Consider the following 57671-nt stretch of genomic DNA (forward strand, 5'->3'; position numbering starts at 1 on the left):
CTAAGGCGGCCACTACCGTATCACCATGTTCGGCATTAAGCGAGCTATCTACCACCAGCATGTCACCCGCACTGATTCCCGCTTCAATCATTGAATCACCACTGACTTTAATAAAGTAAGTGGCGCTGGGATGGCTCACCAGCAGATCATTCAGATCAATACGCTGCTCAATATAATCCTGAGCCGGTGAGGGAAAACCACAGGGTACGCGGCTGATAAACAGCGGCAGTGCAAAAAAAGTCGCGCTGTCAGCTGGACGATAAATCTCCATACGCATGGCCTTGAAAATAACTGTATATAAACACAGTAATCGCAATCAGGGGAGATGATCAAGGCCACGAACGCCGGGATTTTGTAAAGCGGTTGGTAATTAAGGAAATTTATTTCTCTGCGATCCCGCTGAGTCAGGGGATCGCAGAGGGATTACACGCGGCTGAGTTCCGGCTGCGCTTCCCACTCAGGCTGATTCACAATCTGCATGACGCTTTTGCACATCTGCTCTGGCGTGGCTGCACGATAGCAGTAATCACCATCCTGTAGGTTGTCATTGTTGTAATATTCAGCGATAACGAACCAGCGCACCGCACCGTTATGCCATACGCTGCGATCGGCCGAACCATCCCCCACGATCATCGCGGGTGTGGTGATCTTGTTTTGCCGCCGGAGTGTCCCGACGATCGCGGTTTTACTCTTCTTCGATGACCAGAGTGGCGAAGGACGCAGCCCAATCACGCGGTTGCCCCACCAGAGAAAACGGTTACCTACCACGTTTTCTGGCGGAATGCCCCATATTGCCGCAATCGGTTTGATCCACTCTTCATAACCGCCGGAAATAATCAGAATATTGGCCCCGGCACGTCTCAGGTCTTCAAATAAAGTACGGAAAGCGGGCAGTAAGCGATCTTTGTTGCGTTCTACATAGGTATCAATATGCGAACGCGTAACGCGACGTGCCATCTTCAACATAAAGAGATATTCCCCTGCACTGGCTTTGCCAATCAGGGTTCTGGGTGCAATATCCGCCAGCTGTTGCATGATCTGCTCGCGCTGTGGGTCCTCCTCCAGCGCGATTTTTAATACCTCAACCGTGCTCTCTTCGGGAATCAGGGTAAAGTCAAAATCAAAAATGACATCCATTAAGCTTTACTCCCATCGCGGTAGGCATATTTGTCTTCACGGGTGAAATGCGTCGCTGGGATAGCCAGCTGTGTTGCAATCGCCTGCTGGACACGATCCGCGTACTCTTGCTGATTACCGGATTTCGCGGCAGATTCATAGCCCGGGATAGCCGGAAGATAGTGCATATCAAAACGGATAGTTGGGCTTATTAATAAGCGAATAAAGCGCATCACGCCATTGCCATAAAAAGGATGGGCAGAGAGGCCAAACGGCAAATGAATCGAGATGGCCACTGGCACTACCGGACGTCCACGGACCAGGAAGTCGGGGCGGAAACGGTACAAACCACGTCCATTGTTGATCGTCGCTTCTGGGGTGACATACAGCGCCGTACCCGAAGGGGACTTTTTCCATTCGCGGAACTTCGCCATCATCTGTTTCAGATCGGCCACCAGCCAATAGCTCGCGCCCGATCCCTTAAACAGCAGAAATCCGCTGATTTTTCCCGCCACACCACCAACGCTGTCTACCATCAGCGTGGCATAAGGCATGCCTAAAGCCGTGAAGTGATCGAACACGCTGATGTGATTCGACGCCACCACACAGCCATCGGTATGTTTCCCTACTTGTTCTGGCGTCATATTGACGCGCACGTTGATCCCGATCATCCGCAGAAAAATACGATAACCTTTTTTCTTCACACGGGTCGGAAATGCCTGCATAACAAATGAGTAAATAACCAGCGCTAAAATTCTCAGCAAACCAACAATAATGCCAAATGGCAACCACAGTGCCCACAAAATGGGTTTGCGACTTTCCCCTGAGAACAAGGGTTGGTCGCAAATCCAGGTAATATCATCTTGCTTCATTCAAACCAACCCTTAATCTTTACTGCTAACGGCAAATCGTTTGTAATCCAGGAGCTTTTCAATTTTCGCTTCGTTCGATTCGCGAACAGATTCAAAAAGAGCTTTGGTATAAATAATGCGCTGATGCGGACCAAATTCAGTATTCAGCACGTCATCTTTCAGGGTTTTCAACTGGAGGTACTTCATGTTCATGTTGATGGCTTTAGCATTTTTCACGTTGGTCAGGGTGTAGACCTCATCCAGACCCAGCTCATCGAAGGCGTGCGTTAAAGCCAGATGGCCAGAGATGAACGGGAACGGCGTACCCCACCACTGGGTGTCATAACGCATACCGAAGTTGATGCCGTACTCTTTTTTCTCAAAACCGGCAAAGCCCATAAAGTGCTTTTCTTCGCCGTTGGTCGCGGCCCAGCGAGAGAAGCCAAACATCTGTTGTGAAGCACGAAAACGTTCAATTTCCCGCTCGATCACATCCTCAGTTCGTGCCTCACCATTGGAGATATACTTCATTACCTCCTGATTCGCCGCCATCGCCATATAACCAGCAACGTCTTCAGGTTTCCACATTCTAAGGGTGACATTAAAGCCTGAGATAATATTCATCCTTAACTCCTTCATTGGGTTGACGTTCAGCAACAGTAACTACCTGACAGATAACTGCGTGTTGGCAGAGCGCGTGAACCTGGCGGCACCGCTCCATAATCCTTTATTAATCGGGGAAGATAATTCGCTGTGAAAAATATCAAAAGCATCCATAAAAATTGAGGTCACCTTGATTTTTTCGCAAACGCATCCCTCACCCATCAATGGTGAAAAAGTTCATTTCCGAAGATGTATCTCTTCAGTCAGTGTTACCGCTCAGGTTAAAAATACGGCAGTACCTAGGCAAAAATGGCGATGAGTTGCCCTTCACGCCTGTGAAGGCGTAACCCATAAAGCTTACTGATTCTCTTAACGTAACCGGAATGATTTAGTTAAATCATGCTTAACTCACACAGCAAGGAAAGTAGGTTTTTTTTAACATGTATGAACATACTGAAAAAAGCGTAATATGTAAGTAGTTGTTACAAGAAATAACAAAATCCATTTCAATCAATAAGATAGTTCTTATATAGCGTTTTTATATATTTTCTGCAAAATTGACGCAGCTACTTTACAGAATTTTCTTACCACTTTCAGTTTATGGGGTTTTAAGATTAATCTAATAACTGCGTGAAATTACTTTAAAAACCATAATGTAATCTGCTTGTCATCGATCAGAGATAAAGTGGTGAAAAAGCAGGCAAGATTAGCCGCGGGCGAGGGTTACGGCAGAAGTGAACACATTGTCTACAAAGCAGACAGCGTCAGAAAATCCTGTCGGGATATGACGTGATTTAACGTGATTAAACGCCATTGAGCAAAGTGCGCATCGCAATTATCTGGCAGAACCCTGGCTTATATTTATCTGCGCGGTCTCTGGAAATGGCCGTTTTACCCCGTGTCTCCCGATAATTAAGTGAAAGTTTTTCACATGATTATTTACTGAAAATTCATTTTCACCGGCTTCGCTTAGGATAATACTGGGATATCTTGGCAAAGTGCCGTATGAAGAAATAAGAATAACCTTGGTTTTTCCCGGCTGAAATATCGATTCAGCAAGCTTATTTTCCAGGCAACATCGAGAATCCCCCGCGTTTAAATACTTCACGCTACTACGGATACCCCAGCCTCTGCATTTTACTCCTTACGGTGTACATGCTCTTTTTTCTGCTCGTGTAAATAGAGTGCACCCAGATCGCCGCCCAGACGCCGGTTCTGCTGTAAGGCCGCAGCATCCAGCCAGTAACGCTGTTGGTCCGTACACGAGAGCAAAGTGCAATAAGGTAATAGCCAGACCACGTCCTGCGGCAGCCTGAGGGGCAATTGCACATATCCGCTGGCAGCCCGGAAGGGGGCGGCATTTTGTATCCCGTTTATCACATTCTGACTTAACTGCCGTAGCGGTCGCAAAGGTAAATTCACCTGATTCGCGGCGGCAAAACGAGCAATCATTACGAGGGGTTCTAGCGCATAGTTGTGGTAAGAGAGCGCACGCTGCCTGCGTCGTAGTTCGTTAGGGAGCATCCCCTGTGCATCTGCCTGGCTGGCGGCGATTTGCCAGCGGCCTGTCGCCCAGTTAAACAGATCTCGTCGATTCGTCACCACAGCACTGCTCATTACCGCCCAGGCAGCCCAGTAGCTGTGATTATTGATACGCTCCAGGGGCAGCGACCCCCAGTCTTGCACCACTAAATCTGCCAGCCTGCCAATCCACGCATCAATTTGCTGCTGCTGAGTAAGATGGCCAGCCAGCGGATGTGATGAAGAGAATCGCAGCCGCAGCCAGTTTGACGATAGGGTAGCAAGTGCCCATTTACGTTCAGAGCGTCCCATATAATTGGTTTGCAAGCTGCTGAGAGCATCCGCCTGAGCCCACGGGTTTAATCCCGCCAGCAGGCAATTTAACGTCTGCTCGTTGCCCGAACGCATAAAGTGCGTGATTAACTGGCTGGTGAGTTGTTCCAGTCGGGTAATGCTCTGGGTCTGCTGGCGAAAAGCTTGCTCCGCTGTCAGGTTAAACGTGGCTCGGGCCGCGTCGGAGCCCTGATATTTGCTGGTAAAACGCAGAGCACCGGTATACGGCATGGGAAACGCTGGACAGGTGAAGGGAGACAGGTGTTGCTGATGAACCGGCGCAAAGTAGCCCGGTGGCGGCACCAACGGTTCAGCCGCCAGCAACATCGAACTCCACATCACTAACGTGATTAGCCATTTACACCGCATTGCCCTGCCCCGCGTCTTCAACCTGTATCCTGTAAACAATAAATAACCTGAAGCTTCTACACTTACTACTGCGCTTCAAAACCCGATCCAGCATCTTGTCTCCGCACCGTAGTAAAGGTAGCAAAAACTTTTGACCGGAAATGTTGATCTTATGGGTTGAAAGAGGCGTCTGATACCCCCATTCTCCAGCCCTTAGTCCGCAATGAGGTGGTTATTATGGCAAAAGAATACGCAGTCATCGCCGGTGGTTGTTTCTGGTGTGTAGAAGCCGTGTTTAAAGATATTAAAGGCGTTGAGAGCGTTGAAAGTGGCTACACCGGTGGTGCGCGCCCCAACCCAACTTATGAGCAGGTGTGCAGCGGTGCCACCGGCCATGCGGAAGCGATTCGCGTGGGCTTCGATCCTGAGCAGGTAAGCTATGGCGATCTGCTGGATATTAGCTTTGCCACGCACGAGCCCACCCAGTTGAACCGTCAGGGCAACGATATTGGTACTCAGTATCGCTCTGCCATCTTCCCGGCGAATGAAGAGCAGAATGCAGAAGCGATTGCCGCGATTGAACGCGCGCAGGCCGATCACAGCGATCCGATCGTCACCACCATTGAACCACTGAAAGAGTGGTACCCGGCGGAAGATTATCATCAGGATTACTGGGATGGCGCAGGTCAGCGCAACGGCTACTGCCTCGCAGTGATCCCACCGAAGCTGCAAAAGCTGCGCAAGAAGTTTGCCGAAAAGGTGAAAGAGAGTTAAGTATCAGGGCGGCCAATGGCCGCCCTTGTTGTTAGCGCAGTTCCATCGCATCACGCAAGGTGAAGAACAGGTCGGTCTGGTCGGTTAATCCGGTCACGTTGGCCGCATGTGGGCCATAGGCGGCAATGCGCAATTGGCTACCGGAGTGCTCCTGTGAATCTTCCTCGGAGTTACCATAGCTAATGGTCATGATCGCCCCCTCTTTGGTGTTGAGTGCCTGCGTCAGCCCTGGTGCTTTGGTGCCATTCTCAACAATCTGGCTGCTGTGCGCGTGATCTGCGGTCACAACCACCAACGTGTCCCCCGCTTTGCGGGCAAAGGCCAGGGCCTGTTGGACCGCTTCATCCAGATCAACCGTTTCCCCAATCTGCCCACAGGGGTTAGCCGCGTGATCTTGTTTATCAATCGAAGCCCCTTCCACCTGCAAGAAGAAGCCGTTGGGATTGGCACTCAGTAACGTAATCGCTTTTTCCGTCATTTGTGCCAATGTAGGCATACTGGCGGGGCGATCTTTATTGGCACTACAGGTCACCGCCGGCTGGTCGAGATTGCCATGATAGCTCGCCTTGGGCCCTTGCCAACGCACAGGCATGTTCCCCGGTGAGAACAGGCCAAGCAGTGGCTTGTTCTGATCTGCCTGCGTGATCTTTTCCAGGCTATCCAGATCGGTTACCCACTGATATCCCATTGATTGCGCCTGTTCGCGCAGGGTTTTTCCTTGATACTCGCCGGATTTCGCCAGCTCGTTAAAGGTTTTCTCCCCCCCGCCCAGGGTCACATCCGCGCGGGTACGCAGCAACTGTTCGGTAATCGATCCGCGCCCGCCATTCTCCAGCGCATTGCTGGCGCAAAGCTCAGTGGTTTTTTCTGGGCCGTAGCACTTACGGGAAGTGACATGGGCGACCATGGCTGCGGGCGTTGCATCCTGCAACTCAGCGGTTGAGACGTTGCCAGTGGCCTTACCCGCCGCTTTTGCCAGTTCCAGTAAGGTGGTTTGGTCCTTACCGTTCACATCCACACTCAGTGCACCGTTGTACGTTTTGGTGCCGGTTGACCAGGCAGAAGCGGAAGCCGCAGAGTCCGTGACGTAGTTCGGTTTATGGGTTTTTTTATCCAGCGAATAATGGGTGTACTGACCGGAGATGGGCAGTGCATCAATGCCTTTGAAATAACCACCAGCCCCTTCTGCAAGGTTACGTGCCGCCGTGATTTCTGAGTCGCCCATGCCATCGCCAATCAGCAAAATGACATTTTTTGCTTTGCTGTTGCTCAACGCCGCTTTGATCGCTTCCGTCTGATCGCCACTTAAGCGGCGCGCGCCAGCGTGCTGGGTGATATCGCCCTGTGCAGCCCGATTCCAGATGGCGCTGTCATCAGCCTGTGCCGTCAGTGTCATCAGGCCAGCCAGCAGCGTCAGGGTAAATCCAGAGGTATGTTTCAACTTATCTCTCCATGTGTTCAAAGATGAAAAAGTGTGTCCGCAGCAAAGTGTGCGACTCTTTTATGACAGCTCTGTGACAACAGCCTGAGATTTAGAAGGGGAAATAACCGAATTGCTGTAATCTATAGCGACTCGCTCACGACTTAAGCGAATAGAACAAAAGAGAAAAATAGTGCTTGCGTGAAACAGGCGGACTCCCTATAGTAGCGCCCCGTTGGCCCAGCGAGGCCAGCAAAGAAAAATATGGTGAGATGTCCGAGTGGCTGAAGGAGCACGCCTGGAAAGTGTGTATACGGCAACGTATCGGGGGTTCGAATCCCCCTCTCACCGCCATATTGAGTAGGACGTTAGCTGATACCTTGAACGTTGAGGTTTCCAGACAGCAGAAATAACGGCACTACATACAAGAAGCCCCAGACTCAGGTCTGGGGCTTTTTTGTTTCTGATGTCTTCTGACTTTGCCCCGTTGGCCGCAACAAAGTAAAGTATCCTGCCTGAACGGATTTTCTGAAGGATCAGACCATGCAAGCCGTTATTCCGCTACTGTCATTGCTGCTACTGCTGCTGTTTTTCCTGCTGGTGAGAAAATTAATCCATCGCATTCGTGACAACACGACAGCAGATTATCGTAGCGGTGAGCCACTGCAAATTTCACAAAATGCCTGGCTGTTAGAAAAGCTGGGTATACGGCGGGAACGTTATTTTTTTGATGCGGACTATCTTTACCAGAGGCGCAGGCAGGAAACTAAAAAGATCCGCCTCAGTGCCATTGTCCGTATCAAAGCCACCTCAGTACAAATCGGCGAACGCCATGTCTGGGCAGTTCGCTATCGCGAAGATCACCACGAACAAGAGGTGCGTTTTGTGCACAACGCATCGCTGTTTAATGCCAACTTTGCCTCTTTCCTCGCCGCAGTGCGGGAAGTGAATCCCACTGCGGATATTGAAGAGATCGGCATGTTGACATTGTAAAGTTTTAACGCCTTCGACCTCATTAAAGCGTCATGATCATCTCATGCCATGCCGCCGTGGTCTGACGATGACGGTTTGATGCTCGCGCCCTGATAGCAAAGGGAATGACTGGGTGGTAATACAATAAAACTGACCTCAACGGATGCCAGTTTTCTCTAATGGCTCCGATTATTTGAACTCAGTGCGCGTCAAAATGACATTACGCTGCACTGGCTCCCTGGTGAGGGTAAAATAAGGGGTTAATTCGCCTTCACGACCCCATTTATCAATCGCCCCTTCACTTTCTAACCTGATGTAACCCAGGCTTTGAAGATAGTCAGCCAAATCAGCCGTGTTAGCATCAGCGCTGTAAACGATGCTGCTATCCTGCGGTTTAGCACCATCTTGCGCCGAGAAAGTGAAATGATACTGATGCGCAACTCGCGGCGCATCACGTATTTCCTTATCGGTGTAAAAATAATATAACCAAAGATTAGCCTGCGAATACCCTCTGGGTTGCTCTGCTCTTTTTTGCATACTGAAATCTGCCAGAATAATGCTCACGATAACGATAAATCCTGCCACGATGAACTTTTTCCATTGATTCATACCGTTGTGAAACTCCGTTTTTTACACAAAAACCGCGTCGTATTATAAAGTTTTAACCAATAAAAAAACCCGGCCGGGGCCGGGTTGGTGGTTGCTACACTGCGAAATCAGGCATAGGCCATCAGGGTTCGCTGGCAAAGTTGTGAACGGACACAGTCGTCTCTGCCGAAACGCACCACGCCAATCATCTCATCCTCAGTGAAGCGCGCCAGCGCATCAGCAAGGCCAGACGGGACATGAGCAGGCAAGTCACACTGAGTAATATCGCCGTTCACAATGACTGTGACGTTCTCACCCAAGCGGGTAAGGAACATTTTCATCTGTGCAGCAGTGACGTTTTGCGCCTCATCAAGAATCACTACCGCGTTCTCAAAGGTACGTCCACGCATATAGGCAAACGGTGCAATTTCCACCTTACCAATTTCGGGACGCAGGCAATACTGCATAAAGGAAGCACCCAGACGTTTAACCAGAACGTCATAGACCGGCCGGAAATAAGGCGCAAACTTCTCGGAGATATCCCCTGGCAAGAAGCCAAGATCTTCGTCGGCCTGCAAGACCGGTCGTGTAACAATAATCCTGTCGATATCCTTATGTATCAGGGCCTCGGCCGCTTTCGCAGCACTGATCCAGGTTTTCCCGCAGCCCGCTTCACCGGTTGCGAAAATGAGCTGTTTCGTTTCTATGGCGTTGAGATAATGCGCCTGGGCTTCATTACGAGCTTCAATTGGGCTACCGTCGCGCACATCACGCGCCATGCCAATTGAATCCAGTCCTCCCAGTTGCACCAGCGAAGTGACCGATTCTTCCTCACGCTGACGATGACTACGTGAGTCATTACGAAGCACTCTTCTGGCTTCACGACGCGCTTTGATCACTGCTTTCTGTCTTCCCATAGTGGCACCTTACAGTTGGTTTCATTTCCCGCGCAGGCCATCCGCCCGAGCGATTACGTGAACGCTTTAGAGGTTTACTTGGCTTCCTTTTAAGCCGTACAGGAACGTGGAGATAAGTGTGCTGACACAGCAATGTACCGTGTAAGCGCACCGGGTAAAAAGAGAATAGAGTGTAAAATACAACCAAAACAGTGTTGAAATGAGGTCAGAGAAAAAGTCTCTCACCGTTAAAAGCGATGTCTGAAGGGTTACTGCCTGTCCATTTGCGGACCATCTCATGCGCGAACTCCAGTGTGATACATCAACACATTTGCTCAGCCTATGAGTAATAAACTGCACCATATTGCAGGTGCTTTGCAATCACTATTTTTACATTCCAACAACAAAAATGAATTTTAAGCAAAAAGCGGGGTGATAAAGGAATGCGCAGTTCTGCGAATGAAATATAAACGCAACGGTAATCTGTCAGTTTATTACGCCGCCTGTTTTGGCCGCCTTAACCAAAGGCAGGTCAATACTGCGAGCAGATAGAACAAATAAGCAGCAGCTTCGCTCAGGCTGGCGCAAGCCTGCAATCCAAGGCTACCCGCTAATACCGCGGCTAATACAGAATCTTTCGGTATTAGCCGCGTTAAATCGAACACGATATCCTGCCAATATGGCCACCAACCCGCATGGGCGAATGCGCGTACCATGCCAGAGGCAGATCCCGCCGCAATCAGCATTTGCAGGACGTCAGCAACGCGCGTAAAACGCCGTTCAGATAACCAGCCACCGAGCAGATAGAGCACCACGCCGCCCAGTAACGCCAGGGCCAGACCAAAAACCGCTCCCGCTGCCGCCGCGTTACTGCTATTCACAGTAAAGATATAGGTTAAGTAGTGCACCGCCGATAATCCCTCACGCATCACCGCAAGGAAAACAGTAAATAGCAGCGCCAGGCTGAAACCTGTCTGACCGTATTGCGTGGATCTGAGGGTCAAAATCGACAACATCAACATAGCCAACAGTGCAACCGCGCCCTCAAACAGCGCCACATTGTGAGGTGCAAGCGGCTTCTGTGCCGTGTTGGAAAGAATGCCGATACTCAGGCTGCAAACCAGCGCCAGCAGCACCACCGTCCACAGCAGCGGAAACCATTGGGCGTTATCGCTGCGACGAAAATAACTGGCGAACAGACTCACCAGCAATGTGGCTTCCAGCCCTTCGCGCAACAAGGTGAGAAACGGGAGAAACATTCCTTAAATCTCGCAATTAAGAATAAATTAAGCAGAAAGGTAAATAAACGTTAGTTCATCAATGATATCGATTATCATTATCAAAAAAAAGCTGCCGCCCTGTAAGCATCGCGTAATTATTTGCTGTAAGGACAAAAAAACCGCTCCGAAGAGCGGTTTTTCATGCATCAAACCAATATTGGCGTTAACCGATGGTCATCAGGCTGGCATTCCCGCCAGCAGCCGCGGTATTGACGCTCAAAGAACGCTCAATCAACCACCGCTCCAGCAACAGCTCCGTCTCTCCTCGGGCAAAGCCCTGCACAGAGACGATCGCACCCTCACGAGAAGCCACTTGCTCACACAGCGTGCGCAGTTGGTCTGCATCGCCATGATAAACAACCGCATCAAACTCACCCTGTAACGGATGGGTCTGTAGCGTAATCTGCTGCTGTACCGCCGCAGGCAACTGACTGAACAGCGTACGATGCAGGCTGTCATCTTCCCACAGCGCCTTCGTGCCGACACTGGTGATCCCCGCTAGCTGGATCAGCGCATCCTGCTCGTTGTCCGCCAGCGCCAGCACCCGTTCACGCGGCAGCAAGCTGAAGGTGTTACGTTCACCGGTTGGACCTGGCAGCAAACGCACCGTGCCCGACTGCGCCAGTTCAGCGTAGTGCTGGCATAGCGCGGCCAGTGCGCTATGGCCTTTCGCGCTGGCCCAGTCGCTTAACGCCTGATGGGCGGCTAACAACGTTGGGCGCAGTGTGCTGTCAACCGGGCGCTCAGCATCCTGACGATCAAAGGTTTTACGCAATCCCTGCTCCGGGCGGCTTGCCAACAGACGGTACAGATACAGCGGACCACCCGCTTTCGGTCCGGTGCCGGAAAGCCCTTCGCCACCAAAGGGTTGTACGCCAACCACCGCACCCACCATGTTACGGTTAACGTAGAGATTACCGACTTTAGCGCCCGCCACCACTTGCGCAATGGTCTCATCAATACGGGTATGCACGCCCAGCGTCAGGCCATATCCGGAATGATTGATGTGTTCGAGGATCTGCGGCAGTGCGTTACGACCAAAGCGCACCACATGCAGCACCGGACCAAACACTTCACGATCCAGATCGCCTACCTGATCCAGCTCAATCAGGGTTGGCTTGATAAAGGTGCCGGTTTGCCATTCACGGCTGTCTTCCGGCACATCCTGCACGGCCTGATAGACCTTGAAGCCTTTGTTACGCATCCCCTGGATGTGGCGTTCGATATTCTCCTTCGCCTCACTGTCGATCACCGGACCAATATCGGTTGAGAGACGCTCCGGGTTCCCCATACGGCACTCGGCCATGGCACCGCGCAGCATTTTCAGCGTGTGATCGGCCACATCTTCCTGAATACACAGCAGACGCAGCGCAGAACAACGCTGACCGGCACTGTCAAATGCGGAAGCGACAATATCCACCACCACTTGTTCTGTCAGCGCTGAGGAGTCAACGATCATGGCATTCATTCCCCCGGTTTCGGCAATCAGTGGGGTTGGTCGCCCCTGGGGATCGAGACGTCCCGCCAGATTGCGTTGCAGCAACGTAGCTACGGCCGTAGACCCCGTAAACATCACGCCGCGCACGCGCTCATCACCCGTCAGCTGCGCCCCCACTGTCTCACCCAAACCTGGTAACAGTTGCAGTACACCTGCCGGCACACCCGCTTCCAGCAGGATCTGTACCGCCTGCGCAGCAATCAGTGGCGTTTGTTCTGCCGGTTTTGCCAGCACGCTGTTGCCTGCCGCCAGCGCAGCGGCTATCTGACCGGTAAAGATGGCCAATGGGAAGTTCCACGGGCTGATGCACACGACCGGGCCTAACGGACGATGGGTATCGTTATCAAAATCATCACGCACCATGCCCGCATAGTAGTAAAGGAAGTCGACCGCTTCACGCACCTCAGCGATGGCGTTGTTGTAGGTCTTACCGGCTTCGCGCACCAGAATACCGATTAACTGCTGAATTTGACCTTCCATTAACTGGGCGGCGCGTTCGAGGATCGCGGCACGTTCCTGCGGCGGCGTTGCAAACCAGATTGGACCGGCATTCACTGCCGCATCCAGCGCCAGAGACACTTCCTCTGCGCTAGCCTCACGCACATACCCGACGATATCCCCCGGTGCCGCTGGGTTGGTCAGCGCCCGGCTGTCACCCGCTTGCAGTTCAGCATCGATCATCGGCTGTGCTTGCCACGGTTGTGCCGCGCTGTTCAGTACTGCACTGGAGAGCGAAGCCAGACGATGCTCGTTCGCCATATCGATACCGCTGGAGTTAACACGTTTCTCACCGTAAAGGTCGCGCGGTAACGGGATCTTCGGATGGGGTAAGCCAACGGCGCCTTCATTCTGCGCCAGTTTTTCCACTTCAGAGACCGGATCGGCCACCAGATCTTCCAGCGGCAGTGAGGTATCGGCAATGCGGTTAACAAACGAGGTGTTCGCGCCATTCTCCAGCAGGCGTCGCACCAGGTAAGCCAGCAGGGTTTCGTGCGTTCCCACAGGTGCATAGATGCGGCAAGGACGGTTGAGCTTGCCATCGGCCACTTTGCCTACCACCTGCTCATACAGCGGTTCACCCATGCCGTGCAGGCACTGGAACTCATACTGACCAGGATAGTAGTTATTCCCCGCCAGTTGGTAGATCGTCGCCAGGGTGTGGGCGTTATGGGTCGCGAATTGTGGGTAGATCAGGTTTGGCACGGCCAGCAACTTACGCGCGCAGGCCAGATAAGAGATGTCGGTGTAGACCTTACGGGTATAAACCGGGTAGCCCTCAAGGCCTTCCACCTGAGCACGTTTGATTTCGCTATCCCAATAGGCCCCCTTCACCAGGCGGATCATCAGGCGACGGCGGCTACGCTGTGCCAGATCGATCAGGTAATCAATCACCATTGGGCAGCGTTTCATGTAGGCCTGGATAACAAAGCCGATGCCGTTCCAGCCTTCCAGCTCAGGCTCGAAGCAAAGTTTCTCCAGCAGGTCGAGGGACAGCTCAAGGCGATCTGCCTCTTCAGCATCAATATTGATACCAATGTCATAACTGCGGGCCAGCAGGGTCAGGGATTTGAGGATCGGATACAGCTCTTCCATGACGCGTTCATACTGCGCACGGCTGTAACGCGGATGCAGTGCCGAAAGCTTGATTGAGATCCCCGGCCCTTCATAAATGCCACGCCCGTTAGACGCCTTACCAATGGCATGGATCGCCTGCTGGTAAGAGAGCAGATAGGCTTTCGCATCGCTGGCGGTGAGCGCCGCTTCCCCCAGCATGTCATAAGAGTAACGGAAGCCTTTATCTTCCAGCTTGCGCGCATTTGCCAGCGCCTGAGCGATGGTTTCTCCGGTTACAAACTGCTCGCCCATCAGGCGCATCGCCATATCCACACCTTTGCGGATCAGCGGTTCACCGCTTTTGCCGATGATACGATTCAGAGAGCGTGAGAGGTTGGCTTCATTGTGGGTCGATACCAGGCGCCCGGTGAACAGCAAGCCCCAGGTCGCCGCATTGACGAACAGGGATGGGCTACGCCCAAGGTGTGATTGCCAGTTACCGTTGCTGATTTTGTCGCGAATCAGCGCATCACGCGTCGGCTTATCGGGAATACGCAACAGCGCTTCCGCCAGGCACATCAACGCCACACCTTCCTGCGAGGAAAGCGAGAACTCTTGCAGCAAACTTTGCACCATGCCGGCGCGTCCCGTTGCACCCTTTTGGTGCCGCAGCTTGTCTGCCAGTTGATAGGCTAACTGGTAGGTTTTCTCCGCCTGAGCCTTTGGCAACCGCGCCTGTTCCAGCAGCATTGGCACCGCTTCTGTCTCGGGGCGACGCCAGGCGGCAGTGATGGCCGCACGTGCCACGGTCTGTGGCAGAATTTGTTCAGCAAACGACAAGAAGGGCTGATGCACTTCTTCAGGAACGCCCTCTTCAGCGTCACCTGCCAGCGCCTGTAACGGAATCTCCGGCAGGCTATCACTGGCTTCCAGCTGGCCAAGATAGTTAAAAATCGCCTGTTTGATCAGCCAGTGTGGTGTGCGATCAATGCGCTGTGCTGCCTGTTTAATACGCTCGCGGGTGGCTTCATCCAGCTTTACCCCCATGGTGGTCGTGCCCATGACTTTTCAGCTCCTTAATGTCGTTATAACGGCCTGGGCAGCAATATCACTTATGTTGCAACTTTGTGCAACCCAGATAATTACAGGTGTGAACCAGACCGCTAAACGGTGAAATATTTACCAGATTCAGAGACGGCACGGTTATTGCTGCAAAATCCCCGCCAACTTTCACACCCAGTTACAGAGCGGTCTTAGGGTTATAAAACCAAGCGCAACCCCGGAAGTGTGACCTGGTGCAACCTATGAGCATTAATTTATTTTGAAAGAGTGAAATCACAGTAACTGCTGTGTTAAATCCATTGTGCTGAATTCGCCTTTACGGCAGGATACCGCGCCTCAGTGGAAGGCCCGGCCTACGCCTGTGTGAAGAAAATTATTCACTGTCGCCTCGTTCCGGCGCAGCAGCACAACGCGATTTCACTGTGGAAATGACAACAAAAAGTGGAGAGACTGATGAATGTAAGTACCCCCTTGCTGGTGACCTTTGTGGTCTACATCCTTGGCATGGTGCTGATTGGCTTAATTGCTTACCGCTCAACCAAAAACTTTGACGACTACATCCTGGGTGGCCGCAGTTTGGGCAGCGTAGTCACCGCACTTTCAGCAGGTGCTTCCGATATGAGCGGCTGGCTGCTGATGGGCTTGCCTGGGGCCATTTTCCTCTCTGGTATCTCGGAAAGCTGGATTGCCATCGGCCTGACCATCGGTGCATGGCTGAACTGGAAAATTGTTGCCGGACGCCTGCGCGTGCAAACCGAGCACCACAATAATGCCCTTACCTTGCCAGACTTTTTCACCAGCCGTTTTGAAGACCATAACAAAATTCTGCGCGTCATCTCCGCAGTCATTATCCTGATCTTCTTCACCATCTACTGTGCCTCAGGCGTGGTAGCGGGCGCACGTCTGTTTGAAAGCACCTTCGGCATGAGCTACGAAACCGCCATCTGGGCCGGTGCCGCAGCCACGATCCTATACACCCTGATCGGCGGTTTCCTGGCGATCAGCTGGACCGATACCGTGCAGGCCAGCCTGATGATTTTCGCCTTGATTCTGACGCCAGTGATGGTGATTGTGGCCGTTGGCGGCCTGTCAGATTCAATGGCCGTCATTGAAGCCAAGAGCCTGGAAAACCTCGATATGCTGAAAGGCCTGAACTTTGTCGCGGTGGTCTCGCTGCTGGGCTGGGGTCTGGGTTACTTTGGTCAGCCACACATTCTGGCGCGCTTTATGGCTGCGGATTCGCACCACTCCATCCGCACTGCCAGCCGTATCGGCATGACGTGGATGATCCTGTGCCTCGCGGGTGCCGTGGCAGTAGGCTTCTTCGGTATCGCCTACTTTGAGAATCACCCGGATCAGGCGGCGGGCGTGAGCCAGAACGGCGAGCGTATCTTCATTGAACTGGCGCGTATTCTGTTCAACCCGTGGATTGCCGGCATCCTGCTTTCCGCGATTCTGGCCGCCGTCATGTCAACCCTGAGCTGCCAGCTGTTGGTGTGCTCAAGTGCCCTGACCGAAGACCTGTATAAAGGCTTCCTGCGTAAAAATGCCAGCCAGAAAGAGCTGGTGTGGGTAGGTCGTCTGATGGTGTTGCTGGTCGCACTGATTGCGATTGCGCTGGCATCTAACCCGGATAACCGCGTGCTGGGTCTGGTGAGCTACGCCTGGGCAGGCTTCGGTGCCGCATTTGGTCCGGTAATCCTGTTTGGCGTGTGCTGGAAACGCATGACGCGCAACGGTGCGCTGGCAGGTATGGTGATTGGTGCAGCCACCGTGCTGGTCTGGAAACAGTACGCATGGCTGGGCCTGTACGAAATCATCCCTGGCTTCCTGTTTGCCAGCATCGCGATTGTAGCGATCAGCCTGATGGGTCGCGAACCTTCAGATGAAGCACAAGCCCGCTTTGCCGCTGCAGAAGCAGAGTACAACACCCGTTAATGCAAAAAGCCCCGCCCGTTTGCTGTAACGGGCGGGGCTTCTCTCTCTGTTATTTCACTTAGCTTTTTGCCAGCTTATCCGCCACATCCTGCCAGACAAACGGCACTAAATCGCTGTAACGCAATTGACGCTGTGCTAACTGCGCCGGTAGCTCGCCTTGTAATTCACTGGTTGCCTGACTCATCACTCCGCTCAACCCGACATCCTGCAACGTTTTCACCACTTCCTGCATCTCTTCTGAACGGCGCACGCCATGTTCCGCGACGCGGCTAATCAAATAGTGTGGCAGTTGGTCGTCCCAGCCTAAAGAGGGAAAGCTGGCGTGCAGGGAGTTCAGTACCGGGGCTTCAACGCCATACAGACGCGCGGCGCGCAGGCACTCGGTGGTCAGGGCTTCAAGGCCTTTGATCATCACACTGCGACACATCTTGATGGCAGAGACTTCCCCCACCTGAGCGCTGGCCGCACGGGCGTTGCAACCCAACTCAGTCAGGCGAAGTGCAACCCGCTCAGCCTGAGTCCCCCCGATCAACAGCGGTGTCGCCAGCCGCTTCGGCGGCACCGGAGCCATCACCGCCACGTCGAGATAATCCCCGGCCCCGCCTGCCACAACCTGGGCCGAACGGCGCTTGGTTTCCGGGGCCACGGAGTTGAAATCCAACAGGATTTGCCCAGGTTGTAACAACGGAGCCAGCTCCTGAGCCACCTCTGCGGCACTGCCTGCGGTGACTAATGACAGCACCCACTTAACCCCCTGTACGGCTTCAGCCGCACTGCGAGCCGGTGTTACGTTCAGTTCTTCAGCACGCTGGCGCATCGCCTCGCCTTCAGCACTGAGCAGCTTTTTATCCCAGATTCGCACGCCAGCGGCGGCGAGATCGGCAGCATAAACACTGCCCGCCTCACCAAATCCAATAATGGCAATTTCAGCCATAACGCCTCCTTAATGGCCCTGCCAGAGCGATCCCGGCACGGCAACGCGACCGTCAAACAGCAAGCGCGCGGTACGAATGAGCCCGCTGTTAATCACTTGTCCTGCGGCATCCCGCTGCAACATCACACTGAACTCCCCGCTGGGATGTTCCACCGCCAACTGCTGATTCAGCGCGCTACTCACCTGCGCAACGCCAGCGGTAATACTGCCGTCGATCAAACAGGCAGTGGCGACACTCACCGCGCCCAGTACGCCAATCGATGCATGGCAGCGGTGAGGAATAAAGGTGCGCGTGGTCAGCGCGCCTCCCTGCTGAGGTGCGGCCACCAGGGTCATTTTTGGCACCGTGCGCTGAGCAACATCACCCAGCTGCATTTTTGGCCCCGCCTGCAAGCGAATGGATTCCAGCCGCGCCTTCAGTTCCGCGTCATTATCTAACTGTTCGCGACTTTCTAATCCACTGCGGCCCAGATCGGCGGCACGAATCAGCACCACCGGCATACCGTTATCGATACAGGTCACTTCTATGCCATCAAAGGTGTCACGCGGCTGCCCGGTGGGCAGTAACGCGCCACAGCTTGAACCCGCAATATCCTGGAAGTTGAGGATCTGCTGAGCGGCATAGCCCGGCACGCCGTCAATGCGCGTATCACCTTCATACTCGACGCTACCTTCAGGTGTTGCAATTTCCGCTTCGGCAACCTGCCCGGTATTCACCATGAAAATACGTACGCGCGTGCGATCGCCCTGCGCGGCAACCAGCCCTTTTTCGATTGCAAACGGGCCCACCGCCGCCAGCACATTACCGCAGTTCTGGCCATAATCGACCACGGCTTTATCTACGTTGACCTGGGCAAACAGGTAATCAACATCAGCATCACTGCGCGTGGAAGGGCTAACGATCGCCACTTTACTGGTCAGCGGATCTGCGCCGCCCAGGCCGTCAATTTGGCGTTTGTCGGGCGAACCCATCACCGCCAACAGCACCCGATCGCGCAGTGCGGCGTCTGCGGGCAGATCGCTCGCCAGGAAGCAGGCGGCTTTCGAGGTACCGCCGCGCATCATTACACAGGGGATCAGCGTCTGTTTCATGCGTCGTTCTGCAATTGTTCAACGGTATCGAAGTAGCGCAGGCCCTTTTCTGCCAGCGTGCCACGCATCTGGTAGATATCCAGCCCCAGCTCACCGGCTGCCAGGCGCTGACGTTTACCCTCTTCCGCATCCACACGTTTCTGCGCGGCCAGGCTAACCTGCTGTGCCTGCTCACGCGGCACAATCACCACGCCATCATCATCGGCAATCACCACATCGCCTGGCGTCACCAGTTGGCCGGCGCACACCACGGGCACATTGACTGACCCCAGCGTGGCTTTCACCGTCCCCTGCGCATACACCGCACGCGACCAGACCGGGAAGTTCATTTCACGCAATGTCTGGCTGTCGCGGATACCGATATCACCCACCAGGCCTACCACACCACGCGCCTGGAGTGACGTCGCTAACAGGTCGCCAAAGAAACCATCGTGACATTCAGAGGTCGGTGCAACCACCAGCACATCACCGGGCTGGCACTGCTCCACGGCGACGTGGAACATCCAGTTATCCCCTGGCGAGACCAGCACGGTGACCGCGCTGCCCGCAATGGCGCGGTTTTGCTGTACCGGGCGTACCCGCACGTCCAGTAATCCCTGACGCTGCTGCGCTTCATGCACTGTCGCTACACCGTAGCGGGCAAAATCGGCCATCAGGCTTTGGTCGGCGCGCGCAATATTACGCACCACAACCCCTTTTTTTCCTGGCAGGCTCATGACAGATTCTCCGTTACGCGTGGGAACAGACTCTGGTAGCCTTCACCGTGGGTGATGTCGCGCCCGCTGGTGATACCGATGTTGCGCTTCGCCTGAACACCGCGCTGTAACGCGACGCGGGTGTAGTACTCCCACAGGTGTTCTTGTCCCGCCATACACTGGATCGCGGCGTACTTCTTATCCCACACCGAAGTGATATCCAGCAGCACATCGGGCTTCCAGTTGCACTGCTCTGGCTGATGCGGCTCAAAGCTGTAAACCGGCGGCGCGCCAACAATGGTTTCACCTGGGCGATAGCCTTCTGCCTGTGCGATGATGCGCGCTTCCTGCGCCAGATTTGCCGCCAGCGGATGATCGTAGTTGTACGGGTCAGCAACGGAGTGCGTCAGTACAAAGTGCGGTTGCACCTTACGGTAGACATCCGCCAGACGGAACAGTGTCTCTTTGTCTGCACGCAGCGGATAATCGCCTAAGTCGAAGAACTCAATACTGGCTCCGAGGATCTCCGCTGCCGCTTCCGCTTCTGCACGACGATGCTGTTTTACCAGCGCCTCAGTCATATTCCCTTTACGCCACAGTTTGGCCGACTCACCGCGCTCACCAAACGAGAGACACACCACATGGACGTCATAACCCTGTGCCGCATGCAGCGCGATAGAACCGCCCGCACGCCAGACGAAATCTGCTGAGTGAGCGCTAACCACAAGGGCACTTTTCTTGGTGTTGTTTTCCATTTTTCATTCCCGCATTGACTGTTTTTTTCATCCTGACACGCGGCATCAGGGGCGGGATAATGCCTTTCATTGCGCAGGCTATGATTTTTATTTATGTTGTGATCACGCTCTCTTGTACATCCTGCACAGACATGAAAAAGAAATCAGAAGATAAAATAATTAAAATCATGCAAATACGTGCTTTTTGCATGATAGCCGACCGGGGAACCGTGTCTGAAGCTGCGGAGAATTTATTTCGCACCCAGTCAGCCATCACCCGTTCGATACGTGATCTGGAACACAATCTGGCGGTGCCGCTGTTCGAACGCCAGGCCAGCGGGATGTTATTAACCGAGCTGGGGAAGGCGATTTTACCCCGCGCCCAGCGTGCCATTGCCGAACTGCATCAGGTGCCAGCGCTGCTCAGTCGGCTAAAACAGGACCGCCGCGATGAGGCCGAACCGGTGTGGCTGTTTAACCTGCGACGCTTGCAGATTTTTCTCGCCTTATGCCGTCTGCACCACACGCAAAGCGTCGCCAGCTCGCTGGGTATCAGCCAACCGGCAGTCAGCGCCGCGCTGAAAGTGCTGGAGAAAGGGGCCGGGATGGTGCTGTTTCGCCGTACGCCAAAGGGCATGATGCCCACCGCTGCCGGACGCGAGATGGCCCCGGTGATCAGCCGCGCACTGAATGAGATCCGCCATATTCCCGACGAGCTGGCTGCGCGCCAGGGGATTCTTACCGGAACGGTGAATATTGGCGCGCTACCGCTCAGCCGCAGCCGCCTGCTGCCGCTAGCCATCGCCCGGCTGATTGCACGTCATCCCGGTATTCATATCGTCACCAATGAGAGTGCTTTCAGCACGCTGATCACCGAACTGCGGGCCGGAGAGGTTGATTTTATTCTTGGCGCACTCCGCCATGATGAGGCCATTCTCGATATTCATAATCAGACGCTGTTCGACGAGGAGTTGATCCTGCTGGTGCGCCAGAATCACCCGCTCTGTAGCAAACCGCCAGGCGCCAGCGCATTAAGCCAGGTACAGTGGATCTTGCCGCGCAGCAACTCGCCCGCCCGCCATCTGTTGGACGGCGCATTTCAGCAGGCCGGAATGGATGCCCCAACGCCCGTGGTTGAAAGCGGCGATCTCGCCATCGTACGTGGACTGCTACTGAATTCGGATATGGTGGCGGCGGTTTCCTCACAGCAGCTGGATTTTGAAGTGAAAGCGGGTGTCCTGCGCCAGCTCTCTTTGAAGCTGCCTGACACCCGCCGGGAGATCGGGCTAACCTTCCGTCAGGGAGCGCTGCACTCCCCGGCAACCACCGCCCTGCTGACCTGCATCCATGAAGTCGTTGCCGATGGTTTTAAATGAAACGCATAGATCTCTAAAAAAAAGTTTAACCACAAGCCCGTAATTCGGGCTTTCCAGATAGCTGCACACTGTTAAATCCATCACAGTATAAACCCAACTCATACCTCTAAAAGCCTTTTGCGACTGACACCACGCGGCGCTCGCGCTTAACGTGGGGACTGAAATTTTCTCTCATCACAACAATAACTGCCCTCAGCGGCACCACAGAGAGCGTCCCTATGAAGCGTAATAACCTGATCAATGTGAAGTCGTGGATCGACGATCACCCTATCTCCCCCTTCCAGTGGCGCGTGCTGATTCTGTGCCTGGTGATCATTATGTTCGACGGCTACGATGCCGCCGTCATGGGCTTTATCGCCCCGGCCCTGATTGAGGGCTGGGGCATCAGCAAAGCGGCGATGGGCCCGATCCTCGGTGCCGCCATGTTTGGTGTCGCACTGGGTGCACTGATTGCCGGGCCACTCTCAGACCGCTTTGGCCGTAAACGCACCATTCTTTACTCCGTGCTGGTGTTCGCCGCCTTTAGCCTGGTGTGCGCGCTGGCACGTTCTCCGGTGGAGATGGCGCTGTTGCGCTTTATTGCCGGATTGGGATTGGGTGCGGTGATGCCGAACTGCGTAACCTTGATCTCCGAATACATGCCAGAACGGCGCAAAGGATTCATGATCACCCTGATGTTTAGCGGTTTTAATATTGGCTCTGGCCTCGGCGGATTTATTGCTGCCGCCCTGCTCAACCACTATAACTGGCAAGCAGTGCTGATTTTTGGTGGCACAATCCCGCTTATTTTGCTGCCGGTATTGTTCTGGCTACTGCCTGAATCGGTACTGAATCTGGTGGTGCGTAAAGCCCCGCGTGAACGCATTGCCGCGTTGCTGAACCGTATGGGGGGACACTTCCAACCCGATGATGCCTTTATCCTGAATTCCCCGGAAGTAAAACGCCGTGGCACCATTGGCGAGCTGTTCCGTCACGGCTTTGCCCGTGGCACTGTGATCCTGTGGCTGACCTATTTTATGGGCCTGTTCGTGATTTACCTGCTGAATGGCTGGTTGCCGACCATTATGCGTTCTGGCGGTATCTCCCTTGAACAAGCGGCGATCATTGCCGGTTTATTCCAGTTAGGTGGTCCGGTGGGCGGCATTATTGTCGGTGCCTTGATGGATAAAATGCGTCCGCGCTATGTCATGGCGGTGGTCTATTTTATCGGCTGTCTGTGCCTGATAATGCAAGGGGTGTTTGGCTTCAGCGGGACAACGTTAGGCGTGCTGATTTTCTTCACCGGCATGTGCATTAACGGCGCGCAAAATGGTTTGCAGGTGTATGCACCGGCCTTCTATCCCACGGAAATTCGTGCCACCGGGGTAAGTTGGATGCACGGTATTGGCCGCATTGGCGCCATCCTCAGCTCTTCTATGGGGGGTATTTTGATGGGCGCGTTTCCGGCGGAAGGGGCCATCTTCTTCGTACTGGCGCTGCCTGCGTTACTTGCTGCGGTCAGCATTACCCTGCACCGCAACGTAGCATTAGCGCTGAAGGTGAAAGGCGCGGGCCTGGCCGAAGTGCCGGCACTCTCTCAGAGTATGAATCCACGCCCTTAACCCTGGGGACTCTGGCCTCTGTGTCAGGCCAGAGTCCGGGCCGTTATGCGGCGTTAAACTCGCCGCTGGCCACGAGGAAATCAATCAACTGCGTCAGCTTTTGCAGATCCTCCAGCGCGATATTGTGGAAGATGGCAATACGCAGCTGGTTACGCCCCAATCCACGGTATCCCTCAATGCCATACACCAGACGCTGCGCATTCAGGTAATCCGTCAGCTTCTCCACGTTAATGGCATCGCTAACATCAACCGTACACACCGTGGTGGAACGCGCGGCTTCATTTTCCACATACGGCGTCAGATAGTCGCTGTTTTGCGCCCATTGATAGATCAACTGGGCCTTTTCGCCTGCCAGGTGCTCAACGGCGGCAAAACCTACCTGATTCATACGTTTGAGCTGCTCCGCGAACAGGAACAGCGTCACGGTCGCGGGGGTGTTGTAAGTCTGCTGCTGTTTGCCATTGCTCAGCGCCAGACGCCAGTCAGCAAACACCGGAATGTAACGCCCTGCGGTGGCCGCCACTTCGGCAATGCGCGCCTGCGCTGCCGGAGACAGGATAGCCACAAACAGACCACCTTCACTGGCAAACACTTTCTGTGGCGAGAAGAAGAACAGGTCGACGCGGGAGAGATCGCACGCAATTTGCCCCGCTCCGCTGGTGGCATCCACCGCCAGTAAACACCCTTCTGCCACCGCAGGCAGCTGGCTGTTCATCACGCCGGTGGAGGTTTCATTCAAGGTCCAGGTGACAACATCCGCACGCGCATCCGCCTGTGGCACGTTGGGCTGACCATTTTCCGCCACCACTGCCTGCGCCGTGATCCAGGGAACCCGCGCGGAGGCCTGGTGCCACTTCTGGGAAAATTCACCGCATACATAGTGGGTGATGTGGGATTTCACCAGCCCTAATCCCACCATATCAAACACCAGCGTAGCGCCACCGTTACCCAGCACGATGGCGTAATCTTCAGGGACATTCAGCAAAGTACGCAGATTTTCCTGAATTTCGCCACACAGCTGGCGCACAGGCAGCTTACGATGGCTGGTGCCCAGCAGGTGTGGCCCACGGGCCGCCAACTGGGTTAAATCATCTAGATTGATCAGCGATGGGCCGCAGCCAAAACGGGGATCGGCCGGGATTAATGCATCGGGAATCGTTATTGCCACTTCTCTGTCCTTGGTTGTGAGATAAATCAATCGGGGTCACTCCAGTGGCATTGTCACTGGATCACTGTAGGTATATTCAAAGCCCAGCTCCTGACAAATGCGCGATCCATCCACGATCTTACCTTTGTCTTGCGCCACTGAAGGCAGGAACTGTGGCGGCGTCAAACCCAGTTGACGGGTGACGCTGGGGTAGAACGTATCCCGTGAAGGGTGCTGGGGCGCGCAGAGGTTGTAAACGCGCCCTCCTTTTGGCGTTTGCAGCAGCAGCATAATCGCATCCACCACATCGTCCAGATGCACCAGGTTCACCACATGCGAACCGGCATCTAAATCCGTTTTTCCCGCGAGGAAACGGCCCGGATGGCGTTTCGGCCCCACCAGACCCGCAAGACGCACAATGTCTACCTGCGTACCCGGCAGATCGTGCAGCCAGTTTTCCAGCTCAATCAAATTTTTTCCCGCGGTGGTGTCACCCTGGAGCGGACTGTTCTCTTTCACTACCCCGGCCACTGAGCCATAGACCGAAGTCGAACTGGTAAACACAATACGCGGGACTTTGTGCGCCAGCGCGGTATCCACCACATTTTGTACGGCTTGCATGTAGTGCTCGCCACCGGCCACCGTGCGGCTGGCGGGCAGTGTCACCACCAACGCATCCACGGAAAACAGCGTATCCAGATCCTCAGCTTCGCACACCATTTCCGGCGTCAGTTCCAGCTGAAATGCACTGATGCCACACCGTCTGGCCGCGTCCACGCCATCTGGCGTGGTTTTACTGCCGTTCACCTGCCAGCCACGCGCCGTCAGCGCCATTGCCAGCGGCATTCCCAGCCATCCTAGCCCGATGATTGCGACTTTTTTCATAGTGACTCCCGGCTTACTCTGTTGCACCTTGCTCTATCTTAGGGCTAGCAGGCAGCGCAAGCCAGTCCCTGACATCATGAAAAAAAATGCTTGCCAGCCGCGTTTATCTTCGTTAGGTTATTTGCCATATCAATGAATACTCATTCATGCGGAATTAATATGAAACGCGTTCAGTTCAACCACCATCATCACCATCACCCTGACTAGTCTTTCAGGCGATGTGTGCTGGGAGACGATTAGGATCTTCCAGTGGTGCGAGCGCAAAGAGAGCCCCCGGAAGATCATCTTCCGGGGGCTTTTTTTTGGGCGAACGCAACCCAACGATTGACAGACAAGATAATAAAAGAGGACAGGCACAACATGTTAGATAACACCCGTTTGCGCATAGCTATGCAGAAATCAGGCCGTTTGAGTGATGAATCACGCGAACTGCTGGCACGCTGCGGCATCAAAATCAATTTACAACAGCAGCGTCTGATCGCTTTCGCAGAAAACATGCCGATCGACATCCTGCGCGTACGTGATGACGATATTCCAGGCCTGGTGATGGACGGCGTGGTGGATCTCGGCATTGTCGGGGAAAACGTGCTGGAAGAGGAGCTGCTGAACCGTCGCGCACAGGGCGAAGACCCGCGTTACTTCACTCTGCGTCGCCTCGATTTCGGCGGTTGCCGCCTGTCACTGGCGATGCCAGTAGATGAAGAGTACACCGGCCCTGAGTGCCTGAATAACTCACGCATCGCAACCTCTTATCCGCACCTGTTGAAGCAGTACTTCGACAAAAAAGGCATCAATTTTAAATCTTGTCTGTTGAACGGCTCAGTAGAAGTTGCACCTCGTGCTGGCCTGGCAGATGCCATCTGTGACCTGGTGTCAACCGGTGCCACGCTGGAAGCGAACGGCCTGCGCGAAGTGGAAGTCATCTACCGTTCCAAAGCGGTATTGATTCAGCGTGATGGCGAACTCCCGGCTGCGAAGCAGGAAATCGTCGATAAAATGATGACCCGTATTCAGGGCGTGATCAAAGCCCGTGAATCCAAATACATCATGCTGCACGCGCCGAGCGAACGTCTGGAAGAAGTGATTGCCCTGCTGCCAGGTGCTGAGCGCCCAACCGTACTGCCGTTGGCGGGTGAGAAGAGCCGCGTCGCCATGCACATGGTGAGCAGCGAAAGCCTGTTCTGGGAAACCATGGAGAAGCTGAAAGCCCTGGGTGCCAGCTCCATCCTCGTGCTGCCAATTGAAAAGATGCTGGAGTAAGCGATGAGCGCCTTCAATACCCCGGTTATCTGGGCTGAAAACAGCCCACAACAGCAGCAAACGCTGCTGCAACGCCCGGCGATCTCTGCTTCCGCCAGCATCACTGCGGTGGTGCAGGACGTTCTGGAGCAGGTGAAGACGCAAGGTGATGATGCCTTACGTGCACTCAGTGCCCGCTTTGATAAAACGGAAGTCACCGAATTACGCGTCAGTGCAGCCCAGATGGAAGCCGCTTCAGCCCGCCTGAGCGATGAACTGAAACAGGCGATGCAGGTTGCGGTCGGCAATATTGAAACCTTCCACAACGCACAGATCCTGCCTGCGGTCGATATCGAAACCCAGCCCGGCGTGCGCTGCCAGCAGATCACCCGTCCGGTGCAGTCGGTAGGCTTATATATTCCTGGTGGCTCAGCTCCGCTGTTCTCGACGGTACTGATGCTGGCTACCCCGGCACGTATCGCCGGATGCGGTCGCGTGGTGCTGTGTTCACCCCCGCCGATTGCCGATGAGATTCTGTATGCCGCACAGCTGTGCGGCGTGAAAGAAGTCTTCCAGGTGGGCGGCTCTCAGGCGATTGCCGCGCTGGCTTTTGGCACAGAATCTGTGCCAAAAGTGGACAAAATTTTTGGCCCAGGCAACGCCTATGTTACCGAAGCCAAACGTCAGGTCAGCCAGCGTCTGGATGGCGCAGCCATCGATATGCCTGCGGGCCCGTCTGAAGTGCTGGTGATTGCCGATGACGGTGCTAACGCGGCGTTTGTGGCCTCTGACCTGCTTTCTCAGGCAGAACACGGTCCGGATTCGCAGGTTATTCTGCTGACCCCCTCGCGCCGCCTGGCGGATGCAGTGGTGGTAGCCGTAGAAGAACAGTTGGCCGTCCTGCCGCGTGCAGCAACGGCACGTCAGGCGCTGGAGAGCAGCCGCCTGATTGTCGCGGCCGATCTGGATGAGTGTGTCGCTATCTCCAATCAGTATGGCCCGGAGCACCTGATTATTCAGACCCGTCAACCACGCGATCTGGTGGAGGCTATCACCAGCGCCGGTTCGGTGTTCCTTGGCGACTGGTCACCGGAGTCTGCTGGCGATTATGCCTCTGGCACCAACCACGTGCTGCCGACTTACGGCTACACCTCAACCTGTTCCAGCCTGGGTCTGGCTGATTTCCAGAAGCGCATGACCGTGCAGGAGCTGTCGCCACAGGGCTTTAGCAACCTCGCGCGCACCATTGAGATTCTGGCTGCTGCCGAACGTCTGGATGCCCACAAAAATGCCGTTACCCTGCGTGTTGCTGCACTGAAGGAGCAAGCATGAGCCAGAAGATTGAAGAGTTAGCCCGCGCCAACGTGCGTGCCCTGACGCCCTATCAGTCCGCCCGTCGTCTCGGCGGTAACGGTGACGTGTGGCTGAATGCCAACGAGTTCCCATTGCCAGTGCCGTTTGAGCTGTCGCAGCAAACGCTAAATCGCTACCCTGAGTGCCAGCCGAAGCGGGTGATTGAGCGCTACGCCGCCTATGCCGGTTTAACCCCGGAGCAGGTGTTAGTCAGCCGTGGTGCGGATGAAGGTATTGAGCTGTTGATGCGTGCTTTCTGCGAGCCAGGTAAAGACGCGATCCTGTTCTGCCCCCCAACCTACGGCATGTACAGCGTCAGCGCAGAAACCATCGGCATTGAGTATCGCACCGTTCCGGCTCTGGACGGCTGGCAGCTGAATCTGCCTGCCATTGCCGACCAGCTGGATGGCGTGAAAGTGGTCTACATGTGCAGCCCAAACAACCCAACCGGCAACCTGATTAATCAGGATGATATTCGCAAGCTGCTGGAGATGACCGCTGGAAAAGCGCTGTTAGTCGCCGATGAAGCCTATATCGAGTTCTGCCCGGAAGCGACCCTGGCCGGCTGGCTGCAAGAGTATCCGCACCTGGTTATCCTGCGCACCTTGTCGAAAGCCTTTGCCCTGGCTGGCCTGCGTTGTGGCTTCACCCTCGCCAACAAGCCGGTGATCGACCTATTAATGAAAGTGATCGCCCCTTACCCGCTGGCCACACCGGTGGCGGATGTCGCAGGACAGGCACTGAGCGATGAAGGCATTGCCCTGATGCGCCAGCATGTTGCTGAGCTCAACGCCAACCGCGCATGGCTGTTCGAACAACTGCCGCAGTTGAATGTCGTGCAACAGGTGTTCCCAAGCGAAACCAACTACATTCTGGTGCGTTTCAGCGATTCGCCAAAGGTGTTTAAAGCGCTGTGGGATCAAGGCATTATTCTGCGTGATCAAAACAAAAACCCTGGCCTTGCGGGATGCCTGCGCATTTCCATCGGCACCCGTAATGAGTGCGAGCGCCTGATCGCTGCACTGCAAGCATTATCTCTGGAGCAAGCATGAGTCAGAAGACCCTTTTTATCGACCGCGATGGCACCATCATCTCTGAGCCACCGAGTGACTTCCAGGTTGACCGCATGGACAAGCTGGCCTTCGAAACCGGCGTGATCCCGGCCCTGCTGGCGCTGCAAGGCGCTGGCTACCGTCTGGTGATGATCACCAATCAGGATGGCCTTGGCACCGACAGTTTCCCGCAGGCTGACTTTGATGGCCCGCACGACCTGATGATGCAGATCCTCACCTCGCAGGGCATTCAGTTTGATGACATTCTGATCTGCCCGCACAAACCCGAAGACAACTGCGACTGCCGTAAGCCAAAAACCAAAATGGTGGAAGCCTGGCTGGCAGAAGGCGCAATCGATGTCGCCAACAGCTATGTGATTGGCGATCGCCTGACGGACATCCAACTGGCAGAGAATATGGCGATTCAGGGCCTGCGCTACGGTGCCGAAGGTCTGGACTGGAAAGCGATTGAAGATCGCCTGACCAAGCGCGACCGCTATGCGCTGGTCAATCGCAACACCAAAGAGACGCAGATTAAAGTTGAAGTGTGGCTGGACCGCGAAGGCGGCAGCAAAATCAACACCGGCGTCGGCTTCTTTGACCACATGCTGGATCAGATCGCGGTACATGGCGGCTTCCGCATGAACATTGATGTGAAAGGCGATCTCTACATCGACGATCACCACACGGTGGAAGATACCGGTCTGGCACTGGGCGAAGCGCTGCTGAAAGCGCTGGGCGACAAGCGCGGTATTGGTCGCTTTGGCTTTGTCCTGCCAATGGATGAGTGCCTGGCACGCTGTGCGCTGGATATTTCCGGACGTCCACACATCGAATTCAAAGCCGAGTTCAGCTACCAGCGCGTAGGCGATCTCAGCACCGAGATGGTGGAGCACTTCTTCAGCTCCCTCTCCTACGCCATGATGAGTACGCTGCACCTGAAAACCAAAGGTAAGAACGACCATCATCGCGTTGAAAGCCTGTTTAAAGCCTTTGGCCGCACGCTGCGTCAGGCGATTCGCGTTCAGGGCAACACCCTGCCGAGTTCGAAAGGAGTGCTGTAATGAGCGTCGTCATTCTCGATACCGGTTGCGCCAACCTCTCTTCGGTGAAGTGGGCGATTGAGCGACTGGGTTACACGCCAGAAGTGAGCCGCGATCCCGATGTGGTCCTGCGCGCCAGCAAGCTGTTTCTTCCTGGGGTCGGCACCGCACAGGCGGCGATGGACCAGTTGAAAGAACGCGACCTGATCGAACTGGTAAAAGCCTGTACCCAACCGGTGTTGGGTATCTGCCTCGGTATGCAACTGCTGGGTAAAGGCAGCGAAGAGAGCGGCGGAATTGAAACGCTGGGTCTGGTGGATGCCTCGGTTGGACTGATGGACACCAGGGGTCTGCCACTGCCACACATGGGCTGGAACCAGATCACCGCGCAGGCGGGTCATCATCTGTTCCGCGATATTCCCGATGGCAGCTACTTCTACTTCGTCCACAGCTACGCGATGCCGGTTAACGCCAGCACCATCGCCCAGTGTGATTACGGCCAGCCGTTCACCGCGGCGGTGCAAAAAGATAACTTCTTTGGCGTACAGTTCCACCCGGAGCGCTCTGGCAAAGCGGGCGCCCAGTTGCTGAAAAATTTCCTGGAGATGTAATGATTATCCCGGCATTAGATTTAATTGATGGCACCGTGGTGCGTTTGCATCAGGGCGATTACGGTCAGCAGCGTGACTATGGTAGCGATCCCCTGCCGCGCCTGCAGGATTACGAACGTCAGGGTGCTCAGGTTCTGCACCTGGTCGACCTTACCGGCGCGAAAGATCCGGCTAAGCGCCAGATCCCACTGTTGAAAACCCTGTTAAACGGGGTTGAGGCGATTGTGCAAGTGGGTGGCGGGATCCGCACTCGCGAAGATGTGAAAGCGTTACTGGACGCGGGCGCAAGCCGTGTCGTGGTGGGCTCAACGGCGGTGAAACAGCCGGAAGAAGTTCAGGCGTGGTTCCGTGAGTTTGGTGCCGAGGCGATTGTGCTGGCACTCGACGTACGTATTGACGCTAACAACCGCAAAGAAGTAGCCATCAGCGGCTGGCAGGAAGCGGCGGGTGTGACGCTGGAGCAGGTGATTGAACAGTTCCAGCCGGTAGGCCTGAAACACGTGCTGTGCACGGATATTTCACGTGACGGCACCCTGAGCGGTTCTAACGTTGCGCTGTATCAGGAAGTCACCGCCCGTTATCCTGACATTGCTTTCCAGTCTTCTGGCGGCATTGGCGCATTGGATGATATCGCGGCGCTGCGCGGCAGCGGCGTGCAGGGTGTGATTGTCGGTCGCGCACTGCTGGAAGATAAATTCACAGTTTCGGAGGCAATCGCATGCTGGCAAAACGGATAATCCCCTGCCTTGACGTACGTGATGGTCAGGTGGTGAAAGGCGTTCAGTTCCGCAACCACGAAATCATTGGCGATATCGTCCCACTGGCTCAGCGCTATGCGCAGGAAGGGGCTGATGAGCTGGTGTTCTATGATATCACCGCCTCTTCCGATGGCCGTGTGGTTGATAAGAGCTGGGTCTCTCGCGTAGCAGAAGTGATCGACATTCCTTTCTGCGTCGCCGGTGGGATCAAAACGCCGGAAGATGCTGCGCGCATTCTGCAATTTGGTGCGGATAAGATCTCCATCAACTCGCCTGCGCTGGCCGACCCCGAGCTAATCACCCGCCTCGCCGACCGTTTTGGCGTGCAGTGCATTGTGGTGGGTATCGATACCTGGTTTGATGAAGCTACCGGTAAATATCACGTCAACCAGTATACCGGCGATGAGTCTCGCACGCGTGTAACGCAGTGGGAAACCCTCGACTGGGTGCAGGAAGTCCAGAAGCGTGGCGCAGGCGAGATCGTACTGAATATGATGAACCAGGACGGCGTGCGCAACGGCTACGATCTGGTCCAGTTGAAGAAAGTCCGCGACGTGTGCAAAGTGCCCCTGATCGCCTCTGGCGGTGCCGGAACCATGCCGCACTTCCTCGACGCTTTCGAGCAAGCCAACGTCGATGGCGCACTGGCCGCCTCGGTGTTTCACAAACAAATTATCAATATCGGCGAGTTGAAAAACTTCCTGATCGACAACGGTGTGGAGATTCGCGCGTGTTAACAGCAGAACAACTGGCTAAGCTGGATTGGGCCAAAACCGCAGGCATGATGCCTGTTATCGTTCAGCACAACGTCTCTGGCGAAGTGTTGATGCACGGTTATATGAATGAAGAAGCCCTGCAAAAGACACTGGCGGAAGGCAACGTCACCTTCTTCTCGCGCACGAAAAACCGTCTGTGGACCAAAGGGGAAACCTCCGGTCACTTCCTGCAAGTTGCCAGCATTACCCCAGACTGCGATAACGACACCCTGCTGATTCTGGCTAACCCAATCGGGCCGACCTGCCACCTTGGCACCTCAAGCTGCTTCTCACCTGCTGCACCAGACTGGGTGTTCCTGCATCAGCTGGAGCAGTTACTGGCATCACGGAAAAGTGCCGATCCGGCCAGTTCTTATACCGCTAAACTGTACGCCAGCGGCACCAAGCGCATCGCACAGAAAGTGGGTGAAGAAGGTGTGGAAACCGCACTGGCCGCCACGGTTAACGATCGCCATGAACTGACCAACGAAGCGTCCGATCTGCTGTACCACCTGCTGGTGCTGTTGCAGGATCAGGACCTCGACTTCAGCACCATCATCAATAACCTGCGCGCCCGCCACAAGTAATTGTGCAACATGCTGCTCAAAATCGTCAGAGATGGCGAATTTTGAGCAGTATACTTCTCAAAATCGGCATCATCCGGGTAAACATGGATGAAGAATACTGTGCGAAATTCACTGCAACTCGCCGCCCTGTTCAGCAGAATCGCCAACAAGGAACATCCCCATGACAACCCATGAAAAACTGCTCGCGCTGCTCCAGGCGAATAATGCCCGCTACCAGCTGATGGAACATGAAGCCACCGGCAAATGCGAAGCCGTTGCGGCCATTCGTGGTACGGCGGTAGGCCAGGGGGCCAAAGCGCTGGTGTGTCACGTGAAAGGTAACGGCATCAAGCAACATGTGTTGGCGGTGCTGCCCGCGGATTGCCAGGCGGATCTCACCAAAGTCGCCTTCGCCGTGGGTGGCCGTCGCGCTTCGCTGGCAAGTCCGGCAGAAGTGGACCTGCTGACCGGCTGCGTATTTGGCGCAATTCCGCCTTTTAGCTTTCATCCAGATTTAAAACTGGTGGTTGATCCACTGCTGTTTACCCGCTTCGACGAAATTGCCTTTAACGCCGGTCTGCTGGAACGGTCTGTGATACTGAATACGCAGGATTATCAGGCGATTTTTGGCGGTGAAGTGGCGAGTTTAATCCTGTAATTGCCAATAGCCGCGCATATCGCTACTCTTCGTTATTCAACATCACGAAATAAGTAGATCTATAATTATGGCAATGAAATTCCTCTCTTCGCGTATCGCGAAAACGGTGACGCTGGCACTGCTGGCGGGTTGTGCGTTTACGGCACAGGCAAAAATTGAACAGATTCGCTTCGCGGTTGATCCCACTTATCCTCCTTTTGAATCAAAGACGCCACAGGGCAAGCTGGTCGGTTTTGATATCGACCTCGGCAATGCACTCTGTGCGCAGATCCAGGCCAAATGCGTCTGGGTTGAGAGCCAGTTCGACGGCATGATCCCGGCACTGAAAGCGCGTAAATTCGACGGCATTCTGTCGGACATGGGCATTACCGAAGAGCGCCTGAAGCAGATCGACTTCACCGTGCCACTGTATGACACCAAAACCCAGCTGATTGCCCGTAAAGGCTCCGGCCTGCTGCCAACCGCAGAATCGCTGAAAGGTAAAACGGTGGGTGTTGAGCAAGGCACCGTACAAGAGCGTTATGCGCTGGCAAAATGGCAGCCGCACGGTGTGAATGTTGTTCCTTACGGCGATCAGGCACAGGTTGAAACGGATTTAGTCTCTGGCCGTCTTGATGCCGTGTTCACCGACGCTGCACAAGCGGCAATTGGCTTCCTAAAGCAGCCACAAGGTCAGGCCTTTGAGCTGGCCGGTCCGATGGTGGAAGATCCTATCATCGGCCCAGGCACGGCCATTGGCCTGCGTAAAGGCGACACAGAATTGAAAACTGCGCTGGATAACGCCTTCGCAGAAATCAGCAAAAACGGCACCTTTGATAAAATTCAGAAAAAATATTTCGCCACCGATATTTCCATTCAGAAGTAATGCTTCGGGCGGCATTTTTGCCGCCCTTTTCCGCATCAGCACTATAATTTGACTCATCAAATTCTTTGTACGGGCTTTTTTTACCCGTAGCGCACAGGACATGACCGCGTTATGCAACAACAACATCATCCTCTGTTGAGTGCTTCACTGGGTACTCAGCGTGAAATTGTCAGCTTCCACTTCGGCACGGACTCGCATCAGCGCGTCTATATTCAGGCCGCGCTGCACGGAGACGAGCTGCCGGGTATGGCTGTCGCGTGGTACTTAAAACACAAACTGTTAGCGCTGGAATCCGCTGGACAACTCAAGGCCAAAATTACCCTGGTCCCCGTTGCTAATCCGTTGGCGTTAAGCCAGCACTGGCACGGTACGCAACTCGGGCGCTTTCATACCCAAACCGGCCAGGATTTTAACCGCCGTTTCCCGGCCTTGGGTGAAACGCTGGCCGCCGAGTTAGCGGATATTCTTACGCAGAGCGAATATGAAAATAAGCGTATTATCCGCGAGGCCATTGACCGCCACTATCGAGATCGGATTGCCAAAAATGAACTTGATTCGCAGCGCTATACGCTGATGCGCATGGCAAGCCAGGCCGACTTAATGATCGATCTGCACTGCGACTGGGACGCGCTCCCACACCTGTACACCACACCCCATGCGTGGCAAGAGATTGAACCGCTGGCACGCTGGTTGGGTAGTGAAGTGCAACTGCTGGCACAGATCTCCGGCGGCGAGCCGTTTGATGAAGCCTGCTGCGAACCCTGGGTCACGCTGGCGGAAAAGTTCTCCCGGAAATTCCCGATGCCGCGCGGTTTGCTGCCGGTCACTCTGGAATTACGTGGTGTGGCGGATGTAGCACCCGAGCAGGCGGAGAAAGACGCGGATGCGATTATCAACGCGCTGACTGAAGGCGGGTATATCGAAGGTGATGTGGGTGAATCCCCTGCTCTGCTGAACCCCGCCACCGAATTGGCTGGGTGCGAATATATTCACGCGCCGCATTCAGGGCTGTTATTGAATCGCCGGGCTTTGGGTGAGTGGATCAAGGCAGGTGAAGTGGTGGCTGAAATTGTCGATCCGATTACCGATCAGGTCACACCGCTGATTGCGCAATATGGCGGGATTCTGTATGCACGTAATCTGATGAAGTTTGTTACGACCGGGATGCTGGCCGTGCGTCTGGCGGGGGAAAATGCCGGGCGGAGCGGGGCTTTGTTGGTGGAGTAAATACAGCAGATTAAATTAAAGAATATATCTCTTTATTGTAAGCCGCTAGTACTGACAGTAATAGCGGCTTCAATTATAAAAAATCAGTGCCTTTTATTATTAATCTTTTGCTCCAGATAACTTACTCTTTCTCTGTAAATTGCTAAAATTCTCAGCATGTTTTTAAACTCTTCTTTTAAATGTTTAAAATAACCCTTATCAACTTCAGATACATGGAGCTCTTTTTCATTTAAAACATTGTCAAAATCGCTCTCTTGAGAAAAAAGATGACTTACATCAGAAGAAGTTGGAGTCGAGTTTTCATGACTAAATAACTCTCGTCTTTTAAAAGAAAGCTCATCCGTAAGATTAGACAATAGCTCTTCAAAGACACTGTATTTTTCTCTGGCTTCCTGGAGCTGCTTACTCAAGCCTTCACTTGATCTCTGCACTTCATTAAACTTGTTTTCAATAAACCGCAACGCCTCAATTTCCCCATTGGCATAATTTAAGTTTCGTTGCAAATCACCTTTAAGTTTAAATAAATAATCTATTGAGTTCAAAGTTATCAAATCATGATAGATATGCACTAGATTAGGTTCAATCAGTTCGCTATCTTTAATTTCCAAGGATTCCAGGAACGCTTTGCACAATGAATAGAAATTAAAGTAAGAATCACCATGCAGCGTATTAGCATTCCATTCAAGGAATGAAACACAGTAGCTGACATAATCGCAACGTTTCTCAGTAAAAAGACCTGCATCTTCCAGGTTTTTCTTTAATTGCTTCAATGCATCTATTGCACAGGCATAGGAACTATTTCTCGAATTTTCCAGCGATCCATTTCTTGCAACGGTGTGGCTTATCAGAACCTGGTCAAGAACACTTATTTTCCCAGCAAGTAAAACTTGTGTTGCTGTAAAAGCGAGATCGTTACTCGTCCTAATTTCCTGAAACATTACTCCAGTGGAAACAATAAAATCTCGCTTAAAAAGCTTGTCCCATGGCCACCATATAAAAGCCCTAAAGAAATCAGATTTAATATCCCTGCCACTAAATACCGTTTGTGGCGGCAAAAGATCACTTCTTATTGTCCATGGGGTTTCAGTGACTTTTTGAGTGTTATAGTCAATAAAATGAGTACGGAAACAGAGAACATCAAGTTCCAGAGATTCAGAGGTGGAAAATAACAGTTCAAACATGTTGCTTTCAATCACATCATCGTCATCCAGAAAAATAATGTATTTTCCAGTCGCATGTTCAATTCCAATGTTTCTTGATGCTCCAGCACCAAGATTATCCGTCATTTTAATTATTTTTATTCTGCTGTCTTGAACGATATAACTTTCAATAAGATCAACGGTACTATCAGTAGAGCAGTCATCAATGATGATGAGTTCAAAATCGGGTAGAGTTTGATTTAAAACGCTTTCCAGTACAGTTTTAAAATAGCCCTCCGCATTGTGAACAGGCATAACGACAGATATTTTATGCATAATACTTTGTTCTACCATAAAAAGTCACCTCAAATAATTATACATTATGATTATAATATTTTTAAAATTATGTCTTAATTTTAATTGAAAGCTTATTTTCTATTAATCGCTCAACCTCAGAGATTTTATGCCCAACTGCCAAAAGACTATGATTAACATCAGCGTTGTTATTAATGCAGGAGATTTCTAATTGTGCTATTTTTGAATTTACTAAATTCAAATCACACCTTAACTCACTGAGCTGTTCCTGGATATCATTTAAATTAGACAAAACAAGCTCATTAACAGCACTGTCATTATTAATTTTTTTTGCGGGAACTAACTTTGCCTTCATCACTCTGAAGACCATACAGATGAAAGAGCACGGGCCCAGTTTGAATAAATTAAACTTCACTTTCTCTGCATAAGATGTCGATACCTTTCCATTCATTATTTCGCAGAAGAAAGAACAATCTTTTCTTAAGACACTCACAATCAACTCTACAGATTTGCGATCGTAATATTTATTACTCAAATGATGACGAATTTCAGAATGAGTATATAAGTCGAAATGAGGGACGAGAGTTTTGTAAAACTCATCGGAGTAAGTGGGTGAAATAACTTGCTGAACCCAGGATAAATGTACTCCCAGCCAGTTAAGAGAATAATCTCTATACTCTGCGAGTAAGTTTTTCTCGGATAAAAAACGCCAGATGACTGAATGCTGATGGAAAACGCCCAGCAATCTATTTCCATCTGATGCTGTAGATTGGCCAACACGATTTTTTCTGTGGAAGCACAAGGTTTCATTAACAATGGCTACCTTAGTGCCAGACAACGTTGTAAACCAATGGAAACCATTATCTTCAAAAAAACAAGGGCCAACAGGAAATAAAATCTCGTTGTCTTTAAGCAATGATGCCTTATATAATTTACGCCAAGGAACAGGTTGCAGTTCTAAAACTTTCTTTTTTGACTCTACTGTAGTTGTATCTATACAGCCCAATTCTTTTATAACTTCCCAGGCCGGATCGAAAGGTGCCTTTAATTCATTGAGCTCGCCTGACATTTCCTTATAGGCACAAATAGACATGCTAGCATCATTTCTTTCAGCTGCTAAATATAACGCCTGAAACATTCCCGGATCGTAAAGATCATCGCCATCAGCAAAACCTATATACTTACCTTTAGCTAGGCCAATCCCAACATTTGCTGGAGTTGCCACGCCGCCTATGGAGTTTTCTTTATTTAAAACGGGAATAATACGCTTATCAGTTCTGGCATATTCTGCAATTATTTCTGGAGTTCTGTCTGTTGATCCATCATCTACAATAATGATTTCAATATCAGTAATGGTTTGATTAATGAGACCATCAAGACATGCAGATATATATTTTTCAATATTGTATGAAGTGACAATTATTGATATTATAGGTTTCACTCACATTACCTCATCTTTAATATTATAACTGTAGCAATTTAAAGCCATACAGAGAGAATATAGATGTGATGATGCAATAGCCCTGCTAAAAATATTTTACAGGCCAACCCGCTATTTAGATCATCAACATCATAACCTCATCATGACTAGCGTGCATGTAACATGTCATGCTTGAGATTATCGTAACGCCTGATATAGATAGAGGAAATAAGATTTCACCTGAAAATCATCTTTATTGTTAATTGGAAATATGAATAGCAATCAATTCACTGTCAATATTATAATTAAAAACACAAAGGCATTGAAATTACACAGTGCAAACAAAAATTATAATTAAAAATTGACATTTCTCTAAGACCATAAATATAAGAGAGCTTCTTCTTTTCGGGCTGTGCTATAGCCACAGAATTGCAATAAAAAAGTCCCCTCAATTGAGGGAACTTTTAGTATATAAAAATAAAAATGGAAATATTATTTAATATCTAACCATTCGGTATGGAACACACCGTCTTTATCTGTACGCTTGTAAGTGTGCGCACCGAAGTAGTCGCGCTGCGCCTGAATCAGGTTGGCTGGCAGCACTTCTGAACGGTAGCTGTCGTAGTAAGCGATGGCTGCTGAGAAGGTTGGAGTAGGAATACCGTTCTGTACCGCGTAAGCCACTACATCACGCAGTGCCTGCTGGTATTCGTCAGCGATATTTTTGAAGTACGGTGCCAGCAGCAGGTTAGCGATGTCCGCGTTTTCTGCGTAAGCATCGGTGATTTTCTGCAGGAACTGAGCGCGGATGATGCAACCAGCACGGAAGATCTTCGCGATTTCGCCGTAGTTCAGATCCCAGTTGTTCTCTTCAGACGCAGCGCGCAGCTGAGAGAAGCCCTGAGCATAAGAAACCAGTTTACCCAGGTACAGGGCGCGACGTACTTTCTCAGAGAACTCAGCCTTATCACCTTCAACGGTTTTCGGTTTTGGACCGGTCAGCACTTTAGAAGCGGCAACACGCTGGGTTTTCAGAGAAGAGAGGTAACGTGCGAACACAGATTCAGTGATCAGAGACAGTGGCTCGCCGAGATCCAGTGAGCTCTGGCTGGTCCATTTACCGGTACCTTTGTTTGCCGCTTCGTCCAGAATCACATCAACCAGGTATTTACCGTCTTCATCTTTTTTAGTGAAGATGTCTTTGGTGATGTCGATCAGGTAGCTGCTCAGCTCGCCGTTATTCCACTCAGTGAAAGTCGCTGCCAGCTCTTCGTTGTTCAGGTTCAACGCGCCTTTCAGCAGTGAGTAAGCTTCTGCAATCAGCTGCATATCGCCGTACTCGATACCGTTGTGAACCATTTTCACGTAGTGACCCGCACCATCCGGACCTACGTAAGCAACACACGGCTCACCATCTTCATCCGCTACTGCCGCAATTTTGTGCAGGATTGGGGCTACCAGCTCGTAAGCTTCTTTCTGGCCGCCAGGCATGATAGATGGGCCTTTCAGTGCGCCCTCTTCACCACCGGAAACGCCGGTACCGATAAAGTTGAAGCCCTGATCAGACAGTTCTTTGTTACGACGAATCGTGTCTTTATAGAAGGTGTTACCGCCATCGATCAGGATGTCACCTTTGTCGAGGTGTGGTGTCAGAGAAGCAATCGTCTTATCCGTAGCTTCACCCGCCTGTACCATCAACAGAATACGACGAGGCTTTTCCAGCGATTCTACGAACTCTTCCACTGTGTAGTATGGAGCAAGCTGTTTGCCCTGATTTTCGGCGATAACTTCATCAGTCTTTTCGCGTGAACGGTTGAAAATAGAAACTGTGTAACCACGGCTCTCAATGTTCAAGGCCAGATTACGACCCATGACAGCCATACCCACAACGCCGATCTGTTGCTTAGACATTACATACTCCTGTCTGTTAAAAAGACGTATACAATTTGTTCAGAATGAGTTGGTTCCACATCTTACATCAAGTTACCGGTAACACAAAAGTTATTAATTGTGCTGAGCACGAACTCACACATACCCTTAATATCAGTCAGAATTTAGACGAAGTGACTATCAAGTTAACACTCAAATTACTGTGGTTATTAATCGCAACAGTACTCAAATGGATTCACAACGAGGAATAAATTTTTAATGTGAGTTGAATAACGCTACTAGAGCAAAACCCCTTGACGACACCTTCTCTTGCACAATGACCAAAACGTTGTCTCAATGCAGGGTTTTCTAAAAGCATTTTTACTTTCTTTGTTAAATCATTAATATCTTTTCGGGCGACAATATAACCTGTTTTGTTATTTAAAATAATGCTGGAGCATCCACCTGTATCGTATGCAATAGAGGCACGCCCAACGGATGCCGCTTCAATGAGGATTCTGGGTACGCCTTCAGCATAAGTAGACGGCAATGCAACGATATTAGCATCCTCAATGAGAAGCTTAACATTATCACTTTGCCCCATCCAATCAATGTAACCCTCATTATGCCATTTACTGATCATTTCATCTGGCATGGCATCAGGATCATCTTTTGTAACGATACCAGCAACCTTTAATACAAAGTAACAACCTTCACTCTCTAAAGTTTTTTTCACTTCTATAAGATCTTGTAATCCTTTGCTCCAAATCAGCCTACTAGCAAAAAGCACAACCGGAATTTTATTTTCTGGTTCTTCTTTATATAAGTAATATTGAGTATCTACACCAGCACCATTGATGATCGCAGTTTTACTTAATTCTACGCCTGTAAGCCTGGCTATCACATCGCGATCAACATGATGTTCAAAGACAAAAAAGACACCTTCTCTTTTTGCGATCCACCTGTAAAGTGAGGCCACCAGTCTCCTGATAATTAGATACTTCATATTATCAGATGAAAAAACCCGGCCCAACCCTACAAAACTCAACACTAACTTTATATTTTTTATTTTTGCAAAAACCCCACCAATAAGACAGGCCTTGATCGTTATGCAGTGCATAATAGAAGGGTTTATTTTAGCTATTATCCTAATGGCGGAGTATATATCTTTAACAAAAACCAAGGGATTAGTTGATTGCTCAGACATTTTAGAATCATGAACAGTCAGGCCTAAAGCCTCTAATTTCTCCTTATTTTTTTGATCTGTAACATTACAAATCAAATGCACTTCATAGCCACTATCGATTGCGGCTATTGCACGCTCTTTCCAGTGTAATAAAAAGTACCAATCAGAATTAATAAAGTAACAAAGTTTTTGCATTGCTCGATTCAATGGCTTCCTCACTTTTTAGAAAAACCGTCCTTAATCCCCAGAAAAATTGCTTTGGCAAAATTTATTTTCGACTGGGACTTCAGAACCATCAAAAAGTATTTAAACACCCTGAATAAAATTGAAATGTGACTAAATGGCCTGTTGTTATTAAAAATTTTAAACGACAGCAGCAGATTTCTTACAAGATAATAAACTTTCCAAGGAGGTGGTGTGATATCACTCTCTGGCACATCATGTATGAACACCAACTCTGGCCGATAGACCAATTTAAACCCACTTGAATTTAAATACCAAGAGTAATATATGTCATCATAATAGATGAACAAATCTTTATTTATATTATAATAGGTTTCTTTTAAAACAGCATGCTTAATAATTAACCCCACAAATGAAAAAGTACAGATTGGTGTAACGTCGTTATTTCTGGCGACAAAATCTGTATCATTCTTTTGATATGAAATGATTTCACTCAAACTATTCGGGATTTTTTTCCACGGGATATTCATCTTGCAACGCATCCCGGAGGGAGTGATAACTTTTGTGGCGAAAGCATCTACTCCTTGTTTATCGATTTTATCAAATGTATCCAGTAGGTCTGGAGTAGGATAAGCATCATCGTCAAAAACCATGACCCAGTCAGCATCAATGTTTTTAGCAATCCATTCAGCCCCACAGTAGAAACCACCTGCACCGCCATCGTTTTTAGGGCTGGTGATAACGGAAAGCCGCGCATCGTCTAAACTACCCAACCAGTCAGCTGTGCCATCTGTCGACGCGTTGTCAATAATAACAATATGGTTGAAAGGGAGCAGCTTAGAAGCTGCCCACGTTTTCTTTAGCTTATCGAGCCTGTTATAGGTGACGATCAGAGCCGATATATTCATCTTGGGTTAATGACAAATGCAGGCATGTCACCGTCTTTTGCTATAGCCTGGGTGTAATGACGAGCAACCTCTAAGGCCTCTGCAATAGTCACATCCATATCTAAGTAACGGTAGGTCCCTAAGCGTCCAACGAATGTAATATTTTTCTCTTGGTCAGCATCATCAAGATACTTTTGTAACAAGGACATCTCTCCCATTTGTCTAATAGGATAGTATGGGAGATCGTCCTCACCACAAGCCCGGCTGTACTCCTTGTAACAAAGCGATGAACTATGCTGTTCCCAGGGAGCAAAATATTTATGCTCGGTGATTCTGGTGTAAGGAACATCCAGTGAGCAATAATTCATTACTGCACACCCCTGATAATCCCCTTCAACACTGAAGGCTTCAAAATCTAACGTTCTGTAACCAAGGCGACCATATCGGTATTCAAAGTAGCCGTCTAAAGGACCACAATAGAAAACATGATCATAGTTCTTTTTTAATTCATGATCATAATGGGTGTTGAGTTCAACAGTAATCCCTTTATGATTTAAGATAGATGCAACTATCGGTGTATAACCTTCTTCAGGCATCCCCTGATATTTGTGATTAAAGTAGTTATCATCATAGTTGAAGCGTACAGGAAGTCGTTTCAATATAGATGCGGGTAATTCTTTAGGCTCCATTCCCCATTGCTTGATGGTGTATCCCTTAAAGAATGCCTCATATAATTCTTTGCCTACAAACTTTAAGGCTTGATCCTCAAATGTTTTTGGATCCAAAATTGAAGCATCCCCTTTCGAGGAGATCAAATCTTTAGCCTCTGCGGGTGAACAGGTTTTTCCGAAAAACTGGTTTATAGTATGTAAATTAATTGGCAGTGAGAACACTTGATTATTAACAGTCGCCTTAACCCTGTTTGTATAAGGCATCATATTACAGTGACTGTTAATGTAATCCCAAACTTCTTTGTTATCCGTATGGAATATATGTGGACCATAGGTGTGTACCATAACACCCGTTTTTTCATCACGATGGCTGTAGCAATTTCCGGCAATATGGTCTCGGGAATCAATAACTCTCACATTATGCCCTGCTACTGCTAATTCGCGAGCAATCACTGCACCGGAGAACCCAGCACCTACAATCAATATTTCTTTTTGCATTTTATTACCCTAAAATTACTTTACGGATCTTATAATAATTACGAGCAATGACTTGCCTACGCTGGCTGCCAACAGGTGCAAACTTATTTAAGTAAGGCATTAATTTTCTTTTAATTTTTGTTTGTAAAAGAATTTTGTTTTCTATGTGAACGGAAAAAATACCCGCATTTGATTTATTCAATCTATCTAGCACTTCTTTATGCCAAGGCGTGGAGTCAATATATTTCATGAAGTTATCGAAGAAATCGACATTTGCAGTATCCCACGGTTTATTATCCCCGGCAAAATGAATCATGCTTGGTGTTTTTCTTGACTCCAGAAAACGCATGTATGTTGAAAATTGCAGATTCGGGAAGAAGTCATCTGTATTACCATTGCCGTGATATACATTCCACTCCAGAGGCAGGAAATGAACCCTTCCAAAGAAAACCTTATTCATAATATCCTGATCTAAGAACCAATACTTTCTGGCTTTCATTGCAGATATTAATTTAGTAAAGGTATCTTCTTTATTCATTTGAGAAATATTAAAGATAATTATTCCTGCCTGAAAATACTGCTGCGTGTCAGTCATTCCCAGTACACTTGTCAGGTAATCACCTGCGTGTATACTTTTTGGCTCATCATCAATGTGAGTCATGGCGCCAAATTTGACAAACCCTTCCATTACAATATCTTTTACAGCCGCTACCAGGTTGTCTTGAAGATCTACACTAGCTAGCTCTGCAATGTCACTTTCTACAATGGTATCAGCATCGATAAAGATCACCCTTTCTGAATTCGAGAAGAGCGAAGGGATGAAAAGTCGCGCATAGGTAGCGGCACTAAAATGTGCGCGAGTATACACACTACGCATCTCACTAAAAGCATTGACGTCAAAAAATCGGATTTTAAAATTAGGAAGATTTTTAATCAGCCCGACTAATCTTGATTTATTCCTTTCTGATACATTATTCTCTAAAATCACAATATCATAATTACGATCGATAGAGGAATTTTTACAAATAGAGTTAATGAGTGCACCGCCACTCAATGCATAATTGTCATCAAAGCAAATAACCACCTGAACATTTCGCTCATCAAATGCCGGGTTGAGCTTGCCATTGAAAGTTTCATTTTTAATGAACGTTCGTTGCAGTTCTTTCTTTACTAGCGGCTGTTTTTTATCTTTATTAAGAATGAAAATGTTAAACAGTCTTTCGGAAATGTGACCAATTACTCTTTTTTCCTGTAAAGAGTATTTTCTCATCGAAAAATGATTTTCAAGGTGGTCAAATATTGAAAAAAGCCACTCTGAATATTCGATGAAAATTTCTTTTTTCATCACAAACATATTCGTGTAGTAACCATCTGTTGCCTGATTGAACTCTCGAACAGCGGTTGCATATTCTGGATAGAGAAAGAGTAAGCTATCAATCGCGCTTTGGTAATCTTCAATATGCAAATGAGGTGATGATTTATAATGATCATAGTTATTTTTACTGCCGGCCTGTTTGACACTCCATTTTTTTGGTAGCAGTATATCTACGCCAGAAACGGCTTCATTGATGCTTTTTTCATTGAGCCCGAACTTTTCTTCGTATGCTGTAGACAGAATATCTTCATTTACCACGCCCCAAACATCTTCTTCATAACCCTGGTTTTCAGAAAAATTAAGATGTCTGCGATAATGCATAAAACCGACATAGTCGGGAAGCTCTTCGTTTTTCCACACCCAATACTGGGCAGTTAATTCACAATAAAACGGGTTTTTGTATGAAATATTATTTCCCGTATTGTCACCCATGCAGCAAATATCATTATAACTATTTTCTTTACCAACGTGAATTGGCTTAATGATATCTGAGCTTAAAAAAGCACTTGGCTTATGGTGGCTAGTATATAATACAACTTTTGAGAATTCAGCTTTCACTTATGATCCCTTACATGGAAGAGCGATATTGTTCAAGTATTTCTTCAGCCTTGCCCGAGGCTTTAAGGCGGTGATTTTCAATCCAGATAACACGGTCACAAATTTTCTCAATATCAGAGAGATTGTGGCTCACGAACAAGATTGTGACCCCTTTAGCCTTAAATTGGTTGATCGTTTCGATGCATTTTTTTTGAAATGCATAATCACCAACAGCCAGCACTTCATCTATAATCAATATATCAGGATCTACCTGGGTAATAACTGAAAACCCTAGCTTTGCTAACATTCCACTTGAATAAACACGTATGGGTTCATCAATAAATTCTCCCAACTCTGAGAATTCAATGATTTTATCAATTCTTTCATTTAATTGCTTTCGGCGTAAGCCTAAAAGAGTGGCATTCAAACGGATATTTTCCCGACCTGTTAGCTCAGGGTGAAAACCTCCACCTAACTCTAGCATTGAAGCGACCCTACCTCGGGTCACTACACTTCCTTTAGTCGGTTTTATTACGCCAGCAACTAAACCAAGAGATGTACTTTTTCCTGCACCATTTCGCCCAATCAATGCGACTGACTGCCCCTTTTCCACCTCAAAACTAATATCTTCAATTGCAAGATAACTTCTACCCGAGAGCAAACTCAATGCTCGCTTTGGGTTAAAGATCAGTTCTTTGATTCCTGAACCAATATGATGATATAACGGATAGCTTTTTGTTACTGAGTTAAATTCAATTGCGACTTGCATCATAAAATCTCTGCAAAACGATATTTTAATTTATTGAACACCCAGGCGCCCAATGCGAGTATCACAAAACCAACAAGATAGAGAGTAAAGATCCTCTCATAATCAATATGGCCATTCATGAACAAGTCACGCCAGCTCAGCACCATGTCTGCCAGTGGGTTATACTCAATCAACCATTGATAATTTTGCGGAATCATATCTCCCGCGTAAAGAATTGGCGTGCAATAAAACAGCAGCATTATCCCCAAAGTAACAAACCTCTCTAAATCACGGAAAAACAGATTCAGCGTCGAAAGAATAAGTGCAATTCCATAAGAAAATATGAGCTGCCCGACCAAAATAATGGGTATGCCAAATATCCAGTTCCAGTGTGGAGTCATATTGTAAATCAGGAGAAAAACAATAATGACGGGAATTGTACATAAGAAATGTAAACACTCCATCATTACATTACTGAAAGGAATTACCGACCGAGGAAACACTGTTTTCTTGATGATTTGGGCATTAGCGATAAAGGAAAACAACGAGTTGGTCGTTGAACTCGCAAACCATTGCCACGGAAAAAGTCCAGTGATAATAAAAATGGTGTAGTTTGGAATTTGAACCCGCATGATTAACTTAAAAATAAAGTAATAAATCATTGCAAAAAGCAACGGGTTAGCAATTGACCAAAGGTAGCCCAGGAAACTGCTTTTGTAACGAACTTTGAGTTCTTTTTCCGTGATTACGGTAATAAGATCAACAAGATACCCTAAACTAAACTTCATACATTTCGCTCTAGTAATAATCGCACTCAGGTGATTAATTAGTGATCAATTATGGACGTAATATTACAGCCACGCTACCGCCCTTGGTTTACAGCTACCAAAGTGCTTGTGCTCTTCAACATTGTCCAAATACCAATATATTTGGTTAATAATAGAATTATTTGGTAACCACTAATGTTTCATAAAGTTACACAAATTAATTTTCACCGTATATATTCGTAGTCTACTTAGACTTAATTTACCAGTGCTGAACAAAGAAAAAAGCCTGCATGCTTGCAGGCTTATGATTTGTAAGGCTTTTACTTAAACCCTTCAGGGTTTCTACTCTGCCAGTTCCAGGTATCGCGCATCATCTCATCGATGCCACGGCTCACACGCCAGTCTAGCTCGCGGTCGGCAAGGCTGGCATCGGCCCAGAAGGCTGCCAGATCTCCCGCGCGACGCGGTTTGATTTCGAAGGGAATGGTCTTACCGGACGCTTTCTCAAAGGCTTTGATCATCTCCAGCACTGAGTAACCTTTACCCGCACCGAGATTATACGCCGTGTAGCCAGTGTTCTTCGCCAGGTGGTCCAGCGCTTTCAGGTGCCCTTCTGCCAAGTCCATCACGTGGATGTAGTCACGCTGGCAGGTGCCGTCTGGAGTAGGATAATCACCACCAAACACCCCTAACTGCGGCAGGCGGCCAATCGCCACTTGTGCAATGTACGGCAGCAAGTTGTTGGGAATACCCGATGGGTCTTCGCCAATCTCGCCGGACTCATGTGCGCCAACCGGGTTGAAATAACGCAACGCGATGGTGTTGAACTGCGGTTCAGCCTTGGCGAAATCACGCAGTACCCACTCAATCATCAGCTTTGAAGTGCCATAAGGGCTGGTAGTGCCGCCGATTTGTGTAGTTTCAACATAGGGAACCGGGGCGTGCTCGCCGTACACGGTCGCAGAGGAACTGAAAATGAAGTTCCATACATTCGCTGCGCGCATCTCTTCCAGCAGAACGACCGTGCCGGAAACGTTGTTTTCATAATATTCCAGCGGTTTGCGGGTGGACTCACCAACTGCTTTCAGTGCCGCAAAGTGAATGACCGCGTCAATAGGGTGCGTGGCAAACAGATCGCGCAGGCAGGCACGATCCAGGACATCACCCTCAACAAAAACGGCACTTTTTCCCGCCAGTTTTTCGACCCGGCGGATCGACTCCTGCGAGGCATTGCTTAAATTATCCAGTACTACAACATCATCGCCGCGCTGCAACAGCGCCAGCACGGTATGCGAGCCAATGTAACCCGCACCCCCGGTAACCAGGATAGCCATGTCCACTCCTTTATAACCGCAGGCTAAGCCTGCGGCAGAACAATTAGGGGGTTATTTTGCCAGGATTGCTTTAATGGCGTCACGGAATTCTTGTCCCTGAGCGGTATGACGCAGGCCATAAGAGACAAACGCCTGCATGTAGCCCAGTTTACGTCCACAGTCGAAGCTGCGGCCGGTCAGCAATGCGGCATCTACCGGCTTTTTCTTGCTCAGGTTGGCAATCGCATCGGTGAGCTGAATGCGGCCCCAGGCACCCGGTTCCAGGTGTTCCAGTTCGGCCCAAATGTCAGCTGAAAGCACATAACGACCCACGGCGGCCAGGTCTGAACCCAACTCACCTGGATTTTCTGGTTTTTCGACGAAATTATTAATCACGCCAACATCGCCTGGGTTTTCCAGTGGCAGTTCGGTGGTGATCACCGAATACTCAGACAAATCAGCCTCTGGCATATGCGCCGCCAGCACCTGGCTGTGTCCTGTCTCTTCAAAACGGGCCACCATTGCAGCAAGGTTGTAGCGCAGATGGTCAGCGGTGGAGTTATCCAGCAGCACATCTGGCAGTACCACAACAAACGGGTTGTTACCGATCATTGGACGGGCGCAAAGCACCGAATGGCCAAGACCCAGAGGCTGAGACTGGCGTACGTTCATGATAGTCACACCCGGTGGGCAGATTGACTGCACTTCACTCAGCAGCTGACGCTTAACGCGTGCTTCCAGCAGGGCTTCCAGCTCATAAGTGGTATCGAAATGGTTTTCCACCGCATTTTTGGAAGCATGAGTGACCAGCACAATCTCCTTGATACCCGCCGCAACACATTCGTCAACGATGTACTGGATCATTGGCTTATCCACGATCGGCAGCATCTCTTTCGGAATGGCTTTTGTCGCAGGCAGCATGTGCATACCGAGACCGGCAACCGGGATTACAGCTTTAAGCTTGGTCATATTTATTCCATTTAATGAAGTGAATGCATAAGGTCGATTATGCCGTATCGGCCGGAATTTACAGTATAAACTTTATCTGAAAACCTTAAAGTAACTGACTGTCCTGGTTTAATAAATGAGAAAAATAACCCGTTCAGCCTGCCCTTAAGTTGCGAAAAGCGCTACAAAAAGTGGCCGGATAAAAAAGATAAACGCAGCGGCATAATCGACAAAAAATGCGCCCGTAGCACCGCTACGGGCGGGGGACTAAAGCCAGTGTTCAAACCACTCTGGCATGATAAACAGATTGAAATGATTGACCAGCACCATCACACCGACAAATACCACCGACACAGCCACCCACTGGCGCGCATACGGCAGGAAGCGAATGCCAATCACCGGGCGAATAAAGAACGGGTGGGCAAAAGCCGAGATCAGCACCTGGGAAATCGACAAGGTCATAGCAACATACATCACGTTCGGCCAGATCAGCGTCGTTGCCAATACTGCCAAAACCACAAGGCTTGCGACAATGTTCCAGTAAAACTCCACGTTGGTGCGGCCGTTGGCCTGTGAAATTGCCCCGGTAAGTCCCCCCATCGGACGTAACATACCGAACAGCAGCATCAGCGGGATCAGATGATAAACCTGCTCATGTGCGGCGCCATACAGCACGCGAACAATAACCGGCGCAAAGATACCAATCCCCAGATACAGCAGGCTGCTAAACAGCATGATGACCAGTGTGCCTTTGAGGAACAGCTGTTTCAGCTGTTCACCGTCATGCTGCTTTTCCGCAAAGCGTGGCAGCGCGAGGCGGTTAATCACCGGGGTGATCAGTTTCAGGGGCTGTAGCACCAACTCTTTCGCCAGTGAGTAGATACCCAGCATGTCCGCCCCCATCACCTTACCGACGATCAAGGCGTCTGCCTGAGTACGTAGCTGGTTAATGGTTTGCGAACCGAGTTGGTACATGCCGTAGCGCACAGCACTGATAAAGGTCGGCTTATCAAACTCGTAGGTGGGTCGCCAGGATTTTTCACCAAAAGCGATCATGCACAGGATGCGGGTGAAGGCGTTAATGAACAGGCCCAGAATGGCCGCTGCCACCGTTAGCGAAGTGAAATAGAGCATCGCAACGGTACAGATAAAGGCAAACAGCTTGGTGGCCATCTCAATTTTGGCCAACAGCACCATACGTTTGCTTTTAATGTAGTGCGCCTGATATTGCGACAAGTGCCCCAGCACGAGGAAGTTAAGGCTGGTGAGAGAAATTAACCCGACGAGCTCTGGCAGATGGTAGAACCACGCCACCGGCCAGGCAATGGCAATCAAAATCAGCCCGGTCATCAGGCTTAATGAAACATTGACCCAGTAAATTGTGCTCTGCTCACGGCGCGAGATCTCCTGGCGATGCACAATATAGCTGCTCATCCCCATATCTTGCAGCACGGTGGCGACCGCCAAAATGGCATTGATGATCGCCAACAATCCCAGCTCGTGGGTTTCCAGTTTGCGTGCCAGTACGCTGAGTTGCAGTACCTGCAATACGGCCGCAAAACAGGTGCTGCCAAATAACCAGACCGCCTGTGACTTTAATCCACTCACACCAGCTCCTCCAGCAACTTAGCCAGCTCCGCATAGGCGGTATGCTGGTTGAATTCCGTTTCGACTTTATCGCGTGCGGCTGCAACCACTGGGGCCACGTTTACGCCTCCCTGGGAGAGGTGCAATAGCGTATTTGCCAACGCTTCAGCATCGTCTTCTGGCACCAGCCAGCCAGACACGCCATCTTCAATCAGTTCTGGGATACCGCTGTGGAAAGTCGATACCACCGGTAAACCGGCTGCCATCGCCTCCATCAAGGCCACGGGAATCCCTTCCATGTCGCCATCGGCGGCGGTTTTGGAGGGCAGCAAGAAAATGTCCGCTTCGCTCAACGCCTGGCGGATCTCCTCCTGCGGTTTGAAGCCCGGCATGGTGACGCTTTCCGCCAGACCCGCGCGTGCCACATGCTCACGCATCATCCCTTCCTGATCGCCATTACCAATAATGGTGTAATGGAACTCTCCGCCTTTCGCTTTGAGGATCTCACTGGCTTTTACCGCGACATCCAGGCCCTTCTTCTCGGTGAGGCGGGCGACAGAGACGATGCGCAGTGGCTTGCGGAACGCCGTGCGCGGGGTATAGCTGAATTTCTCGGGTTCAATGCCCATGCGCACCACGCGAATTTTTTCCGCCGGGCAGCCCATGCGCTGTAACTTTCCTTCCCACAGACGGCTGATCGGCAGCAGCAGCTCACTCTGATGAAACAGGTTTTGATAATCCTGCTGATGCTCCGCCAGAATGTGCCGCCGGGAGATATCCGCTCCGTGGAACACCGTGGCTTGCTTACCTTGCAATACGCCCAGCTCACGCAGTTTATTCGCCAACGCACCGGCATAGCCAAAATGCACCAGGAAAACATCGGCTTTCCAGGTCTGGCGCGCGTTAGCCACAATCGCGGGCAGCAGCAGTTTGCTGGACTGTGCGCCGTAACGACGCACATTGAGTGAACGCAGCAGTGACGGTTTTGCCACTTTCGGCAGCACCATTTTCAGCCGCTGGTTGAGCTTATCAAAGGTGGAGACTTTCTCATCCGGCAGGAGATAGTGGGTTTTGGCCGCCAGCCCATACTCATCAAAGGCCTTGTGCCGGTTCACCAGATCGCCCGGAAACACCGAAAGGATCTCCACATCGTAGCCAGCGTCAATAAACCACGTCACCTGATTCAGGACGAAAGTCTCAGAAGCCACCGGAAAACGCATCGTGAAAAATGTCACTTTCATGGTATTACCCCACTACGTTGAGAATTTCAGCGGTGATGCGATTACCGATCACCCGTTCATTCTCCACGGCTGCGGCCACTTTGTGTTTCACGTTGTCATAGTCCGCCAGCACGGTGTGTACTTTGTCGATCAGCGTGCCGTCCATCAGGCTCTGCACATCTGTCGCCATCTGCGGCAGGCCAAGCTGGTTCATCACCCCTTTAGACTTGTGTTCGTAGTTGATAGCTACCGCTGGCGTGCCGAAGTTCATGGAGATAATCGCCGAGTGGAGGCGAGTACCAATTGTCAGGTGGCAATCTGCCAGCAGAATGCCCAGCTCCAGGTCATTAAACTCATCCATAATGACGTGATAGTGCTCAGGGTGATCGACGTGATCGCGCAGCGTCAGAGCGACCATGCGGTCATCCTTGGCGTAGCTGTCGATACCGGTACAGGTAGAGAAAGCCACGACCTGATAACCTGCGCCAATCATCGCGTTAATCACCCGACCAAAGGCCGCTTCGTACTCGGTTTGCGTCACACCGAGACGTTTATCAAACGGTGCCAGTTCGCGCACGGTAATCGCAATGGTTTTGCGTCCGCCAATCACCCCTTTCCAGTGCAGCAGATTGTGGCTGGGGTTGGCGATCGTCCGGTCGCTGACCAGGAAAGCCGTATCGACACCGGCAGCCACTTTGTTGGTGGTAACGCCATCCTGCTTCATCAGGTCAAGGCTGACCGACTCACGCAGTACCAGCGTGTTAACCCGCTCAAACACAAAGTTTGCCAACGCATTGACGCGCGGGTTACGGAATGGGCCTACGGAGTGGCCAATCAGGTAGATCGGTTTTTTTGCCATCAGCGCACACAGCGCATGGTCAAACTGCGTCACACCATACAGGTCCACGAAGAATGAACCGCCGACCTGAATCAGCGCATCGTATTGTGCCAGGCTGTTGCTAAATTCCGCCAAATGCGGAGGAACAGAAAAGGACTTATAAATGCCGCCTTTACCGAGGTGCGCCATCATAATGTCGGGCATTAAACGGTTGGCAACCTTACGTTTTACTGTGCCCACCAGGCCTTTCGCCCCACTGCGGTTATGCAGATACAAGGCATCCTGCTGGATATTCTGCTGGAGCAGATAGCCGGAGCTGGTCGGGTAACGGCTGATCACATCAATCTCTAAATCGCTGCGTGCTGCTTTGATCGAATCAATTAAACCACGCAAAATCGCGCCATCCCCGCGATTACCGCACGTATGGTTACCCACTAATAAAATCTTCATACAAACTCCAGATAACTTTTTTTATTTGTGCAAGCCGCCATATCCGCTTACTGGCAATGTGAGCTCAGTGAAATCACCGCAAAACCATCAAAGCTGGCGGGCACAACGTGACCGCCAGACGTACTGCTAACTACTGCTGTTTTAAAGCAAACCACGGGATGGCACAGGGCTTCCCGTTAATCACCACCGAAATAAATCCGCCCGGCTCACGCGTATCCACCTGATCCGCCGTTAAGTGGCGCGAGGCCAGTAGCAAATCGCCCTGCTCATTCGCGCCCACGCCCGCTTTGCCGTTGTGCAAACTGAAGCGTTGCGCGGCAGTGGCCGCCCCCGCAACAGGCTGTGCCTGAGTCATTTGCGCATCAACACGCGCACAACGCCCGGTGGCAAAACGGTCACGGCCCGTGCTTTTGATTAAGACCACCGCACTCGGTGTCCAGCCCGCGAGGCGCACAAACAGCCGTGTGTCGCTCTCTTTACTGGCCACATACTGCACCTCAACCACCGGACTGCTTCCCTCTGCAGACCAGCTCACCTCGGCATGGCTTTTTTTGCGCTGGATTTTGATCAGCGCCCGCCCGCCGGTATTTTTCGCATCCATCAAATCCAACAGGGGCTGACTGTCACTGCCGTTGCTAAAGCCAGACTGACCCAGCAGTTCCACTTCCCAGCTATCGCCCACATCAGGGGAGAACAGGGTGCCCAGTTCAAACCACGTTGGCTGCGCGCTGTTATTACTTAAGCGCCAGCGTGAGGTGATGTAGTTGTATTTCAGGCTGCCATCGGTTGCGACGCCGTAGGATTCAACCCGCGTCGAGCCCATTTCCCAGACATTGAGCCAGCGCTCACCCTGTTCTGAGTTGTCGATCCAACTGCCCGATTGCAGATTGGTTTGCCGCATATTGAGCCGTGAGTTGTGGGCGATCAGCGGGTTTTTGCAATCTTCCAGGCTCAGCGCATCAATGATCCACTGGCCGTTGGAGATATCCCCCGGATGTTCACTGTGTTCAATCCAGCCGTTATGAATGATTGACTGGCTGCAACGCGGCAAATTGAGCACCTTGCCGCCGCTACAGTGTTGGGCATTAAAGTTAGACAGCTCAATGGCCGTGCTGTGGTCCCAGACGCCCTTTTTCTGCCCTGACCAACCGGCCTTGATGACATCGCCGGTACACCAGGCGGCGTACCACTGATCGATTTTACAATCGAGCGTATCCAGCAGGCTCAGCGCCGTGCCGCCAACCCGGTTGAAACGTAAACAGGCACCACGGAAAAACTGACCGCCAGGGATCACGTTACGGAACAGCCCCTGGTGATTCGGGTGCTTGTCCGTGTTGCCGTTGAAAATCAGGTTTGAGAGTTCCACCCACCGCGCGCTGACGTTGAACATAAACGCCGCGTCGCCATCGGACACCAGCGTGGTCGCCGGGAAGTAGCCAAAATTCACCATGGCGCCCGAGAGGCGGAAAAAGCGTCGCTGCTCACTGGCAAAATCACAGTGTGAGACAAAGAATGTTCCCGCCGGGAACTGCACGCAAATGGATTGATCGGCCTGTTCAGACCAGCTGTACATGGCATTGATGGCTGGTGCGGTGTCGGTTTTGCCGTCCGCAATCGCACCGAAGTCAAACAGCGTGAGCCGGTTAAAGTCTTCCACTACCCGTCGCCAGTGAAAGCCCTCCCCGCTGAAAATCACCCCGCCATCGTCTTTGGCTGCCGTCATGCTGCCGACAAATTCACCGCCCCCCACTTCGAGATCCGGATGCCAGCTTTTGAGTTTGATTTTTGCCCCTTCAAACATCGGCTGCGTCTGCCGCAGTACTGCCACAGAGGGGATTTCACCAATCAGCTGATATCCGGTGGGCAAGGCCAGACGCTGGCTGAAAGCAGCAACATCCGGATGAGGTTCACCGTTGCCTGGCACCGGTGCTGGCAGTGCAGGATCGCGCTTTGCCGCATAAGTCGTCAGGGCGCTGGCTGAAAATGCCGCGACCACTGAGGTCGCCGCAGTCTGTAAGATGGCTCTTCTTTTCATGCATTACATCCCGTGGTCAGTGCCCAAAATGGGCAGTTAAAAGGTCCCCGAGGCACGAAGTTCAGCATTACACCAGCGCCAGCCAGCGCTGTTTAATTCGATCACCGTCGAATTTCAATGCAGTGACTTTGGTATTTTCACTCATGGCGTAGAACAGCTTGTCATCACTGGCGAGCTGCTGCATGTGCGCCAAAAATGCGGTCTTGTTGTTCATGGGTACCAGGAAGCCATCTTCACCGTGCTGGATAATTTCCTGCGGGCCGGTTGGGCAGTCATACGCCACTACCGGTAACGACCAGGATTTCGCCTCCAGCAGCACCAGCGGCAGGCCTTCATAACGTGAGGTCATCAGCGCCATATCGCTCTGCTGGTAGTAATCTTTGATGTTGCTGACCTTGCCAACAAACTGCACGCTGTCGCTGATCTTCAGGTCGGCTGCCTGCGCTTCCAGCTGCTGACGTAACTCGCCATCGCCAGCGATCACCAGCTGCCAACCGGGATTTTTCTGCACGAAGTCGTGCCAGATATCCAGCAGCAGATCGAACCCTTTTTGGTGATCCAAACGGCCTACCGCCAGCGCCTGACGGCTGCGTTGCTGACGCTGATAGGATTGATACACCACAGGATTGGGGATTTGCGCGCTAGGAATACGCCAGCGGGTAAATACCTGCTGATCTTTATCGGTCAGTACGATGACGCGATCGTAATACCGCAGCAGCAGATACTTGAGCAGCTTGATGGGCTTACTGAAAGAGTTGATGGCAATGTGTTCGCAGGCAAACGCCTTGACGCGCTTCTTCTGGCGGGACAACAGGCTCCAGAAGGCATACATCACGCTGAGCCGTCCCATACTGATCAGGAATACGGCGTCCACCGGTTCAGACTGAATGCGCTGCACAATGCTTTTAATCGGATTGTCGTGCCCCTCGAAGCTGACAATCTGCTTCACCTGGGTGAACGGATAGAAAGTCTCTCCGCTGCCTTCCAGGGAGTAGATCGTCACTTCATGGGACGTGCCGAGGCACTCCGACATAAAGTTGCAGATGTTCTCTGTTCCTGCATAGGAATACGCATCGCGGATCACCAGAACAATGTTTTTCATAAACGGCTACTTACCTCTTGAGCGTAAAATGAAGTGTGTTCGGGCACATCAACGATGTTTAAGCGAAAACAGCACGCCATTGAACATGTACCAGCCATAGTAGTAATAAACTTTTAATGGATTGTTTTTATAGATTATTTTTAATAGATCGAGATGCCATTTTGCCGCTTTGTTTTTATTGCGCGACAGTGAGTTGCTGAGTTCGTAATAGTTGACTAACGTTTTGTTGATCACCCGCGCATGGTGGTAACGCGTAAACAGTTCATACAGGAACAGGAAGTCCTCATGGCCTTTACGCTGGAACAGAATGCCCTGCTCCGGACGGCGGAACAGCACCGAAGAGAAGCACACGCGGAACTGCTTTTTGACGAAACTCTCTTTCGTCAACTGTGCCGCACTCCAGGTGATGTCGTGTTCGGCACTGTGTGTTTTGTAGTGATAGTGGCTAATCACAAAGTTTTCACCGCTGCGGACCGCGTTAACCTGTTCGGTCAGCTTCTCCGGCTGCCATTCATCATCACTGTCGAGAAAAGCAATCAACGGTTCCGATGCCGCCCGCAGGCCGACATTGCGCGTTTCCGCTGCGCCCATGTTTTGCGCGTTTTCCAGCACCGTTATTCGGGCGTCTTTAAATTTTTCCCGCACAAAATTCAGGCTGTCGTCGGTGGATTTATCATTAACGATATAGAGGTGCCAGTGCGGCCAGCGCTGATCCAACACTGACTGGACAGCCCGCGCGATAGTGGCGCGCGCGTTATACATAGGCATGACGATGCCTACCGTTTCATCTGTGGTTGTCATAATGGTATCCGTGCTGAGAACGGCAAGCGCCGATCACATATCGTTTAAAGGTCTATTCAGGAAAGTGTTTTTCCGTTGCTGAACCGGCTTCTCACTTTATCTTTCAGGCGGTTCATAAAATAAGCCTGATTGTCTTTGTTAGTGAGGAAGAAATAACGGGCAAAGCTGACACTGGCTAACAACGCTTTGCCGTCCATTTTGTAACGCAACGGTAATTTAAAAGCTTTATACGTGTGTATATCGCGCGAGGTCAGATGTGGCTTCATGGTATCCAGCCAGAACATCGAATATTTTACCGATTCACCTTTGTGCTTAGAGCCAAATTTGGTGACCAGATGATAATTCGCCAGCGGCTGTTCGATCATCTCAAACTGGTAGCCCATGCGATCGGCGCGAATACAGAAGTCATAATCCTGATGGCGAATATAACGCGCATCAAACAGAATTTTGGCAGCGTC

The 57671-nt window shown here is 51.0% G+C and carries 51 protein-coding genes, 1 tRNA gene and 1 other annotated feature (2 of these 53 cut by a window edge); of the genes, 18 read left to right on the forward strand and 34 right to left on the reverse strand.

Annotated elements, in window-relative coordinates; translation table 11 throughout:
- The 5 genes from umuD to B880_RS0106450 form a co-directional block, all read right to left on the reverse strand.
- Positions 1 to 271 carry the 5' portion of a translesion error-prone DNA polymerase V autoproteolytic subunit gene (umuD, locus tag B880_RS0106430; protein WP_017346563.1) on the reverse strand. The gene continues 152 nt to the left of window position 1, outside the view, so only the first 271 of its 423 coding nucleotides appear in the window; it begins with the start codon at positions 269 to 271; the stop codon falls past the left edge of the window.
- A 152-nt stretch (positions 272 to 423) separates the two neighbouring features.
- Positions 424 to 1137 (reverse strand): HAD family hydrolase, encoded by a 714-nt coding sequence (locus B880_RS0106435; RefSeq protein ID WP_017346564.1) that lies wholly within the window; start codon positions 1135 to 1137, stop codon positions 424 to 426.
- Positions 1137 to 1988 carry a hypothetical protein gene (locus tag B880_RS0106440; RefSeq protein WP_017346565.1) on the reverse strand — a complete coding sequence of 284 codons (852 nt, stop codon included), beginning with the start codon at positions 1986 to 1988 and terminating at the stop codon, positions 1137 to 1139. Before B880_RS0106440 ends, B880_RS0106435 begins: the two co-directional genes overlap by 1 nt.
- 12 nt (positions 1989 to 2000) lie before the next feature.
- Complete coding sequence (locus B880_RS0106445) at positions 2001 to 2591, reverse strand: GNAT family N-acetyltransferase (RefSeq protein ID WP_017346566.1); 591 nt, start codon at positions 2589 to 2591, stop codon at positions 2001 to 2003.
- 1116 nt (positions 2592 to 3707) lie between these two features.
- Entirely contained in the window at positions 3708 to 4793 is a 1086-nt protein-coding gene (locus tag B880_RS0106450; RefSeq protein WP_036645448.1) for a mannuronate-specific alginate lyase, read from the reverse strand.
- 216 nt (positions 4794 to 5009) lie between these two features.
- Here B880_RS0106450 and msrA point away from each other — a divergent pair, with 216 nt between their 5' ends.
- Positions 5010 to 5546 (forward strand): peptide-methionine (S)-S-oxide reductase MsrA, encoded by a 537-nt coding sequence (gene msrA, locus B880_RS0106455; protein ID WP_017346568.1) that lies wholly within the window; start codon positions 5010 to 5012, stop codon positions 5544 to 5546.
- A 31-nt stretch (positions 5547 to 5577) separates the two neighbouring features.
- Here the strand turns inward: msrA and phoA are convergent, their stop codons facing one another.
- Positions 5578 to 6987, reverse strand: coding sequence for an alkaline phosphatase (gene phoA, locus B880_RS0106460; protein WP_017346569.1), 1410 nt, complete (start codon positions 6985 to 6987; stop codon positions 5578 to 5580).
- Positions 6988 to 7232: 245 nt separating this feature from the next.
- Here phoA and B880_RS0106465 point away from each other — a divergent pair.
- Together B880_RS0106465 and B880_RS0106470 are read left to right on the forward strand one after the other, a co-directional pair.
- Positions 7233 to 7320 (forward strand) — tRNA-Ser (locus tag B880_RS0106465).
- A gap of 189 nt (positions 7321 to 7509) precedes the next feature.
- A complete protein-coding gene (locus tag B880_RS0106470; RefSeq protein WP_017346570.1) occupies positions 7510 to 7959 on the forward strand; it encodes a hypothetical protein in 450 nt (149 codons plus the stop codon).
- Positions 7960 to 8127: 168 nt separating this feature from the next.
- Here B880_RS0106470 and B880_RS0106475 read toward each other — a convergent pair whose 3' ends face one another.
- The 4 genes from B880_RS0106475 to putA form a co-directional block, all read right to left on the reverse strand.
- On the reverse strand, positions 8128 to 8547 hold the full coding sequence (locus B880_RS0106475) for a hypothetical protein (RefSeq protein ID WP_017346571.1): 420 nt from the start codon (positions 8545 to 8547) through the stop codon (positions 8128 to 8130).
- Positions 8548 to 8654: 107 nt separating this feature from the next.
- Positions 8655 to 9443 (reverse strand): phosphate starvation-inducible protein PhoH, encoded by a 789-nt coding sequence (gene phoH, locus B880_RS0106480; protein WP_017346572.1) that lies wholly within the window; start codon positions 9441 to 9443, stop codon positions 8655 to 8657.
- A gap of 473 nt (positions 9444 to 9916) precedes the next feature.
- A complete protein-coding gene (locus B880_RS24790; protein WP_017346573.1) occupies positions 9917 to 10681 on the reverse strand; it encodes an FTR1 family protein in 765 nt (254 codons plus the stop codon).
- A gap of 184 nt (positions 10682 to 10865) precedes the next feature.
- A complete protein-coding gene (gene putA / locus B880_RS0106490; RefSeq protein ID WP_017346574.1) occupies positions 10866 to 14816 on the reverse strand; it encodes a trifunctional transcriptional regulator/proline dehydrogenase/L-glutamate gamma-semialdehyde dehydrogenase in 3951 nt (1316 codons plus the stop codon).
- 453 nt (positions 14817 to 15269) lie between these two features.
- On the opposite strand from putA, the gene putP reads away from it, so the two are divergent.
- Positions 15270 to 16754: a sodium/proline symporter PutP gene (putP, locus tag B880_RS0106500; RefSeq protein ID WP_017346576.1), complete on the forward strand. Its 1485-nt coding sequence runs from the start codon at positions 15270 to 15272 to the stop codon at positions 16752 to 16754.
- Between the two features lie 58 nt (positions 16755 to 16812).
- On the opposite strand, the gene B880_RS0106505 is transcribed toward putP, so the two are convergent.
- Genes B880_RS0106505 through galB form a run of 4 tightly spaced genes read right to left on the reverse strand, consistent with a single transcriptional unit; the run spans position 16813 to position 20230 of the window.
- A complete protein-coding gene (locus B880_RS0106505; protein ID WP_017346577.1) occupies positions 16813 to 17688 on the reverse strand; it encodes an NAD(P)-dependent oxidoreductase in 876 nt (291 codons plus the stop codon).
- Between the two features lie 9 nt (positions 17689 to 17697).
- Positions 17698 to 18780, reverse strand: coding sequence for a 4-oxalomesaconate tautomerase (locus B880_RS0106510; RefSeq protein ID WP_017346578.1), 1083 nt, complete (start codon positions 18778 to 18780; stop codon positions 17698 to 17700).
- Positions 18777 to 19496, reverse strand: coding sequence for a 4-carboxy-4-hydroxy-2-oxoadipate aldolase/oxaloacetate decarboxylase (locus B880_RS0106515; protein ID WP_017346579.1), 720 nt, complete (start codon positions 19494 to 19496; stop codon positions 18777 to 18779). Before B880_RS0106515 ends, B880_RS0106510 begins: the two co-directional genes overlap by 4 nt.
- Positions 19493 to 20230 (reverse strand): 4-oxalmesaconate hydratase, encoded by a 738-nt coding sequence (gene galB / locus B880_RS0106520; RefSeq protein WP_017346580.1) that lies wholly within the window; start codon positions 20228 to 20230, stop codon positions 19493 to 19495. Before galB ends, B880_RS0106515 begins: the two co-directional genes overlap by 4 nt.
- A gap of 131 nt (positions 20231 to 20361) precedes the next feature.
- Here galB and B880_RS0106525 point away from each other — a divergent pair, with 131 nt between their 5' ends.
- Together B880_RS0106525 and B880_RS0106530 are read left to right on the forward strand one after the other, a co-directional pair.
- A complete protein-coding gene (locus tag B880_RS0106525; RefSeq protein ID WP_026042459.1) occupies positions 20362 to 21585 on the forward strand; it encodes a LysR family transcriptional regulator in 1224 nt (407 codons plus the stop codon).
- Positions 21586 to 21803: 218 nt separating this feature from the next.
- Positions 21804 to 23186, forward strand: coding sequence for an MFS transporter (locus tag B880_RS0106530; RefSeq protein WP_017346582.1), 1383 nt, complete (start codon positions 21804 to 21806; stop codon positions 23184 to 23186).
- 43 nt (positions 23187 to 23229) lie between these two features.
- Here the strand turns inward: B880_RS0106530 and B880_RS0106535 are convergent, their stop codons facing one another.
- Both B880_RS0106535 and B880_RS0106540 read right to left on the reverse strand, forming a co-directional pair.
- The gene (locus B880_RS0106535) at positions 23230 to 24354 is read right to left on the reverse strand and encodes an aminotransferase class V-fold PLP-dependent enzyme (protein WP_017346583.1); all 1125 of its coding nucleotides are present in this window, start codon (positions 24352 to 24354) and stop codon (positions 23230 to 23232) included.
- A 36-nt stretch (positions 24355 to 24390) separates the two neighbouring features.
- The gene (locus B880_RS0106540) at positions 24391 to 25218 is read right to left on the reverse strand and encodes an SDR family oxidoreductase (RefSeq protein WP_017346584.1); all 828 of its coding nucleotides are present in this window, start codon (positions 25216 to 25218) and stop codon (positions 24391 to 24393) included.
- A gap of 159 nt (positions 25219 to 25377) precedes the next feature.
- Between B880_RS0106540 and hisL the strand changes: the two genes are divergently transcribed.
- The 12 genes from hisL to B880_RS0106595 all read left to right on the forward strand — a co-directional run bounded on the left by hisL (position 25378) and on the right by B880_RS0106595 (position 35345).
- Complete coding sequence (gene hisL, locus B880_RS26650) at positions 25378 to 25425, forward strand: his operon leader peptide (protein ID WP_118665699.1); 48 nt, start codon at positions 25378 to 25380, stop codon at positions 25423 to 25425.
- Positions 25401 to 25522 (forward strand) — a sequence feature (His leader region). (Overlaps the previous gene by 25 nt.)
- Positions 25523 to 25578: 56 nt before the next feature.
- The gene (hisG, locus tag B880_RS0106545) at positions 25579 to 26478 is read left to right on the forward strand and encodes an ATP phosphoribosyltransferase (protein ID WP_017346585.1); all 900 of its coding nucleotides are present in this window, start codon (positions 25579 to 25581) and stop codon (positions 26476 to 26478) included.
- Between the two features lie 3 nt (positions 26479 to 26481).
- Complete coding sequence (hisD, locus tag B880_RS0106550) at positions 26482 to 27789, forward strand: histidinol dehydrogenase (protein WP_017346586.1); 1308 nt, start codon at positions 26482 to 26484, stop codon at positions 27787 to 27789.
- Positions 27786 to 28862, forward strand: coding sequence for a histidinol-phosphate transaminase (gene hisC / locus B880_RS0106555; protein WP_017346587.1), 1077 nt, complete (start codon positions 27786 to 27788; stop codon positions 28860 to 28862). The genes hisD and hisC overlap by 4 nt, the downstream gene beginning before the upstream one ends.
- Entirely contained in the window at positions 28859 to 29926 is a 1068-nt protein-coding gene (gene hisB / locus B880_RS0106560) for a bifunctional histidinol-phosphatase/imidazoleglycerol-phosphate dehydratase HisB (RefSeq protein ID WP_017346588.1), read from the forward strand. The genes hisC and hisB overlap by 4 nt, the downstream gene beginning before the upstream one ends.
- Positions 29926 to 30516, forward strand: a complete 591-nt coding sequence (gene hisH, locus B880_RS0106565) for an imidazole glycerol phosphate synthase subunit HisH (protein WP_017346589.1) — start codon at positions 29926 to 29928, stop codon at positions 30514 to 30516. Before hisB ends, hisH begins: the two co-directional genes overlap by 1 nt.
- Positions 30516 to 31253 (forward strand): 1-(5-phosphoribosyl)-5-[(5-phosphoribosylamino)methylideneamino]imidazole-4-carboxamide isomerase, encoded by a 738-nt coding sequence (gene hisA, locus B880_RS0106570; protein ID WP_017346590.1) that lies wholly within the window; start codon positions 30516 to 30518, stop codon positions 31251 to 31253. The genes hisH and hisA overlap by 1 nt, the downstream gene beginning before the upstream one ends.
- Positions 31235 to 32011, forward strand: a complete 777-nt coding sequence (gene hisF, locus B880_RS0106575) for an imidazole glycerol phosphate synthase subunit HisF (protein ID WP_017346591.1) — start codon at positions 31235 to 31237, stop codon at positions 32009 to 32011. The genes hisA and hisF overlap by 19 nt, the downstream gene beginning before the upstream one ends.
- On the forward strand, positions 32005 to 32616 hold the full coding sequence (hisIE, locus tag B880_RS0106580) for a bifunctional phosphoribosyl-AMP cyclohydrolase/phosphoribosyl-ATP diphosphatase HisIE (protein ID WP_017346592.1): 612 nt from the start codon (positions 32005 to 32007) through the stop codon (positions 32614 to 32616). Before hisF ends, hisIE begins: the two co-directional genes overlap by 7 nt.
- A 160-nt stretch (positions 32617 to 32776) precedes the next feature.
- On the forward strand, positions 32777 to 33253 hold the full coding sequence (locus tag B880_RS0106585; protein WP_017346593.1) for a YbaK/prolyl-tRNA synthetase associated domain-containing protein: 477 nt from the start codon (positions 32777 to 32779) through the stop codon (positions 33251 to 33253).
- 67 nt (positions 33254 to 33320) lie between these two features.
- Complete coding sequence (locus B880_RS0106590) at positions 33321 to 34118, forward strand: ABC transporter substrate-binding protein (protein WP_026042460.1); 798 nt, start codon at positions 33321 to 33323, stop codon at positions 34116 to 34118.
- Positions 34119 to 34229: 111 nt separating this feature from the next.
- Entirely contained in the window at positions 34230 to 35345 is a 1116-nt protein-coding gene (locus tag B880_RS0106595) for a succinylglutamate desuccinylase/aspartoacylase family protein (RefSeq protein ID WP_017346595.1), read from the forward strand.
- An 83-nt stretch (positions 35346 to 35428) separates the two neighbouring features.
- On the opposite strand, the gene B880_RS24795 is transcribed toward B880_RS0106595, so the two are convergent.
- From B880_RS24795 to B880_RS0106685, 18 genes are all read right to left on the reverse strand, one after another.
- Positions 35429 to 36838 carry a glycosyltransferase family 2 protein gene (locus tag B880_RS24795; RefSeq protein ID WP_017346596.1) on the reverse strand — a complete coding sequence of 470 codons (1410 nt, stop codon included), beginning with the start codon at positions 36836 to 36838 and terminating at the stop codon, positions 35429 to 35431.
- Between the two features lie 49 nt (positions 36839 to 36887).
- Entirely contained in the window at positions 36888 to 38240 is a 1353-nt protein-coding gene (locus tag B880_RS0106605; RefSeq protein ID WP_017346597.1) for a glycosyltransferase family 2 protein, read from the reverse strand.
- A gap of 471 nt (positions 38241 to 38711) precedes the next feature.
- Complete coding sequence (gndA, locus tag B880_RS0106610; RefSeq protein ID WP_017346598.1) at positions 38712 to 40130, reverse strand: NADP-dependent phosphogluconate dehydrogenase; 1419 nt, start codon at positions 40128 to 40130, stop codon at positions 38712 to 38714.
- Positions 40131 to 40344: 214 nt separating this feature from the next.
- Positions 40345 to 41481 carry a glycosyltransferase family 4 protein gene (locus B880_RS0106615; RefSeq protein ID WP_237760988.1) on the reverse strand — a complete coding sequence of 379 codons (1137 nt, stop codon included), beginning with the start codon at positions 41479 to 41481 and terminating at the stop codon, positions 40345 to 40347.
- A gap of 8 nt (positions 41482 to 41489) precedes the next feature.
- Complete coding sequence (locus B880_RS0106620) at positions 41490 to 42365, reverse strand: glycosyltransferase (RefSeq protein ID WP_017346600.1); 876 nt, start codon at positions 42363 to 42365, stop codon at positions 41490 to 41492.
- Positions 42362 to 43513 carry a UDP-galactopyranose mutase gene (glf, locus tag B880_RS0106625; protein WP_017346601.1) on the reverse strand — a complete coding sequence of 384 codons (1152 nt, stop codon included), beginning with the start codon at positions 43511 to 43513 and terminating at the stop codon, positions 42362 to 42364. The genes B880_RS0106620 and glf overlap by 4 nt, the downstream gene beginning before the upstream one ends.
- A gap of 4 nt (positions 43514 to 43517) precedes the next feature.
- Positions 43518 to 45425 carry a DUF4422 domain-containing protein gene (locus B880_RS0106630; protein WP_026042461.1) on the reverse strand — a complete coding sequence of 636 codons (1908 nt, stop codon included), beginning with the start codon at positions 45423 to 45425 and terminating at the stop codon, positions 43518 to 43520.
- 10 nt (positions 45426 to 45435) lie between these two features.
- Positions 45436 to 46173, reverse strand: coding sequence for an ABC transporter ATP-binding protein (locus B880_RS0106635; RefSeq protein WP_017346603.1), 738 nt, complete (start codon positions 46171 to 46173; stop codon positions 45436 to 45438).
- Entirely contained in the window at positions 46173 to 46940 is a 768-nt protein-coding gene (locus B880_RS0106640) for an ABC transporter permease (protein ID WP_017346604.1), read from the reverse strand. Before B880_RS0106640 ends, B880_RS0106635 begins: the two co-directional genes overlap by 1 nt.
- Positions 46941 to 47239: 299 nt before the next feature.
- Entirely contained in the window at positions 47240 to 48253 is a 1014-nt protein-coding gene (gene galE, locus B880_RS0106645; protein ID WP_017346605.1) for a UDP-glucose 4-epimerase GalE, read from the reverse strand.
- Positions 48254 to 48304: 51 nt separating this feature from the next.
- On the reverse strand, positions 48305 to 49201 hold the full coding sequence (galF, locus tag B880_RS0106650; protein WP_017346606.1) for a UTP--glucose-1-phosphate uridylyltransferase GalF: 897 nt from the start codon (positions 49199 to 49201) through the stop codon (positions 48305 to 48307).
- 246 nt (positions 49202 to 49447) lie between these two features.
- On the reverse strand, positions 49448 to 50788 hold the full coding sequence (locus B880_RS0106655) for an MOP flippase family protein (RefSeq protein ID WP_017346607.1): 1341 nt from the start codon (positions 50786 to 50788) through the stop codon (positions 49448 to 49450).
- The gene (locus B880_RS0106660) at positions 50785 to 52008 is read right to left on the reverse strand and encodes a glycosyltransferase (protein ID WP_017346608.1); all 1224 of its coding nucleotides are present in this window, start codon (positions 52006 to 52008) and stop codon (positions 50785 to 50787) included. Before B880_RS0106660 ends, B880_RS0106655 begins: the two co-directional genes overlap by 4 nt.
- Before the next feature lie 4 nt (positions 52009 to 52012).
- Positions 52013 to 53275, reverse strand: a complete 1263-nt coding sequence (wcaK, locus tag B880_RS0106665; protein ID WP_017346609.1) for a colanic acid biosynthesis pyruvyl transferase WcaK — start codon at positions 53273 to 53275, stop codon at positions 52013 to 52015.
- 130 nt (positions 53276 to 53405) lie between these two features.
- Positions 53406 to 55310, reverse strand: a complete 1905-nt coding sequence (locus B880_RS0106670) for a hypothetical protein (RefSeq protein WP_017346610.1) — start codon at positions 55308 to 55310, stop codon at positions 53406 to 53408.
- Positions 55311 to 55377: 67 nt separating this feature from the next.
- Entirely contained in the window at positions 55378 to 56412 is a 1035-nt protein-coding gene (locus tag B880_RS0106675) for a glycosyltransferase (protein WP_017346611.1), read from the reverse strand.
- A gap of 48 nt (positions 56413 to 56460) precedes the next feature.
- Complete coding sequence (locus tag B880_RS0106680; RefSeq protein ID WP_017346612.1) at positions 56461 to 57213, reverse strand: glycosyltransferase family 2 protein; 753 nt, start codon at positions 57211 to 57213, stop codon at positions 56461 to 56463.
- A 56-nt stretch (positions 57214 to 57269) separates the two neighbouring features.
- Positions 57270 to 57671 carry the 3' end of a glycosyltransferase family 2 protein gene (locus B880_RS0106685; protein WP_017346613.1) on the reverse strand. 516 nt of this gene lie beyond the right edge of the window, so the window shows 402 of its 918 coding nt (coding positions 517-918); its start codon lies beyond the right edge, outside the window; it ends in the stop codon at positions 57270 to 57272.

It is taken from the genome of Pantoea sp. A4 (assembly GCF_000295955.2).
Classification (GTDB): Bacteria; Pseudomonadota; Gammaproteobacteria; order Enterobacterales; family Enterobacteriaceae; genus Pantoea; species Pantoea multigeneris.

Bases quoted from the DNA above. Each gene is read 5' to 3' on its own strand.
- B880_RS0106435 (WP_017346564.1), bottom strand. From the start codon at position 1,137: ATGGATGTCATTTTTGATTTTGACTTTACCCTGATTCCCGAAGAGAGC.
- B880_RS0106440 (WP_017346565.1), bottom strand. From the start codon at position 1,988: ATGAAGCAAGATGATATTACCTGGATTTGCGACCAACCCTTGTTCTCA.
- B880_RS0106445 (WP_017346566.1), bottom strand. From the start codon at position 2,591: ATGAATATTATCTCAGGCTTTAATGTCACCCTTAGAATGTGGAAACCT.
- B880_RS0106450 (WP_036645448.1), bottom strand. From the start codon at position 4,793: ATGCGGTGTAAATGGCTAATCACGTTAGTGATGTGGAGTTCGATGTTG.
- msrA (WP_017346568.1), top strand. From the start codon at position 5,010: ATGGCAAAAGAATACGCAGTCATCGCCGGTGGTTGTTTCTGGTGTGTA.
- B880_RS0106470 (WP_017346570.1), top strand. From the start codon at position 7,510: ATGCAAGCCGTTATTCCGCTACTGTCATTGCTGCTACTGCTGCTGTTT.
- B880_RS0106475 (WP_017346571.1), bottom strand. From the start codon at position 8,547: ATGAATCAATGGAAAAAGTTCATCGTGGCAGGATTTATCGTTATCGTG.
- phoH (WP_017346572.1), bottom strand. From the start codon at position 9,443: ATGGGAAGACAGAAAGCAGTGATCAAAGCGCGTCGTGAAGCCAGAAGA.
- B880_RS24790 (WP_017346573.1), bottom strand. From the start codon at position 10,681: ATGTTTCTCCCGTTTCTCACCTTGTTGCGCGAAGGGCTGGAAGCCACA.
- putA (WP_017346574.1), bottom strand. From the start codon at position 14,816: ATGGGCACGACCACCATGGGGGTAAAGCTGGATGAAGCCACCCGCGAG.
- putP (WP_017346576.1), top strand. From the start codon at position 15,270: ATGAATGTAAGTACCCCCTTGCTGGTGACCTTTGTGGTCTACATCCTT.
- B880_RS0106505 (WP_017346577.1), bottom strand. From the start codon at position 17,688: ATGGCTGAAATTGCCATTATTGGATTTGGTGAGGCGGGCAGTGTTTAT.
- B880_RS0106510 (WP_017346578.1), bottom strand. From the start codon at position 18,780: ATGAAACAGACGCTGATCCCCTGTGTAATGATGCGCGGCGGTACCTCG.
- B880_RS0106515 (WP_017346579.1), bottom strand. From the start codon at position 19,496: ATGAGCCTGCCAGGAAAAAAAGGGGTTGTGGTGCGTAATATTGCGCGC.
- galB (WP_017346580.1), bottom strand. From the start codon at position 20,230: ATGGAAAACAACACCAAGAAAAGTGCCCTTGTGGTTAGCGCTCACTCA.
- B880_RS0106525 (WP_026042459.1), top strand. From the start codon at position 20,362: ATGAAAAAGAAATCAGAAGATAAAATAATTAAAATCATGCAAATACGT.
- B880_RS0106530 (WP_017346582.1), top strand. From the start codon at position 21,804: ATGAAGCGTAATAACCTGATCAATGTGAAGTCGTGGATCGACGATCAC.
- B880_RS0106540 (WP_017346584.1), bottom strand. From the start codon at position 25,218: ATGAAAAAAGTCGCAATCATCGGGCTAGGATGGCTGGGAATGCCGCTG.
- hisG (WP_017346585.1), top strand. From the start codon at position 25,579: ATGTTAGATAACACCCGTTTGCGCATAGCTATGCAGAAATCAGGCCGT.
- hisD (WP_017346586.1), top strand. From the start codon at position 26,482: ATGAGCGCCTTCAATACCCCGGTTATCTGGGCTGAAAACAGCCCACAA.
- hisC (WP_017346587.1), top strand. From the start codon at position 27,786: ATGAGCCAGAAGATTGAAGAGTTAGCCCGCGCCAACGTGCGTGCCCTG.
- hisB (WP_017346588.1), top strand. From the start codon at position 28,859: ATGAGTCAGAAGACCCTTTTTATCGACCGCGATGGCACCATCATCTCT.
- hisH (WP_017346589.1), top strand. From the start codon at position 29,926: ATGAGCGTCGTCATTCTCGATACCGGTTGCGCCAACCTCTCTTCGGTG.
- hisA (WP_017346590.1), top strand. From the start codon at position 30,516: ATGATTATCCCGGCATTAGATTTAATTGATGGCACCGTGGTGCGTTTG.
- hisF (WP_017346591.1), top strand. From the start codon at position 31,235: ATGCTGGCAAAACGGATAATCCCCTGCCTTGACGTACGTGATGGTCAG.
- B880_RS0106585 (WP_017346593.1), top strand. From the start codon at position 32,777: ATGACAACCCATGAAAAACTGCTCGCGCTGCTCCAGGCGAATAATGCC.
- B880_RS0106590 (WP_026042460.1), top strand. From the start codon at position 33,321: ATGGCAATGAAATTCCTCTCTTCGCGTATCGCGAAAACGGTGACGCTG.
- B880_RS0106595 (WP_017346595.1), top strand. From the start codon at position 34,230: ATGCAACAACAACATCATCCTCTGTTGAGTGCTTCACTGGGTACTCAG.
- B880_RS24795 (WP_017346596.1), bottom strand. From the start codon at position 36,838: ATGGTAGAACAAAGTATTATGCATAAAATATCTGTCGTTATGCCTGTT.
- gndA (WP_017346598.1), bottom strand. From the start codon at position 40,130: ATGTCTAAGCAACAGATCGGCGTTGTGGGTATGGCTGTCATGGGTCGT.
- B880_RS0106620 (WP_017346600.1), bottom strand. From the start codon at position 42,365: ATGAATATATCGGCTCTGATCGTCACCTATAACAGGCTCGATAAGCTA.
- glf (WP_017346601.1), bottom strand. From the start codon at position 43,513: ATGCAAAAAGAAATATTGATTGTAGGTGCTGGGTTCTCCGGTGCAGTG.
- B880_RS0106635 (WP_017346603.1), bottom strand. From the start codon at position 46,173: ATGCAAGTCGCAATTGAATTTAACTCAGTAACAAAAAGCTATCCGTTA.
- B880_RS0106640 (WP_017346604.1), bottom strand. From the start codon at position 46,940: ATGAAGTTTAGTTTAGGGTATCTTGTTGATCTTATTACCGTAATCACG.
- galE (WP_017346605.1), bottom strand. From the start codon at position 48,253: ATGGCTATCCTGGTTACCGGGGGTGCGGGTTACATTGGCTCGCATACC.
- galF (WP_017346606.1), bottom strand. From the start codon at position 49,201: ATGACCAAGCTTAAAGCTGTAATCCCGGTTGCCGGTCTCGGTATGCAC.
- B880_RS0106660 (WP_017346608.1), bottom strand. From the start codon at position 52,008: ATGAAAGTGACATTTTTCACGATGCGTTTTCCGGTGGCTTCTGAGACT.
- wcaK (WP_017346609.1), bottom strand. From the start codon at position 53,275: ATGAAGATTTTATTAGTGGGTAACCATACGTGCGGTAATCGCGGGGAT.
- B880_RS0106670 (WP_017346610.1), bottom strand. From the start codon at position 55,310: ATGAAAAGAAGAGCCATCTTACAGACTGCGGCGACCTCAGTGGTCGCG.
- B880_RS0106675 (WP_017346611.1), bottom strand. From the start codon at position 56,412: ATGAAAAACATTGTTCTGGTGATCCGCGATGCGTATTCCTATGCAGGA.
- B880_RS0106680 (WP_017346612.1), bottom strand. From the start codon at position 57,213: ATGACAACCACAGATGAAACGGTAGGCATCGTCATGCCTATGTATAAC.